At 69.1% G+C, this 56,123-nt stretch carries 52 protein-coding genes, 2 tRNA genes and 1 other RNA gene (2 of these 55 running past the window's edge); 36 read left to right on the top strand and 19 right to left on the bottom strand.

What is annotated here, in order from left to right:
• On the bottom strand, positions 1–503 hold the 5' portion of the coding sequence (locus tag AB6V31_RS07900) for an aminotransferase class I/II-fold pyridoxal phosphate-dependent enzyme (protein WP_369364941.1). 703 nt of this gene lie to the left of the window's left edge; only the first 503 of its 1,206 coding nucleotides appear in the window; it begins with the start codon at positions 501–503; its stop codon lies off the left edge, out of view.
• A gap of 148 nt (positions 504–651) precedes the next feature.
• Between AB6V31_RS07900 and AB6V31_RS07895 the strand changes: the two genes are divergently transcribed.
• Complete coding sequence (locus tag AB6V31_RS07895) at positions 652–2,181, top strand: S1C family serine protease (protein ID WP_369364939.1); 1,530 nt, start codon at positions 652–654, stop codon at positions 2,179–2,181.
• 71 nt (positions 2,182–2,252) lie between these two features.
• On the opposite strand, the gene AB6V31_RS07890 is transcribed toward AB6V31_RS07895, so the two are convergent.
• Complete coding sequence (locus AB6V31_RS07890) at positions 2,253–3,596, bottom strand: phosphotransferase (protein ID WP_056230562.1); 1,344 nt, start codon at positions 3,594–3,596, stop codon at positions 2,253–2,255.
• Positions 3,597–3,673: 77 nt separating this feature from the next.
• A complete protein-coding gene (locus AB6V31_RS07885) occupies positions 3,674–4,612 on the bottom strand; it encodes a hypothetical protein (RefSeq protein WP_369364937.1) in 939 nt (312 codons plus the stop codon).
• A 1,072-nt stretch (positions 4,613–5,684) separates the two neighbouring features.
• On the opposite strand from AB6V31_RS07885, the gene AB6V31_RS07880 reads away from it, so the two are divergent.
• Genes AB6V31_RS07880 through AB6V31_RS07870 form a run of 3 tightly spaced genes read left to right on the top strand, consistent with a single transcriptional unit; the run spans position 5,685 to position 8,863 of the window.
• Positions 5,685–7,007, top strand: coding sequence for an ABC transporter ATP-binding protein (locus tag AB6V31_RS07880; RefSeq protein WP_369364935.1), 1,323 nt, complete (start codon positions 5,685–5,687; stop codon positions 7,005–7,007).
• A gap of 8 nt (positions 7,008–7,015) precedes the next feature.
• Positions 7,016–8,545: a hypothetical protein gene (locus AB6V31_RS07875; protein ID WP_369364934.1), complete on the top strand. Its 1,530-nt coding sequence runs from the start codon at positions 7,016–7,018 to the stop codon at positions 8,543–8,545.
• 51 nt (positions 8,546–8,596) lie between these two features.
• Positions 8,597–8,863, top strand: a complete 267-nt coding sequence (locus AB6V31_RS07870) for a DUF3039 domain-containing protein (protein WP_056230575.1) — start codon at positions 8,597–8,599, stop codon at positions 8,861–8,863.
• A gap of 579 nt (positions 8,864–9,442) precedes the next feature.
• On the opposite strand, the gene AB6V31_RS07865 is transcribed toward AB6V31_RS07870, so the two are convergent.
• Positions 9,443–10,768 carry a nicotinate phosphoribosyltransferase gene (locus AB6V31_RS07865; RefSeq protein ID WP_369364932.1) on the bottom strand — a complete coding sequence of 442 codons (1,326 nt, stop codon included), beginning with the start codon at positions 10,766–10,768 and terminating at the stop codon, positions 9,443–9,445.
• A gap of 242 nt (positions 10,769–11,010) precedes the next feature.
• On the opposite strand from AB6V31_RS07865, the gene murI reads away from it, so the two are divergent.
• The 7 genes from murI (at position 11,011) to AB6V31_RS07830 (ending at position 17,270) form a co-directional block, all read left to right on the top strand.
• Positions 11,011–11,829, top strand: coding sequence for a glutamate racemase (gene murI / locus AB6V31_RS07860; RefSeq protein WP_369364930.1), 819 nt, complete (start codon positions 11,011–11,013; stop codon positions 11,827–11,829).
• A gap of 36 nt (positions 11,830–11,865) precedes the next feature.
• Complete coding sequence (gene rph, locus AB6V31_RS07855; RefSeq protein WP_056230582.1) at positions 11,866–12,591, top strand: ribonuclease PH; 726 nt, start codon at positions 11,866–11,868, stop codon at positions 12,589–12,591.
• Position 12,592: 1 nt separating this feature from the next.
• The gene (gene rdgB / locus AB6V31_RS07850; RefSeq protein WP_056230584.1) at positions 12,593–13,189 is read left to right on the top strand and encodes an RdgB/HAM1 family non-canonical purine NTP pyrophosphatase; all 597 of its coding nucleotides are present in this window, start codon (positions 12,593–12,595) and stop codon (positions 13,187–13,189) included.
• 78 nt (positions 13,190–13,267) lie between these two features.
• Complete coding sequence (locus AB6V31_RS07845) at positions 13,268–14,185, top strand: cation diffusion facilitator family transporter (protein ID WP_369364927.1); 918 nt, start codon at positions 13,268–13,270, stop codon at positions 14,183–14,185.
• 171 nt (positions 14,186–14,356) lie between these two features.
• Entirely contained in the window at positions 14,357–15,043 is a 687-nt protein-coding gene (locus AB6V31_RS07840) for a hypothetical protein (RefSeq protein ID WP_369364925.1), read from the top strand.
• Between the two features lie 747 nt (positions 15,044–15,790).
• Positions 15,791–16,330 carry a hypothetical protein gene (locus tag AB6V31_RS07835; protein WP_369364923.1) on the top strand — a complete coding sequence of 180 codons (540 nt, stop codon included), beginning with the start codon at positions 15,791–15,793 and terminating at the stop codon, positions 16,328–16,330.
• Positions 16,331–16,928: 598 nt separating this feature from the next.
• Positions 16,929–17,270, top strand: a complete 342-nt coding sequence (locus AB6V31_RS07830) for a hypothetical protein (RefSeq protein ID WP_113576093.1) — start codon at positions 16,929–16,931, stop codon at positions 17,268–17,270.
• A 1,313-nt stretch (positions 17,271–18,583) separates the two neighbouring features.
• On the opposite strand, the gene AB6V31_RS07825 is transcribed toward AB6V31_RS07830, so the two are convergent.
• Positions 18,584–21,022, bottom strand: coding sequence for an ATP-dependent DNA ligase (locus AB6V31_RS07825; protein WP_369364920.1), 2,439 nt, complete (start codon positions 21,020–21,022; stop codon positions 18,584–18,586).
• 302 nt (positions 21,023–21,324) lie between these two features.
• On the opposite strand from AB6V31_RS07825, the gene AB6V31_RS07820 reads away from it, so the two are divergent.
• Positions 21,325–22,182, top strand: a complete 858-nt coding sequence (locus tag AB6V31_RS07820) for a Ku protein (RefSeq protein WP_056230596.1) — start codon at positions 21,325–21,327, stop codon at positions 22,180–22,182.
• Here the strand turns inward: AB6V31_RS07820 and AB6V31_RS07815 are convergent.
• The gene (locus tag AB6V31_RS07815) at positions 22,179–22,928 is read right to left on the bottom strand and encodes a DedA family protein (RefSeq protein WP_074696881.1); all 750 of its coding nucleotides are present in this window, start codon (positions 22,926–22,928) and stop codon (positions 22,179–22,181) included. The two genes, AB6V31_RS07820 and AB6V31_RS07815, sit on opposite strands and share 4 nt — an antisense overlap.
• Before the next feature lie 48 nt (positions 22,929–22,976).
• Positions 22,977–23,058 (bottom strand) — tRNA-Leu (locus tag AB6V31_RS07810).
• Positions 23,059–23,186: 128 nt separating this feature from the next.
• Between AB6V31_RS07810 and AB6V31_RS07805 the strand changes: the two genes are divergently transcribed.
• Positions 23,187–24,206, top strand: a complete 1,020-nt coding sequence (locus tag AB6V31_RS07805) for an NADPH:quinone reductase (protein WP_369365084.1) — start codon at positions 23,187–23,189, stop codon at positions 24,204–24,206.
• Positions 24,207–24,313: 107 nt separating this feature from the next.
• On the opposite strand, the gene AB6V31_RS07800 is transcribed toward AB6V31_RS07805, so the two are convergent.
• The gene (locus AB6V31_RS07800) at positions 24,314–25,552 is read right to left on the bottom strand and encodes an MFS transporter (protein ID WP_369365082.1); all 1,239 of its coding nucleotides are present in this window, start codon (positions 25,550–25,552) and stop codon (positions 24,314–24,316) included.
• Positions 25,553–25,623: 71 nt separating this feature from the next.
• On the opposite strand from AB6V31_RS07800, the gene prfB reads away from it, so the two are divergent.
• The 4 genes from prfB (at position 25,624) to smpB (ending at position 29,390) form a co-directional block, all read left to right on the top strand.
• Positions 25,624–26,736: a peptide chain release factor 2 gene (prfB, locus tag AB6V31_RS07795; protein WP_056230598.1), complete on the top strand. Its 1,113-nt coding sequence runs from the start codon at positions 25,624–25,626 to the stop codon at positions 26,734–26,736.
• 127 nt (positions 26,737–26,863) lie between these two features.
• Entirely contained in the window at positions 26,864–27,916 is a 1,053-nt protein-coding gene (ftsE, locus tag AB6V31_RS07790; RefSeq protein WP_074696879.1) for a cell division ATP-binding protein FtsE, read from the top strand.
• Positions 27,913–28,830 carry a permease-like cell division protein FtsX gene (gene ftsX / locus AB6V31_RS07785; RefSeq protein ID WP_056230602.1) on the top strand — a complete coding sequence of 306 codons (918 nt, stop codon included), beginning with the start codon at positions 27,913–27,915 and terminating at the stop codon, positions 28,828–28,830. The genes ftsE and ftsX overlap by 4 nt, the downstream gene beginning before the upstream one ends.
• Before the next feature lie 83 nt (positions 28,831–28,913).
• The gene (smpB, locus tag AB6V31_RS07780; protein ID WP_074696877.1) at positions 28,914–29,390 is read left to right on the top strand and encodes an SsrA-binding protein SmpB; all 477 of its coding nucleotides are present in this window, start codon (positions 28,914–28,916) and stop codon (positions 29,388–29,390) included.
• Positions 29,391–29,399: 9 nt separating this feature from the next.
• On the opposite strand, the gene AB6V31_RS07775 is transcribed toward smpB, so the two are convergent.
• Positions 29,400–30,059, bottom strand: a complete 660-nt coding sequence (locus AB6V31_RS07775) for an SIMPL domain-containing protein (protein WP_268104159.1) — start codon at positions 30,057–30,059, stop codon at positions 29,400–29,402.
• Between the two features lie 213 nt (positions 30,060–30,272).
• On the opposite strand from AB6V31_RS07775, the gene ssrA reads away from it, so the two are divergent.
• Positions 30,273–30,642: a transfer-messenger RNA gene (ssrA, locus tag AB6V31_RS07770) on the top strand.
• Positions 30,643–30,727: 85 nt separating this feature from the next.
• Here the strand turns inward: ssrA and AB6V31_RS07765 are convergent.
• Both AB6V31_RS07765 and AB6V31_RS07760 read right to left on the bottom strand, forming a co-directional pair.
• The gene (locus AB6V31_RS07765) at positions 30,728–31,267 is read right to left on the bottom strand and encodes a YaeQ family protein (RefSeq protein ID WP_056230606.1); all 540 of its coding nucleotides are present in this window, start codon (positions 31,265–31,267) and stop codon (positions 30,728–30,730) included.
• A gap of 86 nt (positions 31,268–31,353) precedes the next feature.
• Positions 31,354–32,085: a hypothetical protein gene (locus AB6V31_RS07760; protein WP_369364915.1), complete on the bottom strand. Its 732-nt coding sequence runs from the start codon at positions 32,083–32,085 to the stop codon at positions 31,354–31,356.
• Positions 32,086–32,115: 30 nt separating this feature from the next.
• Here AB6V31_RS07760 and AB6V31_RS07755 point away from each other — a divergent pair, with 30 nt between their 5' ends.
• Positions 32,116–32,370: a hypothetical protein gene (locus tag AB6V31_RS07755; protein WP_369364914.1), complete on the top strand. Its 255-nt coding sequence runs from the start codon at positions 32,116–32,118 to the stop codon at positions 32,368–32,370.
• A gap of 25 nt (positions 32,371–32,395) precedes the next feature.
• Here the strand turns inward: AB6V31_RS07755 and AB6V31_RS07750 are convergent, their stop codons facing one another.
• Together AB6V31_RS07750 and AB6V31_RS07745 are read right to left on the bottom strand one after the other, a co-directional pair.
• Positions 32,396–32,965, bottom strand: a complete 570-nt coding sequence (locus tag AB6V31_RS07750) for a hypothetical protein (RefSeq protein WP_268104157.1) — start codon at positions 32,963–32,965, stop codon at positions 32,396–32,398.
• Entirely contained in the window at positions 32,962–33,786 is an 825-nt protein-coding gene (locus AB6V31_RS07745; protein ID WP_056230613.1) for an inositol monophosphatase family protein, read from the bottom strand. The genes AB6V31_RS07750 and AB6V31_RS07745 overlap by 4 nt, the downstream gene beginning before the upstream one ends.
• A 103-nt stretch (positions 33,787–33,889) precedes the next feature.
• Here AB6V31_RS07745 and AB6V31_RS07740 point away from each other — a divergent pair.
• Together AB6V31_RS07740 and AB6V31_RS07735 are read left to right on the top strand one after the other, a co-directional pair.
• Positions 33,890–33,965, top strand: a tRNA-Lys gene (locus AB6V31_RS07740).
• A gap of 152 nt (positions 33,966–34,117) precedes the next feature.
• The gene (locus AB6V31_RS07735) at positions 34,118–34,690 is read left to right on the top strand and encodes an NUDIX domain-containing protein (protein WP_369364911.1); all 573 of its coding nucleotides are present in this window, start codon (positions 34,118–34,120) and stop codon (positions 34,688–34,690) included.
• Here the strand turns inward: AB6V31_RS07735 and AB6V31_RS07730 are convergent.
• The 4 genes from AB6V31_RS07730 to AB6V31_RS07715 form a co-directional block, all read right to left on the bottom strand.
• Positions 34,657–36,189 carry a DUF222 domain-containing protein gene (locus AB6V31_RS07730; RefSeq protein ID WP_369364910.1) on the bottom strand — a complete coding sequence of 511 codons (1,533 nt, stop codon included), beginning with the start codon at positions 36,187–36,189 and terminating at the stop codon, positions 34,657–34,659. The two genes, AB6V31_RS07735 and AB6V31_RS07730, sit on opposite strands and share 34 nt — an antisense overlap.
• 162 nt (positions 36,190–36,351) lie before the next feature.
• Entirely contained in the window at positions 36,352–37,593 is a 1,242-nt protein-coding gene (locus AB6V31_RS07725; protein WP_369364908.1) for an MFS transporter, read from the bottom strand.
• On the bottom strand, positions 37,590–38,132 hold the full coding sequence (locus tag AB6V31_RS07720) for a MarR family winged helix-turn-helix transcriptional regulator (RefSeq protein ID WP_369364906.1): 543 nt from the start codon (positions 38,130–38,132) through the stop codon (positions 37,590–37,592). Before AB6V31_RS07720 ends, AB6V31_RS07725 begins: the two co-directional genes overlap by 4 nt.
• Before the next feature lie 50 nt (positions 38,133–38,182).
• Positions 38,183–38,965 (bottom strand): IclR family transcriptional regulator, encoded by a 783-nt coding sequence (locus tag AB6V31_RS07715; protein ID WP_056230622.1) that lies wholly within the window; start codon positions 38,963–38,965, stop codon positions 38,183–38,185.
• Between the two features lie 100 nt (positions 38,966–39,065).
• Here AB6V31_RS07715 and AB6V31_RS07710 point away from each other — a divergent pair, with 100 nt between their 5' ends.
• Genes AB6V31_RS07710 through AB6V31_RS07700 form a run of 3 tightly spaced genes read left to right on the top strand, consistent with a single transcriptional unit; the run spans position 39,066 to position 41,676 of the window.
• A complete protein-coding gene (locus tag AB6V31_RS07710) occupies positions 39,066–39,839 on the top strand; it encodes a CoA transferase subunit A (RefSeq protein WP_074696867.1) in 774 nt (257 codons plus the stop codon).
• The gene (locus AB6V31_RS07705) at positions 39,839–40,492 is read left to right on the top strand and encodes a CoA transferase subunit B (protein ID WP_369364904.1); all 654 of its coding nucleotides are present in this window, start codon (positions 39,839–39,841) and stop codon (positions 40,490–40,492) included. The genes AB6V31_RS07710 and AB6V31_RS07705 overlap by 1 nt, the downstream gene beginning before the upstream one ends.
• A complete protein-coding gene (locus AB6V31_RS07700) occupies positions 40,489–41,676 on the top strand; it encodes an acetyl-CoA C-acetyltransferase (protein ID WP_369364902.1) in 1,188 nt (395 codons plus the stop codon). The genes AB6V31_RS07705 and AB6V31_RS07700 overlap by 4 nt, the downstream gene beginning before the upstream one ends.
• A gap of 64 nt (positions 41,677–41,740) precedes the next feature.
• Here AB6V31_RS07700 and AB6V31_RS07695 read toward each other — a convergent pair whose 3' ends face one another.
• Positions 41,741–41,995: a hypothetical protein gene (locus AB6V31_RS07695; protein ID WP_056230625.1), complete on the bottom strand. Its 255-nt coding sequence runs from the start codon at positions 41,993–41,995 to the stop codon at positions 41,741–41,743.
• 153 nt (positions 41,996–42,148) lie between these two features.
• On the opposite strand from AB6V31_RS07695, the gene AB6V31_RS07690 reads away from it, so the two are divergent.
• The 10 genes from AB6V31_RS07690 (at position 42,149) to AB6V31_RS07645 (ending at position 52,945) form a co-directional block, all read left to right on the top strand.
• Positions 42,149–43,636 carry a trehalose-6-phosphate synthase gene (locus AB6V31_RS07690; RefSeq protein ID WP_074696863.1) on the top strand — a complete coding sequence of 496 codons (1,488 nt, stop codon included), beginning with the start codon at positions 42,149–42,151 and terminating at the stop codon, positions 43,634–43,636.
• Positions 43,633–44,412, top strand: a complete 780-nt coding sequence (otsB, locus tag AB6V31_RS07685) for a trehalose-phosphatase (RefSeq protein ID WP_369364900.1) — start codon at positions 43,633–43,635, stop codon at positions 44,410–44,412. The genes AB6V31_RS07690 and otsB overlap by 4 nt, the downstream gene beginning before the upstream one ends.
• A 140-nt stretch (positions 44,413–44,552) precedes the next feature.
• The gene (gene ilvD, locus AB6V31_RS07680) at positions 44,553–46,271 is read left to right on the top strand and encodes a dihydroxy-acid dehydratase (protein WP_056230630.1); all 1,719 of its coding nucleotides are present in this window, start codon (positions 44,553–44,555) and stop codon (positions 46,269–46,271) included.
• 46 nt (positions 46,272–46,317) lie between these two features.
• Complete coding sequence (locus tag AB6V31_RS07675; protein WP_074696861.1) at positions 46,318–48,126, top strand: acetolactate synthase large subunit; 1,809 nt, start codon at positions 46,318–46,320, stop codon at positions 48,124–48,126.
• Between the two features lies 1 nt (position 48,127).
• Entirely contained in the window at positions 48,128–48,637 is a 510-nt protein-coding gene (gene ilvN / locus AB6V31_RS07670; protein ID WP_056230635.1) for an acetolactate synthase small subunit, read from the top strand.
• Positions 48,638–48,703: 66 nt separating this feature from the next.
• Positions 48,704–49,729 carry a ketol-acid reductoisomerase gene (gene ilvC, locus AB6V31_RS07665; RefSeq protein ID WP_369364897.1) on the top strand — a complete coding sequence of 342 codons (1,026 nt, stop codon included), beginning with the start codon at positions 48,704–48,706 and terminating at the stop codon, positions 49,727–49,729.
• 98 nt (positions 49,730–49,827) lie between these two features.
• Positions 49,828–50,355 carry a DNA polymerase III subunit gamma/tau gene (locus AB6V31_RS07660; RefSeq protein ID WP_369364895.1) on the top strand — a complete coding sequence of 176 codons (528 nt, stop codon included), beginning with the start codon at positions 49,828–49,830 and terminating at the stop codon, positions 50,353–50,355.
• Positions 50,352–50,690 carry a hypothetical protein gene (locus AB6V31_RS07655; RefSeq protein ID WP_056230642.1) on the top strand — a complete coding sequence of 113 codons (339 nt, stop codon included), beginning with the start codon at positions 50,352–50,354 and terminating at the stop codon, positions 50,688–50,690. The genes AB6V31_RS07660 and AB6V31_RS07655 overlap by 4 nt, the downstream gene beginning before the upstream one ends.
• 338 nt (positions 50,691–51,028) lie before the next feature.
• Positions 51,029–52,633, top strand: coding sequence for a phosphoglycerate dehydrogenase (gene serA / locus AB6V31_RS07650; RefSeq protein WP_056230644.1), 1,605 nt, complete (start codon positions 51,029–51,031; stop codon positions 52,631–52,633).
• 120 nt (positions 52,634–52,753) lie between these two features.
• The gene (locus AB6V31_RS07645; protein ID WP_056230647.1) at positions 52,754–52,945 is read left to right on the top strand and encodes a hypothetical protein; all 192 of its coding nucleotides are present in this window, start codon (positions 52,754–52,756) and stop codon (positions 52,943–52,945) included.
• Between the two features lie 17 nt (positions 52,946–52,962).
• Here AB6V31_RS07645 and AB6V31_RS07640 read toward each other — a convergent pair whose 3' ends face one another.
• A complete protein-coding gene (locus AB6V31_RS07640) occupies positions 52,963–53,505 on the bottom strand; it encodes a TetR/AcrR family transcriptional regulator (protein ID WP_056230649.1) in 543 nt (180 codons plus the stop codon).
• A gap of 79 nt (positions 53,506–53,584) precedes the next feature.
• Between AB6V31_RS07640 and AB6V31_RS07635 the strand changes: the two genes are divergently transcribed.
• Together AB6V31_RS07635 and AB6V31_RS07630 are read left to right on the top strand one after the other, a co-directional pair.
• Positions 53,585–55,123, top strand: coding sequence for an MFS transporter (locus AB6V31_RS07635; protein ID WP_056230651.1), 1,539 nt, complete (start codon positions 53,585–53,587; stop codon positions 55,121–55,123).
• Between the two features lie 24 nt (positions 55,124–55,147).
• On the top strand, positions 55,148–56,123 hold the 5' portion of the coding sequence (locus AB6V31_RS07630; protein ID WP_369364892.1) for a 3-isopropylmalate dehydrogenase. 74 nt of this gene lie beyond the right edge of the window; the window shows 976 of its 1,050 coding nt (coding positions 1–976); the start codon lies at positions 55,148–55,150; its stop codon lies off the right edge, out of view.

Below are 56,123 nucleotides of genomic sequence, written 5' to 3'. Positions count from 1 at the left end.
GATGCCAGGCGCTCGAGGTCGGGCTGGAAGTCGGGCCACCGCAGGGGCACCGGCACGAGCTTCGCGCCCGAGAGGGCTACGCAGGCCGCGTACGAGTCGTAGTAGGGCTCGAAGACCACGACCTCGTCGTCGGGGGAGTCCACCAGGGCGAGCAGGGTCGCGGCGAGCGCCTCCGTCGCCCCGACCGTGATGAGCACCTCGCGCTGCGGGTCGAGCTCGATCCCGTAAAAGCGCTGCTGGTGCTCGGCGACGGCGGCCAACAGGTCGGGAAAGCCGCGCCCCGGCGCGTACTGGTTGACGCCCGACGAGATGGCGGCGCGGGCGGCATCCAGCACCGCTTCGGGCCCGTCCTCGTCGGGAAATCCCTGCCCCAGGTTGAGAGCCCCGGTCGCGGTGGCGAGGGCACTCATCTCGGCGAAGATCGTGGGGACCGACGAGCCGTCGGGAGCGAGCAGGCCCGCGCCGCGGGCGGTGCGCTGCCAAGCGCCGGGGATGTGTCGCATGGATCCAGGATGCCGCACGGCGCGCCGGCGCAAGCGGGAATGCCTCGCGGTCCCTTACTGCTAGACCCATAGAGAGGGCCCACGCCCGTCATAGGTGGTCCACAGGATTGGTGGTCATCGTAGAAGCACCTGGAACAAGGAGCATCCCATGAGCGACAACACGGACAACCGCCCCGCGGGCGACCACAACAGCCACCTCGACAACTCCGCCGCGAACGGCGCCGTTCCCGCGTCGCCGCAGCCCGAGTCCACCACCCCCGCTGCGCCGCGCTACGACGTGCCGCCGGTGCCCACGCGTTCGCCGGCCTCGGCCGCCGCCGCCTGGCCCCCGCCCGCCGCCGGCACCGCACCGCAGCACCCCGGTTATGCCTCGGCCCCCACGGGTGCGACGACGCCGACCGGTCAGGCCTTCGGCCCCGCCGCCACCGACGCGCACCCCACCCTCGCGATGCCGTCGTCGACGTCCACCACCCCCCGCAAGAAGAGCTCGGTGCCGCGCGTCGCGGCCCTTCTCGTCGCGGCCGCCCTCGTCGGCGGTGGCGCGGGCCTCGGCGGCACCTACGCCGGCCTCAACCTCTGGGGCGGCTCCAACACCTCGGCGGCGTCGGGCCCCTCGGCCATCACGGTCAACAACCCCGACAGCGTCAACAACACCTCGGCGGTCGCCGCGAAGGTCGTCCCCAGCGTCGTCACCATCAGCGCGACGGCCGGGCAGTCGGGCGGCACCGGTTCGGGCGTGATCCTCAGCCAGGACGGCTACGTGCTCACCAACACGCACGTGGTCACCCTCGACGGTCAGAGCGGCAGCGCGAAGATCTCGGTCACCACCTCGGACGGCAAGGTCTACTCGGCCAAGGTCGTCGGCACCGACCCCACCTACGACCTCGCCGTCATCAAGCTCGACAACGCCTCGGGTTTGACTCCGATCGAATGGGCCGATTCGTCGAAGCTCAACGTCGGCGACAACGCCATCGCGATCGGCGCCCCGCTCGACCTGCCGAACACCGTCACGACCGGTATCGTCAGCGCGCTGAACCGTTCGATCCAGGTCGCCTCGTCGGCCGCCCCGAGCGACGGCACCGACCAGCAGCAGCAGGAGCCGGGTCAGGAGAGCCCGTTCCGCTTCGACTTCGGTCAGGGCCAGGAGCAGCAGTCCGCCAGCCAGACGATCAAGATCGCCGTCATCCAGACCGACGCCGCCATCAACCCCGGCAACTCCGGCGGAGCGCTCGTCAACAACGAGGGCAAGCTGATCGGCATCAACGTCGCCATCGCGAGCGCCGGCGGATCGTCGTCGGGCGGACAGTCCGGCAACATCGGCGTCGGCTTCTCGATCCCCTCCGACATCGCGAAGCGCATCTCGCAGGAGATCATCGACAACGGCTCCGCCACGCACGGCCTGCTGGGTGCCTCGGTTCAGGATGCCGCCTCCATCCAGGGAGCGACCACGACCGGTGCCTACATCGCCGACGTCTCCAGCGGAGGGGCGGCGCAGGCTGCCGGACTCCAAAAGGGCGACGTGATCACCAAGGTCAACGGCATCCCGGTGACGAACTCCATCGACCTCACCGCCCAGGTGCGCGCGCTCGCCGCGGGCAGCAAGGCCGAGATCACCTACAACCGCTCCGGCCAGGAGAAGACCGCCGAGGTCACCCTGGGCTCGATGCCCACGAGCTGACCTGCTCCGAGCAACGAAAACGCCACCCCGCCAGACAGTGCGGGGTGGCGTTCTCGTGAGGGAGTGAGCCGTCAGCGCAAGGGCGCCAGGCGCCCGATGGCGGCGAGGGGGATGCCCACCCAGTCCGGGCGATTTCGCGTTTCGTAGATCGCTTCGTACACGGCCTTGTCGAGTTCGAACGCCTCGAGCAGGGGATCGTCGTCGGTGCGGGGGCGACGCGTCGTGTCGGCGTATCCGTCGAGGAAGGCCTGCTGCGCGGCGATGACCCACGCGCGCACGGCCTCGCCGTCGTCGTCGGCCACGGCACCCGAGACGTAGTCGAACGAGCGGAGCATGCCGGCCACATCGCGGACCGCGACATCGGGCTGGAGGCGCTCATTGATCGGACGAAGGGGCTCGCCCTCGAAGTCGAGGAGCACCCATCCGTTCGAGGGCGTGTCGAGCACCTGACCGAGGTGCAGATCGCCGTGAATTCGCTGCAGAGCAGGCCATTTCGCGGCCAGAGCGCGGGCGTAGACGTCGCGGATCTGCTCCTCGTAGGGCTGCAGAGCGGGCACTTCCCCGAGCGCGATCGTCAGTCGTCGCTCCCAGGCACCGGTGATCGCGGAGCGATCGGCCTCGCTCGGATCGAGGGTCGAGAACTGCTCGGCGAGCGCCACGTGCATGCCAGCGACGCTCGCTCCGAGGGCGTACGCGCGGTCGGCGAAGTCCTCTCCGGCGGCCGCGGCGTCGAGCGCGACGCGCCACGCATCTTCGACTCCCTCGAAGAATTCCTGAGCGAAAGCGAGCGATCCGCTGACCGGAACACCCTCGGGCGTCATCCAGATTCCGCGGACTTCGCCGATCGCTCCGGGCACGAAAGCGGCCCCTCCGGCGGCGAGAGCGGACTGCAGCTCGACGTCAGGATTAATCCCCGGATTCACCTGCCGGAACAACTTGCAAATGACGGGTACACCCGGCTCTTCACCCTCGGGCCGGTAGATGATCGAGGTGTTCGACTGCTCGCCGCTCAGCACGCGCGCGGTCATCTGCGGAGCCAACGCCCGCCCGCCCGTCGCCCCGAGCGGAATACCCCGGAACCCGTCCTCGTCCGAACCCACCTCGCCGCCGACCGTCACCAGCGCGTACAGCGCATCGGTGAAGGCGGGGTCGGTCGTGGCATCCGTCCACACGAGCCCGTCGTCGGCGGCGCCGATCAGACTCCCGGGAGGAACGGACCCCTCCGGCCGGCGCGCAACCGGCACCTGGTACACGATCGCCGGTTGCACGGCTTCGTCGCGCACCAGCAGCAGTCGCGCATCGGCGGCATCGAGCGGCCAGTCGGCCACGAGAGTCAGCCGCGGATCGCGGCCCTTCGTGCCGTACCAGCGCTGACGCGGCATCCAGACAGCGAGGAGATCGAGGAGGTCGCCCATGTCGTGAGGCTAACGCGCGGGTCTTCGCATCGCGAAGGTCTTGCGCGCGCCCCCGTGTCGATGAGAAAGGGTGAGCTTCAGGATGCCGACGTGCGGTCGTCGTCGCCCGCCTCGAGCCCCGACTTCTCGGGGCGGTTCTTGCGCCCCGGGAGGGCCTTGCGGGCCAGCGAACCCGTACGGCGACCGGCCCCGGCGATGGCCTCACCGACGCGGCGGACACCGCCCACCGCGGCGCGTTCGAGCCGCTCGCTGCCGGGCGTGGGCTCGAGGTCGGCCGGGAGCGCGAGCGGGGGAGTGCCGAACGCGCGACGGGCGTTGACGAGCACGCGACGGCCGAGGATGTGGTTGCCCGCACCTCCGACGACGGCGCCGACGCCGAACGGCAGCGCCTTGCCGATCCACGACGCACCGCCGCGCGTGGCGAACTGCCGCACGAACGTCGTCTTGAGGCGGTCGACGAGCGGCCCGACCATGGCGCGGGGGAGCGTCTTGGTCACCATCTCTCCCCAGTAGCTCGAGCGCGAGACGCCGCGACCGGCGGCCTGCGACGCCAGCTGCGACACGAGGTCGATGCCCTCTTTGCCGAGCATCAGCGCGAGCACCAGAGCGCGGGCGCGGTCGGGGTCTTCGACGACGACCCCGTGCACCTCGGCGACCGATTGCGCGTAGAGAGCCGTCGCCTCGAGGAAGCCCACGGTTTCGACCCCGCTCAACGCGAGCGTCACGCCCGTGCCGATGCCGGGCACCACGGCCGTGGCGCCGACTGCAGCTCCACCCGTGGTGACGGCCGCGAGATAGCGGCGCTCGAGGATTCTCAGGATCTCGTCGACGGTGGCATCCGGATGCCGCAACCGCACGCTGCGCAGGTGCGCGAGCACCACGGGTCGCTGCACCGAGAGCACGCGATCGAGCAGACGGATCGTTCGCGGGTGCTCCTCGGACCCCACCGGCGGGAGGCCCCCTTTCCAGGGGGCGTCGTCGGGCAGGGTGTGGATGCGGTGCACCTTCTCAGCCATGTTTCCATCCTCACCCCGGTGGCGATTTGGCCGGGGGCGGTTGACGGCGGGGCGCTCCCGGGGCGCGACGGGGCGTGAGGGGTCAGGAAGCGACAGGATTTGACCTTTCATGCGGAGCAGGACGGAAAGCCGGCCGGATGCCGAAAACGACGTCATCCGTTCAGATGAAATGTTTCGCACTGGTCGCCGGGCCTTTCGTTATCTGTGAGTGTGTGCGGCGCGCGACCAGGCGTCGGTCGGTGTCGGAGGGGGTTGGTAGTTTGGTGCGATGACAGCGTCGCTGCCGGTGCCCCCCGAAAAGTCCTCTTCAGATACCGAGGGCGCGTCGGCGAGCGCCGAAGCCTCGATGTCGCCCCCGCCCAAGCCCCGCGCTCCGCGGACGACGACCCCGCGTGCGCCCCGGCGCCCCGCCGCGGCGACGGCGTCGGACGACGCCGAGTCCGAGTCGGCCACGGCGCCCAAGCCGCCGGCGAAGCCGCGTGCCCCGCGCACGACGGCCGCGCGCGCCGCGTCGGGCACGTCTGCGACCGCCCGCACGGCCGCCGCGAAGAAGCCCGCGACTCCGCGAAAGCCTGCTGCCCCGCGCACCACGGCCGCGTCGAAGGCCGCGGGTGCGAAGCCCGCCGCTGGAGCGAAGCCCGCCGCTGGAGCGAAGCCCGCCGCCGGAGCAAAGCCGGCGGTTCCCAAGAAGCCGGCCGCCCCGCGTCAGACGGCGGCGGCGAAGGCAGCCGCGGCGAAGGCTGCAGCTCTCAAGGCCGCCCAGGACGAAACGTCGACGACGGCGACCGGTGCGGTCGCGCCGAGTGTCGGCATCCCTCCGCTGCTTCCCGATGACATCGTGGTGCCCCCGCGTCCGCCGCTGCCGGGTGCTGAGCCCTCGGGCGAGGCCGCGCCGGCTGAGGTGGTGGTCGAGGAGCCCGCTGGTGACTCTGCGGCTGCGCCGGAGGCGGCGGTCGGGGAGCCCGCTGGTGACTCTGCGGCTGCGCCGGAGGTGGCGGTCGGGGATCCTGCGCCTGAGCTGGCTTCGGCTGGGGCGGCTGATGCTGACCTGGAACCGGCGGATGCGGAGCCTGTGGCTGATCCCACGCCCGCCGATGTCGCCGTCGAAGAGCCCGTGGTCGAGGCCACGGACGCGTCGGTGTCCGAGTCTGGGCCCGTCGACGCGGCGGAGCTCGAGCCCGCTGAGGCGTCTCCGTCGGAGTCTGCGTCTGCCTCGGCGCTCGCCGCCGAGCCGGTCGCCGAGATCGTCACCGAGAAGCCGCTCGAGGACGACGCCCGAGCCGAGGTCTCGGGCGACGCGTCGAGCGCCGTCGCCGAGTCCGCCGGCACCTCCGACATCGACGACGCGGCCGAGCCCCACGACCCGACCCCCGCCGACGTGCACGTGGACGAGGTCGCGGCGGGGTCGAACGAGTCTGAACTGCTCGTCGAGGGTTTCGCCCCCGACGGAGCGGACGCATCGGTCGAGGCCGAGGAGACGCCCGAGCCCGAGACCGCCGTGTTCGCTGCCGCCTCGGCTGAGTCGAGCGACGACGAGGCGAACGATGACGCCGCCCACCACGGCGACGACCTCGAGCCCGCGGTCGTGGCTGCGCCCGCGGTCGATGGGGTCACGGCATCCGCTGATGAGACCGCCGTCCCCGCTCTCGCGCTCCGGACGATCACGAAGAGCTTCGGCGAGCTGCGGGCGGTCGACGCGATCGACCTGACCGTTCCCGCCGGTGCGTTTTACGGTCTGGTCGGCCCCAACGGTGCCGGCAAGACCACGACCCTGTCGATCATCGCGGGACTGCTGCGACCCGATCGCGGCACCGTCATGATCAACGGCGTCGACGCGGGCAAGCGCTCGCGCGAGGCGAAGAAGCTCATCGGCGTCCTGCCCGACCGGCTGCGCACCTTCGACCGACTCACGGGCCGTCAGCTGCTGTCGTACTACGGCGCCCTGCGCGGGCTCCCCGCCCCGCTGGTCGAGAGCCGCACCGCCGACCTCGCCCGCGCGTTCGACCTCGTCGAGGCGCTGTCGCGTCCCGTGTCGGACTACTCCGCCGGTATGACCAAGAAGGTCATGCTCGCCGGCGCGATGATCCACTCGCCGCGCCTGCTCGTGCTCGACGAGCCGTTCGAAGCCGTCGACCCCGTCTCAAGCGGCGTCATCCTCGACATCCTCGGCACGTACGTCGAACACGGCGGCACGGTCATCCTCTCGAGCCACGGCATGGAGCTCGTCGAACGCGTCTGCTCGCGGGTCGCGGTGATCGTCTCGGGTCAGGTGCTCGCCGAGGGCACCGTCGACGAGGTGCGCGGCGAAGGAACGCTCGAGGAGCGCTTCCGCGAGCTCTCGGGTGGGCTCGGCGACGTGGAGGGCCTCGAGTGGTTGCACACGTTCTCCGCCTGAGGCTCGCCATGATGCTGGGCGCCCTGCGGGGCGACCGGCGCGAAGTCATCCGGCGTGCCATCGGCGTGGTCATCCTGATCGCCGCCACCGTCGTGGCCGCGATGAGCGCGGCCGGTCTCGCGGATGCCAGCAGCCTCACCACGGCCGTCGTCACGGTGCTCGCGGGCTCGGCGGTGACGCTCGGTTTCGCGGTCGGTCCGCCCGTCACCGCGTCGATCGACCCCCTCGACCCCCGGCGCTTCGCCGTCGTCGGCCCCGAACCCCGCCCCCTGGCCGGAGCGCTCCTGCTGGCCGGCTTCCTCAGCGTCCCCGTGCTCGTGGTCCTCGCCCTCGGGGTGAGCCTCGCGGTCGCGTGGGGCGCTCACGGCGCGTCGGCCTGGGCGAGTGTGGCATCCGTGGTCCTGGGCCTCGCGACATGCGTCTTGTTCGCACGGGTGAGCATGGCGCTCGGCGCTCTCGTCCAGCGCCCCCGGCAGTCGCGCGAGCTCATCGGCGTGTACCTGGTCGCCGTGCTCGTCGTCGTCGTGCCCGTGGGCGTCTTCCTCGGTTCGCTCGAGTGGCGCGGCGCCGTGCCCTCGCAACTCGCGTCGGCCGCCGAGGTGCTCGCGTGGACGCCGATCGGCGCCGCGTGGGGCATCGCCCTCGCGCCCTCGGCCGGAGCCGCCGTGGGAAGCTTCGTCGTGGCCTTGGCCACCGTGCTCGTTCTCGCCCTGGCGTGGTTCGCGCTCGTCAACACCTTGCTCACCACGACCCGCCGCCCCATCGCTGTGCGCGAGCGCGGCGGTCTCGGGTGGTTCGCGATCCTGCCCGGAACGCCCGGGGGAGCGGTCGCCGCCCGCAGCCTCTCGTACTGGCTGCGCGACCGTCGCTACATCGTCAACGTCATCATCGTGCCGATCGCCGCCGTCGTCTCGACGGTGCCGCTGCTGGTCGCCGGGGTGCCGTTCGAACTCGCCGTCCTCTTGCCGGTGCCGATCATGGCGCTGTTCTTCGGCTGGCTGCCGCACAACGACCTCGCCTACGACTCCACCGCGCTGTGGATGCACATCGCCAGCGGCATGCGCGGGGCTCCCGACCGCATCGGACGACTCGTTCCGGTGCTGCTCATCGGCATCCCGATCCTCGCCATCACCCTGCCGCTCGCCACCGTCGCCCACGGGCGCTGGGCCATCTTCCCCGCCATGGTCGGCGTCTGCGCGGCGCTGTTCCTGGCCGGGCTCGGACTGTCGAGCATCTCTTCGGTCGTCGCGCCCTATGCGGTGTCGCGGCCCGGTGACAGCCCGTTCCAGCAGCCGCAGCGCACCGGCTCGGGCGGCGTCGTCGCCCAGGGTCTCGTGATGGCCGGGGCGATCGCGGCGGCCTCGCCCGCGGCGTGGCTCACGTGGCAGGCGATCAACGGTCAAGAGATCGACTCGATGCTCGCTCTCTGGGTCGGCGTCGGCGCCGGAGCAGTCGTGCTCGTCATCGGTGTCACCGTCGGTGCGGCGCTGTTCGAACGTCGCGGAACCCGGCTCATGGAGTTCGCCGAAGCGACCTGACCTCGCACCGCACCGACCGCTCGGGGCGTACCGCGGCTACACTGGCTCTCCATGAGCACGCCTCTCGACAGTCCTGACAGCGGGGGTCTCGCGACCCTGGATCGTGAGCTCGAAGAGCTCATCCGCGAAGAGAACATCGAGCCCGGTGATCACGAGCGCTTCTCGCATTACGTGAAGAAGGACAAGATCCTCGAGTCCGCCCTCAGCGGCAAGCCGGTGCGTGCGCTGTGCGGCAAGAAGTGGACGCCGGGGCGCGACCCCGAGAAGTTCCCCGTCTGCCCGCAGTGCAAAGAGATCTACGAGTCCCTCATCAACTGAGGGTTTCTCACCCCGCGTGAGGGGTCAGAAAGTGTCGCCGGCGCTGACGCACAGCGACACTTCCTGACACCTCACGCGCGTTTCGGACCTGGTGCGCGAGGCACCTTGCTTCACTTGCCGCAGTTTGTCGCAGCGCGGCCCGCCCGGTGGCCATTCGCGGCAACTCAACCCGGTGAGGGTGGCGGACTCGCGCGCCATGGCCGCGCCCCGCTTCACTTGCCGCACTTTGTCGGTGCGCGGCCCGCCCGGCCGCCATTTGCGGCGACTCAACCCGGTGAGGGTGGCGGACTCGCGCGCCATGGCCGCGCCCCGCTTCACTTGCCGCGCTTGGTCGGTGCGCGGCCCGCCCGGCCGCCATTTGCGGCGACTCAACCCGGTGAGGGTGGCGGACTCGCGCACGCGCCACGGCCGCGCCCCGCTTCACTTGCCGCGCTTGGTCGCTGCGCGGCCCGCCCGCCCGCCATTCGCGGCAACTCAATCAGCCAAAGTCCCTTGCGCGCGTGGCTCACCTTCCGGGGGCTACGCGCACGCGGCGACAGTTTTTGACCCCTCACGCGCGGCGGGGCGGGCGAGCGCGGCTCACTCGGCGTTGCGGTACTCCGTCGGGAGCGCGGGGTCGGCCTTGCTCAGCGCGAGGGCGCGCACGGGCAGTTCCTCGCGGACGCGCGAGTGATGAGCCCGAGCGGCCTGCACTCCCGCTGCGCCGAGGGAGGCGGCATCCGCTTCTCCGTCCTCCATGAGCGCGGTCTGCAGCGCACGGGCGTCGGGGTGCTCGGCCGCGGTCGAGAGCTCTTCGAAACCGTCGCTGACGATGATCAGCTCCGAGGTCGCGGTGCCCGCGTCGAGGGTGCGGAAGGCCGCCTTGCGACCGCCGTGCGAGGCCTTCTGAGCGGATGCCTTGGCCACACCCACCCACGAACCGTCCGCGGCCTCGCGGGCGACGAGTTTGAAGACCAGGCCCGCCGTCGGAACGCCCGACCCGGTCGCGACCGAGGTCCCGACGCCGTACGAGTCGACGGGGGATGCCGCGAGTGCAGCGAGCGCGTACTCGTCGAGGTCGCTCGTCACGGTGATCCGCGTGTTCGTCGCGCCGAGTTCGTCGAGCAGCGCCCGCACCTCGCCCGCGACGATGGGCAGGTCGCCGGAGTCGATGCGGACCCCGCCCAGCTCGGTGCCCGCGACGCGGACGGCCGTGCGCACACCCTCGGGGATGTCGTACGTGTCGATGAGCAGGGTCGTGCCCGGGCCGAGGGCCTCGACCTGCGAGCGGAAAGCGTCTTCTTCGGTGTCGTGCAGCAGCGTCCACGCGTGGGCCGCGGTGCCCATGGTCGGGACTCCCCAGCGGCGTCCGGCCTCGAGGTTGCTCGTCGCCGAGAACCCGGCGATGTACGCCGCGCGGGCGGCAGCGACGGCGGCCTCTTCGCTCGCGCGCCGCGAGCCCATCTCGGCGAGGGGACGCTCGCCCGCGGCCACGGTCATGCGGGCGGCGGCGGTGGCGACGGCGGAGTCGTAGTTCAAGATGCTCAGGGCGAGCGTCTCGAGCAGCACCGCCTCGGCGAAGGTGCCCTCGATCGTCAGCAGCGGCGACCCGGGGAAGTAGACCTCGCCCTCGCGGTATCCCGTCACCGAGCCGGTGAAACGGTAGTCGGCGAGGAAGTCGATGGTCGTGGCATCCACCACCCGGTTGTCGCGCAGGTAGCGCAGCTCGTCATCGCCGAAGCGGAAGTCGCGGATCGCCTCGAGCAACCGCCCCGTGCCCGCGACGACGCCGAACCGGCGCCCGCCGGACAGGCGGCGACCGAAGACCTCGAACACGCAACGGCGCGAGGCCGTGCCGTCGCGGAGCGCCGCGTCGAGCATCGTGAGTTCGTAACGGTCGGTGTGCAGGGCGGTGCTACGGCTCATTCGGTCAGCCTATTGCGACACTCGCGGCACATTCGGGCGTCGCCGCGACGCTTGACATCCCCGCGGCGACACAACTCCTGCAGATCCCGGTCCTTCCTGGCCGGATGGCGCGCTGCACTCTCGTACTGCAGGAGTTGTGCACGCGTGCATCCCGCAACGGCCCTGCCGGCAACCCGCCTCCGCGTCTCGCACGCGGGCGCACCCGCCGCCCGCCCCACCCCCGCCCGATAGGCTGGGTCCCTATGAACGACGCGCCGATCGGGATCTTCGACTCAGGAGTCGGCGGCCTCACCGTCGCCCGCGCGGTCTCTCAACAGCTGCCGCGCGAGTCCATCCTCTACATCGGCGACACCGCGCGTTCGCCCTACGGCCCGAAACCCATCGCCGACGTGCGCAAGTACTCGCTCGAGGTGCTCGACACCCTCGTCGAGCAGGGCGTGAAGATGCTCGTGATCGCCTGCAACACGGCGTCGTCCGCCATGCTCCGCGATGCCCGCGAGCGATACGACGTGCCCGTCGTCGAGGTCATCGGCCCCGCCGTCCGCACCGCCATGTCGACCACCCGCAACGGCCGCATCGGCGTGATCGGCACGGTCGGCACCATCGGATCCCGCGCCTACCAGGACATGCTCGAGGTCAACGCGAACCTCACGGTGTTCGCCGAGGCCTGCCCGCGGTTCGTCGAGTTCGTCGAGGCCGGAGTCACCGACTCACGCGAGGTGCTCGCCACCGCCGAGCAGTACCTCGCCCCGCTCCGCCACGCCGGCGTCGACACGCTCGTGCTCGGCTGCACGCACTACCCGTTCCTCGAGGGAGCCATCAGCTACGTGATGGGGCCCGACGTGAGCCTCGTCTCGAGCGACAGTGAAACCGCGAAAGACGTCTACCGTCAGCTCGTGTCGCGTGATCTTCTCGCGAGTCCGGATGCCGTGCCCACCGCCCGCTACGAAGCCACGGGCTCATCGGCCGACGACTTCGTGCGCCTCGCCCACCGCTTGATGGGCCGCGAGGTGCGCGAGGTGCAGCTCGTGCAGACCGGCGCCATCGACCTGCCGCGCTGAGGCGTGGCATCCATTTCCCGTTCCTCTGGAGGACTCATGACCCGCAAAGACGGTCGCACCAACGACCAGCTCCGCCCCGTCACCATCGAGCGCGGCTGGTCGGCGCACGCCGAGGGCTCGGCTCTCGTCACCTTCGGTGGCACGAAGGTGCTGTGCACCGCGTCGTTCACGAACGGCGTGCCGCGCTGGCTGACCGGCAAGGGCAAGGGCTGGGTCACCGCCGAGTACGCGATGCTCCCGCGCGCGACGAACAGCCGCAACGATCGCGAGTCGATCAAGGGCAAGGTCGGCGGTCGCACGCACGAGATCTCGCGCCTGATCGGCCGCGCGCTCCGTGCCGTCGTCGACACCAAGGCACTGGGCGAGAACACGATCGTCATCGACTGCGACGTGCTGCAGGCCGACGGTGGCACGCGCACCGCGGCGATCACGGGTGCGTATGTGGCCTTGGCGGATGCCATCGCCTGGGGCCGCGAGAAGAAGTTCATCGGTCAGCGCGCAGAGGTGCTGCGCGACTCGGTCGCGGCGGTGTCGGTGGGCATCATCGACGGAGAGCCGATGCTCGACCTCGCCTACGTCGAGGACGTGCGGGCCGAGACCGACATGAACGTCGTCGTCACCGGCCGTGGCCTGTTCGTCGAGGTGCAGGGCACCGCCGAGGGCGCGCCGTTCGACAAGCGCGAGCTCGATCAGCTGCTCGAGCTGGGTGTGAACGGCTGCGCCGAGCTGCGCGGCATCCAGACCTCGGTGCTCGAGGGCTGACATGGCGCGCATCGTTCTGGCGACGCACAACCCGCACAAGGTCGAGGAGTTCCAGGCGATCGTCGCCGAGGTGCGCCCCGACCTCGAGGTGATCGCGTACGACGGGCCCGAGCCGGTCGAAGACGGCGTGACCTTCGCCGCGAACGCGCTGATCAAGGCCCGCGCGGCCGCGGCGCACACGGGTCTGCCGGCGCTGGCCGACGACTCGGGCGTGGCGGTCGACGTACTGGGCGGATCGCCGGGCGTCTTCTCGGCGTACTGGGCGGGACACAAGAAGGACGCGACCGCCAACCTCGAGCTGCTGCTCGACCAGTTGTCGGATGTCGCCGACCCGCATCGCACGGCGCAGTTCGTGTCGGTGATCGCGCTGGTGCGTCCGGACGGCGGGGAGCAGACGGTCGAGGGCCGTTGGCCCGGGCGTCTGGCGACGGCACCCGCCGGCCCCGGCGGTTTCGGCTACGACCCGATCTTCATCCCCGACGGCCAGCCCGCGGGCGAGGAACGGACCGTGGGGGAGTGGACGGCCGCGGAGAAGAACGCGGCATCGCACCGGTCGCGGGCGTTCCGCGAGTTGGCGCCACTGCTCGAGACGCTCTGAGCGAGACCGACACCCGTTCTCATTCCCGAGTTGCTCGAACCGACGCGGCCGAGGCTGTGCCCGATCTAGCCTGGAGCTATGCACGATCACGCGCCCTCCGGTGGCATCCGGGATGCCAGCAATAGGCGCCTGCTCGCGACCGCCCTGGCCCTGACGGCCACGGTGATGGTCGTGCAGGTCGTGGGCGCGATCCTGACCGGGTCGCTGGCGCTGCTGGCCGACGCGGCGCACATGTTCACCGACGCCGCGGCCCTGGTGGTGGCGCTGATCGCCACCGCGATCGCCGCGCGCCCGGCGGACGATCGCCGCACGTTCGGCTACCAGCGCGCCGAGGTGCTGGGAGCCCTCGCGAACGGCGTGATCCTCCTCGTGCTGTGCGCCTGGATCGGCGTCGAGGCGGTGCAGCGCCTTCTCGCCCCCGCCGAAGCCGAGGTGCAGGGCGCGCTCATGCTCGTCGTCGCGGTCGTCGGCCTCGTGGCCAACGCGGTGTCGATGTTCCTGCTCTCGCGCGCGCAGAAGCGCAGCATCAACGTGCGCGGGGCCTACCTCGAGGTACTCGGCGACCTCATCGGTTCGGCCGCCGTGATCGTCGCCGCCATCGTGATCGTGACGACCGGATTCACGCAGGCGGATGCCATCGCCTCGCTGTTCATCGCCGTGATGATCGTGCCGCGGGCCATCGGCCTCCTGCGCGAGGTCGTGGTCGTGCTGACGGAATCGGCGCCCGTCGGCGTTCACGTCGCCGAGATCCGCGAGCACTTGCGTGAGGCGGACGGCGTGGTGGACGTGCACGACGTGCACGTGTGGCAGCTCACGCGTGGCGCCCCGGTGTTCAGCGCGCACGTCATCGTCGAGGACGCCGCCCTGACCGATGGGCGCGCGGCCGCGATCCTCGCGTCGCTGCAGACGTGCCTCGCCGACCACTTCGACGTGGAGCACTCGACGTTCCAGCTCGAGCCCGCAGGTCACGTGGAGCACGACTCGCGGCACGCGTGAATTCCGCCGCGGCTCGACCTTTCTCGGACAGCCGGCACCCCGACAAGCGGGTGAAGGCGGAGCTTGCTCAACCGCGTCGAGGGTGAATTCGCGGGTGGATTTCGCGTCGAAAACCCTTCATTTTCCGCGCCTCCGCGTTTTCGAGGGTCGAAGTGGACGCCATCCTGACGTGTGCCCTCTCCTCGCTTCGCCGCGTCCGTCGCGGTCTTCCTCGCCCTCGTCGGGGCTCTGACGCTGTCGCCGGCCGTCGCCCGTGCTTCGGGTCCGGTCACCTCCGCCAGCCCCGGCGACGTCGACGGTGACACTATCCCCGACACGATCGAACGCGCGGTGTGCGGCAGTTCGACATGCGCCACGGGCACAGAGGACGTGGACGGTGACGGGATCACCGACGCTGTCGAGGTTGCGTCGTGCGGAACGACGCGCTGCGCAGACCCTCGTGCCGACGCGGACGGGGACGGCATCCCGGATTTCGTGGAGCGCCTGGTGTGCGGTTCCGACACGTGCACCTCCGGCCGTGAGGACACGGATGGGGACGGGGTCCCCGACTGGGTGGAATTTGTCATCTGTGGGACCGCGACGTGTGCGACCGGCTCGGAAGACCTCGATGGTGACGGCGTCGCCGACGCGGTGAGCCTCCAGGCGTACGCGCTCTACCGGCAGAAACTCGCGACGACGGGTCAGGACGGGGATGGGGTTCCCTGGGCGGTCGGTGTCGGGGCGGCATTGATCTTGTGCGGTGCGGGCGTGCTGGCGGTGCGCGCGCACCGCCGCCCGAGACGTGACGCCAGCGAAGGTGCGGAGGTATTCGTTTCAACCTCGAAAGAGAACTCCCAAGCTGATAGTGGGGAGTGGTAGCGCTGATGCCTCTGTGCTGGCGAGCGTCTCAAATTCTCATCTAAGGAGTGGGTCTAAGATTGTCTGTTTTGGTGTCCAGAGAGTGGATGAGTCCGGCGAGGGCTGAGCCGCGCGGCTTGAATTTGCTCGCATTTAGCTGCGTAATTATTTTCGTCTTTCTGGCTACGCTCGGGGCCTGGTGGGCGCTGACAAAGCGCCATGACAGCGGTGAACTTATGATGTGGATCATCATGGCAGTGATTGTCCCGACAATCGCGGTCCTCAGTATGGCGCAACGTCATCGAAGCCTGCGGAATTGGGCAGTGGCGGAGTGCGGCTCAATCACGGGGGAGATCATAATTTTCTCCGACTCCTTCCATGGTGGCCCCATCTCTTCATGGAAAGATTGGAGGCGTGATCATCGAACAGGTGACGGCGCTCTCGTGCTGAGCAAGAACTTGTTAGAAGTAACTTTTCGCGGTTCGAACGAGCATTGGGTAACCCCTCTGGCATGCGTTTCGGAGGTGAGGGTCCTTAGGCTCTGGTTCGCGTCTATAGCCTCCCCGCAGCTTCGCCTTACGTTTACGGACGGACAAGTCTTTGTTGCAGCGGTGACCCGCGAGGGCGTGAAAGGAGCATTTGGTGTATCAGTCAGGCGGTTGATGCGAATTGCTGAGCAGATTGACGCGCAACGTTAGCGCGCGGCAGGTCTGGGTGTCTCTGATATTTCGCACCCTGCCGCGAAGGCAGTAGCGCGGAGGGTGTTGAATGATGAACGTCGAATATGCCTTCGCCGGGAGGGAAAGCGGAACGCAGATCAGGCCTACCTGCGTCGTGATGAGCGTTACGGAAGACGACGCCTCGATATGGCTTTCATGCTTTCGTGAAGCTATTCAATCCCTGGGTGTCGGTCCCCCTCTTGAGGACAAGGTGGGCGCCTCAAGAGCTGAGCTCGACCGTGGGACGCAGTTTCTGTTGAATTACCCCAGGATTCGAGGACAGCAAGCGATTCGCCATATTCTTATGAACGCTTTTGCGCTCAGTTCGGCTGAAGAGAAGTTTGTCCAACAGAACCTCCGCGCCACGGCTCGATTTGTCGAAATTTTCTCGGTTGATACCAGTGCTCCGCTGCTATTAACGACCTTGAACACGCTCCAGGCGACTCTGTCATGCGCGCATGAGATGGTGGCATACTTGTGGCCTCAAGAGGTGCGCACAATCACGGGCTACGACCCGCCGGAAATCAGTCAATTCGTTTCCTCTTTAACTCGAGGTCGTGACATCGGGCTGCTCATGAGTGGGGGCTGACGTTGCTCCTTACGGGCGACGGCTCCACTTTTCTATCGGTGAAGCCCGAGCGGGCCGCAAGATCGGCGTCACGGACGGTGGATGCCACTCGCCCGATGAAGCGTTTGATCGCGTCTCTATTGAAGGCATGGCGTCGAACGACCCCGACCGAGTGCACGAGCGGCTCATTCACCGACCCGAAACAGACTCACAAAACGACCATACTGAGGAACCATCGTGGCCAATCCACACGGCCTCCGAGATGACAACAGCGCAGCAATCGCACGCGGCGCCAACACCAATGTCCTCGACGCTCATCACCGGGTACACCGACAGCGTGGCGACGGGTGGGCTAACGGGGCGCCTCGACCCTCGTTCGAACAGATAAGACTTGCTTTGCAAAAAGGGCAGCCCTTTAGGCGGCCTGGAAATGATGGCATTGTCTTCGACTACAAAGGTGTTCGTGTAATTATCAAGAGAGCAATCCGTTCAAGTCGACTGGGTTCTTCAGTCCCGGAAGGTGAGTGATTTGTCAAAGTTTGATCAATTGGTGAGGTGGCATGATGAAACCATCACGTTCGGATCCGTGATCGGCCTATGGTCCGCGCAAGTTCTGAGAATGTCTGCAGACATGCGGGAATTCCCAGCTGAGGTAGTGGGAGAGTTTGGCTACGACGACTTCATGGACGCATTGTTCACGCGCACGTACCTCGAGCAGGCGGCGCTAGAACTAGAAATCACGCAGGGTGACCATGAGTACTACGCGATAAGGGCTTCCGATGAGCTCTTCCGTATTCTTACGCGTGACGATCCGAATCTCGTCATTATCGAATCCGAGCCAATGTTGGAGAAGCATCGGGCGGACGCAAATTTTTGGTGGACGCGTCGAATCCCCGACGGCGGTGCTCTCGGATATGAGGTCTGTCGGATGGTTCGGGCGGTGCGCGGCTTGAAGTACTAGGGGTGCGGCACACGAGTATCGAGTGGTCGGACTGGGGCGTCCCCAGCTTCTCCATCTCCGGGTGAAACGCCGCGGCCAGAAACTCGGGCGAGCGCGTCGACCCCGTCGCCGGTCTGGGGATGTTCTAAACCCTCGGGTACGACCGCCGATCGTGGTCATGGCATTCGAGAGACTCCTGGGAAGGCGTCCTCGGATCACCCTCCTCGATGAACGGGTACGCGTACGTCGAACGTAACCCGATCACGTCACGGGACCTCCTCGGCTTCCGGCTACTTGAGGGGGTGACTGGACTGACGGGAACTCCGTGCGGCCGCGATTCACCGCACCGGGGGTGTGGCCGCAGCTGAACGCAAGGGCACCGCGGTCGTCCTACAGCCCGTCCAAGACGTTCACGGGCTACGCGCTGACGCCTGCCTCGAAGACGGTGAAGCCCGTGGCTACGACACCACGATCGACGTCCGTGCTAACGGCGAGGCATGCCGCGGCTTGGCGCGAGACGACCGCAACGGTTGCGAATGTTTTGAAGTACGCCTCTTATGGATTGTCTGTGCTCTCGCTCGCGCTGACGGCCTTGGCCGCGAGGCCGAATTATCCGTTCGCGTCCCTCGCGACACTCGGGGCGCCAGACCTGATAGGAAGGATCGCACTTGGGGTTCACGGGCGAAGAATTGACGCTCGGGCTAGATCGCTAGGGGAGGTCGTCTTTTAATGTGTTTCCCAGATCAGCAAGACGGTATTTAGTCCGGGCGGATCTTGCACCGCGGCATAGATAGTACTCGTAAGCTTGAGCTTTTTACCGTTGGTTTCTTGATAAAATGAGGTATCAGTAATGAAATTCGGAGAAATCCTATCCTGGAGAGAGCGGCCAACGACACTGGCCGACGTGATGGGGTCGTGGACCTCTTACGTTCTTCAAATGGCGGCGGACATGAGAAAGTCCCCCGCGAGGGGGCTCTCGGGTACGAGATCGCGAGAGTAGCTCGCGCTAGAGCTGGTCTCGCGTACTGAGCAAAGATCGGGTCGATTGCGACGTACCAGTGGAACGAGCGCACGGTTGGCCGATCTCGGCCTCACCACGCTGCCCGAATTCCGCGGACGGGGGCTCGCCCTACCGTCCTGGCGATCGCTGCCGACGCGCTCGAAGGCGGCCACGAACCGCAGAACCGATGCCAGCTCGAGAATGCGCCGTCGGTGGCGCTGGCATCCGGGTTCCGCTCTCTTGGTGAATGGGCTGTCATCGTCGACCGAGGCAGATCGCGCGGGCGCGTGCGTCGCCCGCGGACGACTGTGTCCGGTGACGTGAACTGCGGCGATCAGTTCTCCCGCACGACCTCGCTGGGATCTTTGTCCGGCCGCAGCCCACGCCACCGCGCCTGCCGCAGGATCCCGCCCGCGGTGAACTCGGCGAACTCGACTTCGGCGACGAGCTCGGGCCGCACCCACAGCGCATCGCGCGCATCGGCCGCGGGTACGCCCACGAACGGATCGGCGTCGACGCGCAGCGGTTCGAGCAGCTCGGTCAACCGCGCGAGGGTCTGCTCGCCGAAGCCCGACCCCACCCGGCCCGCGTATTGCAGGCCGTCGGCGGTGGGCACCCCCACGAGCAGCGAGCCGATGGTCCCCGACCGATTGCCCTTCCCCGGACGGATGCCGCCGATCACGACCTCCTGCGTCCGCGAGTGCTTCACCTTGAGCCACTGCTCCGAACGCACCCCGCGGCGATACGTCGAGGTCGGGTCTTTCACGACGACCCCCTCGAGCCCGAACCGGCCGCTCGTCGACACCGCGGCATCCACGTCATCGAAGACGGGCGGCACGACGACCGGACTCCCGGCGTCGGCGGTGAGTTCTTCGAGCATCTCCCGCCGTTTCGAGAGAGGGAGGGATGCCACATCCCGGCCCGCCACCGAGAGCACGTCGAACAGGTACAGGTGCACGGGCGTGCGTTTCGCCTCACGCTCGACCTCGCGGGGCTGGGCGAGGTTCATGCGTTTCTGCAGGAGGGGGAAGCTCGGTCGGCCCCTGTCGTCGAGCGCGACGATCTCGCCGTCGAACACGGCCGGGTCGGGCCCGAGGCCCAGGTCGACGCTCGTCAGCTCGGGATAGGCGGCGGTCAGATCGTTGCCGTTTCGCGAGCGCAGGCGCAGTCGCTCACCGTCCCACACGCCCAGACCCCGGATGCCGTCCCACTTCATCTCCACCCAGGGAGAGCCCCAGCGGTCGGCGGCGGCGCGGGCGATCCCCGGCGTCGCGGAGGTGGCGAGCATCGGCCGGAGTTCGGCGACGGTGGGAGCGTCGATGGGCGACGGGGTCTTGGCACGGACGGGTTCGGGGGCGGGGGATCCGTGATCGAGAGCCACGACGGGGGTTCCCTCGCTCTGCGGTGTGCCCTCGGCATCCGTCTTCATCCGGTGCAGCAGCCACTGCGACTTCTCGCCCTGGCCCTCCGTGCGGATCAGCGCCAGGCGCACACGTCCCAGTGGGCCGTCGTCACGACCCTCGAGGGTCGCGATCACCTCGTCGTCGCGCCACTTCTCGAGCTCGTACGTTCCGGTGTCCCAGACGGTCATGATGCCCGCGCCGTACTCGCCGCGCGGAATCTCGCCGGCGAAGTCGAGGTACTGCAGCGGGTGGTCCTCGGTCATGACGGCGAGGCTGTTCTTCGCGGTCGTCGGGGGAACGCCCTTGGGGACGGCCCAGCTGACCAGCACGCCGTCGCGCTCGAGGCGAAGGTCCCAGTGCAGGCGGCTGGCGTGGTGCTCCTGGATGACGAAGCGGGGGAGCCCCTCGGGATCGGGCTCGCCGTGAGGAGCGTCGGGCACCGGCTCGGGGGTCTTACCGGCTGTGCGCTTGGAGATGTACGCGCGCAGGGGTCCGTGCGCTTCGTCGACCGGAGCCAGCGGATCGTCGGGACGCTCGAGCACCTCGCTGAACAACAGGTGTCGCAGGTCGGGGTCGTCGAGCTCTTCCCACGTACGCGGGGCGGCGACAAACGGACGCGGACGCCCGCGCAGGGAGTACGGCGCGATCGTGGTCTTCGAGCCGTTGTTCTGACTCCAGTCGATGAAGACCTTGCCCGGACGCGCGGCCTTCGACATCTGGCTCACGACGAGGTCGGGGTGGTCGGCCTCGATCGCGCGGGCGAGCTCCTTCGCGACCGCGCTCGCCGCATCGCTCGACTGGCGGCCGTCGAGGCGCGCGTACAGATGGATGCCCTTGCTGCCGCTGGTCACCGGGAACGGCTCGAGGCCGATGTCCTGCAGGATCGCGCGCGCCCACCGGGCAACTTCAGCGCACTCGGCGAGACCGACGCCCGGGCCCGGATCCAGATCGAGCACCAGCCGGTCGGGGTTCTGCCGCTCGCCGTCGGAGGCGAAGCGCCACTGCGGCACGTGCAACTCGAGGCTCGCGACCTGCGCGAGGTAGACGAGCGTCGGCAGGTCGTCGACGAGCGGGTAGTCCTTCGCGCCGCTCGAATGATCGATCGGAAAGCGCCGCACCCACGCCGGAGCGCCGGGCTCGAGGGCCTTGGCGAAGAACGGTTCGCCGGGGTCGGCATCCGTCCCCACTCCATCGGGCCAGCGCTTGCGCGTGAGCGGACGATCGGCGACGTGGGGGAGCAAAAGCGGCGCGATGCGCGTGTAGTAGTCGATCACCTCCCCCTTCGTGGTGCCGGTCTCGGGGTACAGCACCTTGTCGAGGTTCGACAGGCGCAGGCGGCGACCGCCGATGCGCACCGTCTGCTCCGTCATCGCCCCAGCGTAGAGCGGAGGGGGCGGCGGATGCCGAGGGGGTTGCGGGGGACGCGGCGGCGTCGTGGGATCACGGACACACCGAAGGAGGCAGGCGGCGGACGGCCGTCGGCGTGGCGCGGAGGGGCGGTGGGACGGCCGGATCTCCTGCACAGTGCACCCGGAGCGGGCGGCACAACTCCTGCAGATCGCGACGGATGGCGCGCGGGAGAGGGGCGCGGGGGTGGATCTGCAGGAGTTGTGCGCGGAGAGCGGGCACAACCCCCTCGGCATCCACCGCCTTTTCGGTGTTCACTGATCCCATGCGATCGATCTGGAAAGGCGCCCTGACCTTCGGCCTCGTCAACGTGCCCGTGAAGGTGTACTCCGCGACCGAAGACCATGACGTGTCTCTGCACCAGGTGCACAACGCCGACGGCGGGCGCATCCGATACCAGCGCATCTGCGAGATCGACGGCGAGGTCGTGCCATACCAGGACATCGACAAGGCCTACGACGATGGTGAACAGACGGTCGTGCTGACCAAGGATGATCTCGCGTCACTGCCGAGCGAACGCAGCCGCGAGATCGAGGTCGTCGAATTCGTGCCCAGCGACCAGGTCGATCTGCTGACCCTCGACAAGGCGTACTACCTCGAGCCCGACTCGTCGTCGCCCAAGGCGTACGTCCTGTTGCGCAAGACGCTCGAGCAGACCGACCGCACCGCGATCGTCCGCTTCTCGCTGCGTCAGAAGACGCGGCTCGCGGCCCTCCGCGTCCGCGGGGACGTGCTCGTGCTGCAGACCCTGCTGTGGGCCGACGAGGTGCGCGAGGCGGCGTTCCCCGCGTTGGACGAGAGCGTGCGCATCTCGGCGAAGGAGCTCGAGATGTCGGCCTCGCTCGTCGACAGCTTCTCGAAGGACTTCGACCCCGAGGAGTTCACTGACGAGTACCAGGCCGAGCTGCGCACCCTCATCGACGCGAAGCTCGAGCAGGGCGACGCGCTCGACACCGACGCCACCTTCGGCAAGAAGGAAGAAGAGGACGGCGGTGAGGTCATCGACCTCATGGAGGCGCTGCGCGCGAGCGTCGAGCGCAGCCGGGCCGCCCGCGCCGATAAGACCGAGGACGCGCCGAAGAAGAAGGCTCCCGCGAAGAAGAAGACGTCGAAGGCGTCTTAGCGCGTCGGCTGGTCTCCGTCTTCGAGGGTCTTCGGGTCGAGCGTGAGGGCCTCGGCCTCGGCGGGGGTGACGGCACCCTCGCGCTTGGCGGCGGCACGCTCGCGGAAGTAGTGGATCGCGATGAAGATCGCGGTACCGGCGACGGCGGCGAGCAGGATCACGTCGATGTACTCGGTGACGATGTCGCGGATGAAGGGGATGTAGCCGACCGCGTAGCCGAGCATCGTGAGACCGATGCCCCAGATGACCGCACCGATGAGGTTGTACAGCGAGTACTTCTTCCACGGCATGTGGCCCACGCCCGCCGCGATCGGGGCGAACGTGCGCACGACCGGCACGAAGCGCGCGAGAATCACGGTCAGTCCGCCGAAGCGCTCGAAGAACGCGTTCGTGCGCTCGACGTTCTTCTTGCTGAAGATGCCGGAGTCCTTGCGCTCGAAGATCGAGGGCCCGGCCTTATGACCGATGAAGTACCCGACCTCACCGCCGATGAAGGCGGCGACGCCGATCGCCAGGGCCACCCACCACGCGTTGATGCCGAACACGCCGTTAGGAGCCGCGGGAGTCGAGTGCGACAGCAGCCCCGCCATGATCAGCAGGGTGTCACCCGGCAGCAAGAAGCCGATCAGCAGACCGGTCTCGGCGAAGATGATGAAGCACACCACGAGCAGCGCCCACGGCTGCGAGTTGGTGATGATCGCCGCAGGGTCGAGCCACGGGAGCAGCGCGGTGGTGGTGTGGATCACATCGGTCCCGTCGGGTCGGAGAGTCGGTGCTGAGAACAGCGGATGCCGTGCGGAAGGGGGGACTTGAACCCCCACGCCCGAAGGCACAGGAACCTAAATCCTGCGTGTCTACCGATTTCACCACTCCCGCGAGTGTGCTCATTCTAAGCGTGCGGAGCGCGCCCACGATGTGAAGCAGCCGTCAAGCCCACGCCTGTTCCACCCGGCGCGACACGCCGCGGGGGAATGCTGGACGACATGGCATCCGTTCTCCCCTCCATGAAGGCGATCACGTACTCCCAGCCCGGTGACTCCTCCGTCCTCTCGCTCGAGGACCGTCCGCTGCCCGAACCCGGCCCCGGAGAGGTGCGCGTGCGCGTGACCGTCTCGGGCGTCAACCCGACGGATTGGAAGGCGCGGGCCACGACCGGGCGGCCCCTTCCCTTCGACGAGGTCACCCCGAACCAGGACGGAGCGGGAGTGGTGGATGCCGTCGGCGACGGCGTCGACACCCTGACTGTCGGTCAGCGGGTGTGGGTGTACCTCGCGGCGCACCAGCGTCCTCTCGGCACGGCGGCCGAGTACACGGTGCTCCCCGCGTCGCGTGCGGTCGCCCTGCCCGACGACGCCTCGTTCGAACTCGGCGCGAGCCTCGGGGTGCCCGCGATGACCGCCCACCGCGCGCTCACCGTGCACGAGGACGGCCCCTCGCGTCTGGCCCCCGGCGCGCTCGCCGGACGCACCGTCCTCGTGCAGGGTGGCGCCGGAGCCGTGGGGCACGCGGCGATCCAGCTCGCGGCCTGGGCCGGAGCCACCGTCATCGCGACCGTGAGCAGTGACGAGAAAGAAGCTCTCGCGCGGGCCGCCGGCGCCCACCACGTGCTGCAGTACCCGAGCGACGCGCTGGCCGACGGCATCCGGGAACTCGCCCCGAACGGCGTCGAACACATCGTCGAGGTCGCGATCGCCGACAACGCCGCCCTCGACGTCGAGGTGATCGCCAACCACGGAACGATCGGGTACTACGCCGACAACGGCGGAGACGACTTCACCGCCCCCGTGCGCGTGAGCTTCGCGAAGAACATCCGCTGGCAGGGACTGCTGCTGTACACGGTGGGGGAGCGGGCGCTGCTCGCCGCCGCCGAGGACGTCGCCGCGGCTGTAGCCGACGGCGCTCTGCCGGTGGGGGAGGACGCGGGGCTTCCGCTGACTTTCTTCGACCTGGCCGACACCGCCGCCGCGCACGACGCCGTCGAGCAGGGTGCGCTCGGCAAGGTGCTCATCCGCGTCGCGGAGTGATCTCCGCCTCGCGTTGCGCGTGAGGGGCCGGAAACTGTCGCTGGGGCGGACCCGAGGCGACAGTGAGTGACCCCTCACGCGAGAGACGACAGGGGAGTGAGGCCCCGTCAGCGGGTGCGCGGGACGTAGCGCGGCACCCACCGGATGAAGCCCGCCGCACCCAGGACGGCAATCAGTCCCATTGCGCCGACACCGACCGACAGGGATGCCACGGCCGTCAGGGCCGACACGATCAACGGAGCGACCGCGCCCCCGGCATCCGTCAACGTCCTCCACGAGCCGAGGAACGCCGCGGGATCGGTCGGCGGGGCGACGTCCGCACCGAGGGTGAGCAGGATGCCGCTCGACAAACCGTTCCCGACACCCAGGACCGCCGCGAACATGGCGTACCACATCGCCGCCGACGCCAGATCGTGCGTGAACGAGAGGGCGAAGAACCCCGCGCCCATCAGGATCATGGCCGGAAGGGCGGCCCAGAGGCGACCGAAGCGGTCCATCACCTGGCCACTCGCGTAGAAGAGCGCGAAGTCGATCGCGCCCGAGACGCCGACGACCACCGCGATCGTTCCGGCATCCAATCCGAGAGAGACGCCCCAGAGCGGGAGCACCACCTGCCGCGCCGAGCGCACGGCCGACAGCGACGACGCCGCCAGGCCCAGACGGGCGAGCACTCCGCGGAAGCGCCACATCGTGCGGAACACCCCGACCCGCTCGACGGTGGGGATCGCCCCGGTGACCGGCTCGCCCGTGTCTTCGGCATCGCGCGAGTCCCCGCCGCCCCGCCGCGTCGGCGACCCCGCGCCCACCGGCACGGCCTTCTCGGGATCGGGGCCGAAGAACACGAGCAGGATCGTGGCGACCTGGCACACGGCGAAGAACATGATGGATGCCGTCTCGGTACCGAAGACCGCCAACAGCGCCGCCGAGATGAACGGGCCGACGAACATCCCGAGACGGAACGTGCCGCCCAGCAGCGACAACGCGCGAGCACGGAAGGTCAGGGGAACCCTCGTGGTCATGAAGGAGTGACGGGCGAGCGCGAACGACGCCGCACAGAAGCCGATGAGGAACACCGCCGCGGTGAAGAACGCCAAGGACTGCGCGAACACGATTCCCAGCAGACCCGCCAGCACGACGATGCCGGCCACCCCCATCGTGACGCGCTCGCCGAAGCGGGCGACGGCCCAGCCTGCCGGGATGTTGCCGCAGAGCTGGCCGACGACGAGGGCCGCGGCCACGAGGGCGGAGAGAGCGACGTCGGCGCCGAGGCGGTTCGCGATGACCGGAATGAGGGGGATCACGGCGCCCTCGCCGACCGCGAACAGCAGCGTGGGGCCGTAGATCATCGGTGCGAAGCGCACCAGCACGTTCCGGGGAGAGTCGGCTGTCACCGTCTCCACGATAGGCTTGATGTCAAATGCTCGAACTCGATTTGACCGCCGACATCCAGGCGCTGCGCTCGACCTTCGCCGATATTCAGGCCGTGGTCGACGTCGACGCACTCAAAGCCGACATCGAACGCCTCAGCGAAGAGGCCGGTGCCCCCGACCTCTGGGACGACGTCGACAACGCCCAGAAGGTCACCAGCCGCCTGAGCCACAAGCAGGCCGAGCTCAAGCGGGTCACCGAGATCGAGCAGCGCCTCGACGACCTCGAGGTGCTCGTCGAACTCGCCATCGAGATGGACGACGACGAGTCCGCCGACGAAGCGCGCCGCGAGCTCGCCTCGCTGAAGGACGTCATCGGCCAGCTCGAGGTGCAGACGCTGCTCGACGGCGAGTACGACCCGCGCTCCGCGGTCGTCACGATCCGCTCCGGCGCCGGCGGCGACGACGCCACCGACTTCGCCGAGATGCTGCTGCGCATGTACCTGCGCTGGGCCGAGCGCCACAAGTACCCCGTCAAGGTCATGGACACGTCCTACGCCGAAGGCGCCGGCATCAAGTCGGCCACCTTCGAGGTCGACGTGCCCTACGCCTACGGCACGCTGTCGGTCGAGGCCGGAACGCACCGCCTCGCGCGCATCAGCCCCTTCGGTGGCGCCGACAAGCGACAGACGAGCTTCGCGGCCGTCGAGGTCATCCCCGTCATGGAAGAAGCCGTCGAGGTCGAGGTGCCCGAGGGTGACATCCGCGTCGACGTGTTCCGTTCGTCGGGCCCCGGTGGACAGTCGGTCAACACGACCGACTCCGCCGTGCGCATCACGCACCTTCCGACGGGCCTCGTCGTCTCGATGCAGAACGAGAAGTCGCAGATCCAGAACCGCGCGGCCGCCATGCGCGTGCTGCAGACCCGCCTTCTGCTGCTCAAGCGCGAAGAAGAAGCGGCCAAGAAGAAGGAGCTCGCCGGCACGATCACCGCGAGCTGGGGCGACCAGATGCGCTCGTACTTCCTCTACGGCCAGCAGCTGGTGAAAGACCTCCGCACCGGATACGAAGTCGGAAACCCGGCGGTCGTATTCGACGGCGACCTCGACGGCCTGATCGCGGCCGGCATCCGCTGGCGCAAGCGCAAGGACGACGACGACTGAGTCGTCCCCTCTCACGACAGAGAGCCCTCTGGATGCCGGCACCTCGGCATCCATAGGGCTCTCTCGGTTTCGCCACCCGGCGCGTCCTGTCGGCCTGCCTGAAGCCCGCGCTTAGGCTCGTCAAGCCATGATCCGGTTCGAGAACGTCACAAAGCGGTATCGCGGCACCGCGAAGCCCGCCCTGAACGCCGTCGACTTCGAAGTGCAACGCGGGGAATTCGTCTTCCTCGTCGGCGCTTCGGGCTCCGGCAAATCGTCGTGCCTGCAGCTCATCCTGCGCGCCGAGACCCCCAGCGACGGCCGTGTCGTCGTGCTCGGTCGCGACCTGCGCACGCTGTCGAACCGCAAGGTTCCCTACTTCCGCCGTCACATCGGTTCGGTCTTCCAGGACTTCCGTCTGCTGCCGAACAAGACGGTGCACCAGAACGTCGCCTTCACACTGCAGGTGACCGGCGCCTCGCGCGGGTTCATCCAGCAGGCCGTGCCCGAGGTGCTCGCGCTCGTCGGTCTCGACGGCAAAGAGAAGCGTTTGCCGCACGAGCTCTCGGGCGGTGAGCAGCAGCGCGTCGCGATCGCCCGCGCGCTCGTGAACCGTCCGCAGGTGCTGCTCGCCGACGAGCCGACCGGAAACCTCGACCCCGGCACCTCGATCGACATCATGCGTCTGCTCGCGCGGATCAACGCCGGCGGCACGACCGTCGTCATGGCCACGCACGAGGCCGGCTTCGTCGACCAGATGCAGCGCCGCGTGATCGAGCTGCGCGGTGGCGAGATGGTGCGCGACGAGCGCCACGGCGGCTACGGCGACACGTCGAGCCTTCCGCGCCTCGCGCCCGAGGTCGAGCGCGGAGCGGCCGCGGTCGCCGCCCTCACCGCGGTGCTCGAGGTGCAGCGCGAGGTCACCGGTCTGACCGGGCCCGTCGAACCGCTGACGAAGCCGGGCGCGGACGCGACGCCGGCGGCACGACGCGACGAGGCTGCTCCGGCGGCGCGACGCGAAGAGACCGCTGCGGCCGCGTCGGACGACGCTCCGGCCCCCGCCGACGAGCCCCGCGAGCCCGGCACCAACACGCGCTCCATCCCGGTCACCCGCCCCGACGTCGACGCTCTCGGTCTCGCCGACCGACTCGGCCTGGGCCAGAAGAAAGACCGCAACGACGAAGTGGGACCCACGTCATGAGGTTCGGGCTCATCCTCTCGGAGGCCTTCACCGGTCTTCGCCGCAACGCGTCGATGGTCATCTCGGTCATCCTCGTCACCTTCGTCTCGCTGACCTTCGTCGGCGCGGCGATGCTCATGCAGATGCAGATCGGCAAGATGCAGTCGTACTGGGCCGATCGCGCCCAGGTGGCGGTGTTCATGTGCGCGGCCTCGTCGAACGCGCCGACCTGCGTGGCCGGTCAGCCCGCGACGCAGGATCAGATCGACGCGGTCACCGCGAAGCTCGACGGCTCCGCCCTGGCCCCGCTCATCCGCGACTACACCTTCCAGACCAGTGACCAGGTGTTCGAGAACGCCAAGGGCCTGCTGTCCGAGGACATCCTCGGTGTCGTCACGGCCGACCAGTTCAACGCGACCTTCAGCATCAACCTCGTCGACCAGAGCCAGTCCGACGTCATCGCCGAAGCCTTCAGCGGACAGGACGGCGTCGAGAGCGTCACGAACCAGCTCCAATACCTCGAGCCCCTCTTCCAGGCGTTGACGGTCGCGACCTACGTGGCGGTGGGCATCGCCGGACTCATGCTGATCGCGGCGGTACTGCTGATCGCGACGACCATCCGCCTTTCGGCGTTCGCTCGACGCAAGGAGCTCGGGATCATGCGCCTGGTGGGCGCTTCCAACCGCTTCATCCAGACGCCGTTCATCGTCGAGGGTGTCCTCGCTGCGCTGATCGGGTCCGCTCTGGCGAGCGTCGCCGTCTGGGCGATCGTCGGCGTCGGCGTGAACCAGTACCTGAGGGATCGGATCGGCTTCATCACCTCGTGGGTCGATTTCGGCGACGTCGCGATCGTCATCCCCGCGCTCGTGGTGATCGGTATCGTCCTCGCCGCCCTGAGCGCCAGTTTCGCCATCCGTCGCTGGCTGCGCGCCTGACCTCCGGTCGCGCGCGGAGTCGGCATCCGCCGTGGGGTAAACTGTAGGGCTCTGTGTGCCCATGATCATGAGGAGGTGGCACCATGCCTCGTGAGCAGGGTGAAAAGCTCATCGCGTCCAACAAGAAGGCGCGTCACGACTACGCCATCGAGAAGACGTACGAAGCGGGACTGGTGCTCACGGGCACCGAGGTGAAGTCGCTGCGCCAGGGGCGAGCGAACCTCACCGACGGCTACGCCTACATCGACGGTGGCCAGGCGTTCCTCGATGCCGTGCACATCCCGGAGTACTCCCAGGGCCACTGGACCAACCACTCGGCCAAGCGAACGCGCAAGCTGCTGCTGCACAAAGAAGAGATCATCAAGCTGTCGCACGCCGTGTCGGCGGGCGGGTACACGCTCGTGCCGCTGCGGCTGTACTTCCTGGACGGCCGCGCGAAGGTCGAGATCGCCGTCGCGAAGGGCAAGCGCGAGTTCGAGAAGCGTCAGACGATCCGCGAGCGCGAAGACAAGCGCGAAGCCGAACGTGCCATGCGCACGAAGAACCGTCTGGGCGAGTGACGCACTGAGTCACTCCGCGCGGAAGCGGCCCTCGACGACCGAGGTGACCACGATCTCGGGCGGCTGCAGGCTGAACGACGGCCCCCCGGCTGGACCGGAGGCCGCCATCATGCGCGCGGCGAACGGCGCCGGCTGTTCGGGGTGCGCGCCGAGCAGACCGGCATCCGCGATCTCGACGGCGGACACGGATGCCAGCCCCAGAGCGTCCGCATAAGCCGTCGCCCGTTCCACGGCGACGTGGACGGCATCGGCGGCCACCTCGCGCTCGACGCGCGCGCGGGTGGCGGGGGACAGGCGCCACTCCACCGCGGTGACCTGCACGTCATCGGACTCGGCCACATCCCCCAGCCACCACGACAGGGCACCGGCGTCGGTGAACGTGGCGGAGAGTTCCACGGCGGCGTGATGGACGAGGGGGAGCTGCGCTCCCTCGTTGTTCCACGGCCGGTCGGACCACACCGACACGCGCGCGCTCGACCACTCCGACACCTCGCCGGAGCGCAGGTGAGCGACCAGGCCATCCTGCACGCTCGCCGCGCGCTCCTGCGCCCGTTCGACCACCGGCCCGCGAGTCGGACCGTCGGTCGACACGGTGACGCGGACGGCGGCCTCTTCAGCGCGGGCACGGGCGTTGCTCTCGCCCCGGACGGTGATGACGACGTCGCTCATGCGGTGAGCCTACGGGAGGGGCGCGCTCGGGTGGGGGTCGGGGTGGGCGCGACGACGTCGCTCAGGCGGTGAGCCTACGGGGCGCGGGCGAGACGGCTTCGGGTGGGAATCATCGCGCGCCGCGAACCGTTGTAGACTGTGATGCTCGGGTGCTTCCGCCCCCGAGGTGGCAACTCAACAGCGTGACGATGGTCGCTCCTTCACGGAGTTCCCGGGGCTGATCGGTTTCGACAGCGCCTGCGAACCCGCGAGAAGCGGGCCGAGGATGTGGGGTTATCTCGTAAACGCTCCCTGCAAAACAATAAGTGCCAATGCTAAGCGCACTGACTTCGCCCTCGCTGCGTAAGCGAGCCCGATAGTCCGTCAGGCCGTGTGCGACCCCGCCACGGAATCTGGCGTCATTTAGGGGTCTTGCTGTGTGACGGCGTCTGGACGTCACGCGGGACTTTTCCCAGGCTGGGCTTGTCGACTTAGGTGTCTGTGACAAAGGTCGGAGCCGAGCAGAACGTCTGCACAGACTGCGCCCGGAGAAAACGCGGAGACCCAGCGTTGGACGGGGGTTCGATTCCCCCCAGCTCCACGAACCATCGTCACGAAGAGGTTGTCACGTGAGAAAGCCCCCATCTTCGCCCGTTTCGGCGAAGGTGGGGGCTTTCTTCATCTCGGGATCAGCCCGCGGAGCGCGTGTGGATGTCGCTCTCGCCGGCAACGCCGTTCAGCTCGAGATAGATGCGCCCCTCGGTGCGCGTCAGCGTGGCGGTGTTGCGTCGTTCGATGGCATCCGACAACTTCTCGACGAAGCCGGGCTCGAAGCTGTGCAGGAGCACCTCCTCAGCGCGATGGATGCGCTTTCCCGCCCACGGGGCGGCGACCTTGTCGGGATCGCGGTGCGTATAGATCGCGACGCGCTCGGCCTTCATGCTGCCGGTGTGCAGGCGCGCGGCATCCGGAGCTCCGACCTCGACCCACGCCACCAGGGCGCCCGTGAGGTCGCGGATCATCACGGCGGGCTCGTCGGTCGCGGCGACGCCCTCGCTGAAGCCGATGCCCTCCTCGTACTCGAGGCAGTAGGCCAGCACGCGCGTCAGCATGTACGGAGCGGTCTCCGAGGGGTGCCGAGCGACGCGCAACGCCAGCTCGTCGTAGACGCCGCGATCGACGTCGGAGAGCTGCACGGTGAACTGATGAATGGTCGAGCCGATAGCCACGAGGGTCGAGCCTACGTTGTCGGAACGGCATGCCCGTGCGCGTTGTTCTGTGCGCGCTGGGCCGTGTGCGTTGTGCCGTGCCGCGCCTACGCGGTCGCGGGGGCGGTGCCGGGAAGGCGGTTACGCCACTGGGGGAGGGGGATCACGATGCGGTGCGCGGGGTCGCCGTCCCACTCCACCGGCAGGCCGGCTTCGGCGAGAGCATCGGCGACGATCCGGCCGACGCGGGCATCGGTCTGTCGCCAGACCTCGCTGCGCGCGGCCTCGTCGCCGACGTCGGCCGCCGCGAGAAGCCCGGGGTCGAGATCGCGCAGGGGTGCAAAGGCGCTGAACGTGAGGAACAGATGTGCGGGCTCCTCGGCGAGTCGCTCGGCGTCCTGCTGGTGGAAGAAGGTGTAGGCCCACTCGCGGAACTGCGGTGTACCCGTCTCGTCGCTCGGCGCGGGCGTGCGCTCGTCGTCGATCTCAGCGGTTCCGCACGTGTTGCAGCAGGTGAAGTCGGCGCGGGCGACGAAGCCGCGTGCCTCGAGGATCGCGAATGCCGTGCGCAGGCGGTCGCCTTCCGTGACGGACGGCCACCCCTGCTCGACGCGGCGGCGCTCGGCCCAGACCTCGCGCACCACGGCCTCGGCGGTTGCGGCATCGTCGAGCTCGTGGACGTCCTGCACCTGCTGCACGACCTCATCGAAGTCGCGGAAGCCGGGGATGACGGCATCCTGAGCTGTCCGTCTGAGCTCTGCGAGACCAGGATCGGACGCGAGGGGAGCGGCCTGCGGGGCCGGCACGTTCTTGCCGAACAGGCGATCCAGGAATCCCATGCGTCCCAGTGAACCAGCTAGCGTCGGGGAATGCCCGATCCGCGTCACATCCGCATCGATGTCGGTCCCTTCCACCTCGACCCCGTTCCCGATTCGGCGCGGTGGCGGGCCGAGGGGAGAGGCGGCGACGCCCCGGTCGAGGGCGGGTGGAGCGACTGGGTCGCGTTCGCACAACGGATCCTGCAGGTCGACGAACGATGGCGTGGTCTCGAGGCGCGCGGAGACGCGTGGGACGAGGGCTTCGCCGCCGGCCGGGATGCCGCGGCGGTGAATCCGTACCGGTGAGCGAAGCGCCCGCGTCTGCAGCGCGCTACTGAGGCGTCTCGACGAGGAGCAGACTCTGGCGGGTATCCGCGAACTTCACCCACCCGTCGCCGAACAGGTACGTCAGCCCGTAGCCGTCGGCACCGCGCCCGCCGAGCCAATCGGGGTTCTCGGTGACGTAATCGCCCGTGCCGTCGCGCTCGAGCTTCCACCCCGAAGCGACGAGGTCCTTCTCGGCCTGCTGCGCCGTCGCGTCGTCGATGGGAGCCCACCCGAAAATCTGCACGCGATCGGATGCCACCTTGGCATCGCCCCACTTGCACTGGATGCCATCGTCAAGCGCCGTCGCGCCGATCCGGAACGGCTCCTCCTGGTAGGTCCACCCGAGGCTCTTGAAGTCGTCGACGGTGGCGGTCGGAATGATGTTCTCGCAGGTCGGGGTGATCGGGTCCGTCGTGGGAGTCGCGCTGGCACCGGGGTCGGGAGCGGGTGCATCGGTCGTCGTGGCGCTGGCCGCGACGCTCGGGGCGGCGTCAGGGGTCGACGTGCACCCGGCGAGAGCCGTTGCGACGATGGCGCCGCCGGCGGCGAGGAGAGCGAGGTGGGCGCGTGTCATCGGGCACCGTCCTCGTGCAGCAGAGCGAAGAAGTCGTCGTGCAGCAGGCCGTTCGTCGCGAGGGAAGAACCGGCATCGAGACGGTCGGTCCCGTCGAACGCCGTGAAACGTCCGCCGGCCTCGCGCACGATGGGGGCGATCGCCGCGATGTCGTACTCCTTCACCCCGAACTCGGCCACGAGCTCGAGACGGCCCTCGGCCAACCACATGTAAGGGAGCGCATCCCCGTAGGCGCGATCGCGCCAGACAGCGCGCGTGAGCTTCTCGAGAGTGGGGACGAGATCGACGTCATCCCACTGCTCGATGCTCTGGAAGCTGATGCTGGATGCCGAAACCTCGTCGACCCCGGACACGTGAATGCGTCGGATGTCACCGTCGGCGGTCGTCGTCCACGCGCCCTGGCCCGTTGCGGCCCACCAGCGGCGACCGATCGCGGGCTGGCTCACGACGCCCACCCGGGGGACGCCGTCGACGGTCAGGGCGATGAGCGTCGCCCAGACCGGAATGCCGCGCATGTAGTTGTGGGTCCCGTCGATCGGATCGATGACCCAGCGGCGGGACGTGTCACCCGACGTGCCGTATTCCTCGCCGAGCACGGAGTCGCCCGGGCGCTCCGCGTCGAGGATCCCGCGAATCGCGCGCTCCGTCGCCAGGTCGGCCTCGGTCACGTGCGTGCGGTCGGGCTTCGTGTCGATCCGGAGGTCGGCGGAGTCGAAGCGTTCCATCGCCACGGCGTCGGCAGCGTCAGCCAGGCGGAGGGCGAGTGCGAGATCGTCGGTCAGGTCCGCGGCGGGCGCGGCGGGCTCTTCGATGCGGGACACGGCTCCAGGATAACGGTCGATCCTGGCTCGATTTGGCGTGCCCGAGTCACGCCTGGTAGTGTCATTCCTCGGCGCGGAGAGCGAAACTCCGGCCGAACGGAACGCACCTCTAGCTCAATCGGCAGAGCAACTGACTCTTAATCAGTGGGTTCTGGGTTCAAGTCCCAGGGGGTGCACCAGCACAGAAAGTCCCCTCCCGCCCGTGTGGTGTGGAGGGGATTTTTGTTTCTCAGATCAGGGCTTCTGCGCAATCCCTCCGCCTCCTCGATGGCACTCGGCATGATGGGACCAGCCCCGTCTCCAACGGCGGCGCGTGACCCGGGAGGTTTCCATGGCCGACGACGAGATGTGGGATGTCACCGACATCCAAGGCACACCGACCGGAACCCTCCATCGGCGCGGGGACGGCCCTGTGCCGGCCGGGTTGTTCCACGTCGTGGCATCCGTCTGTCTGGTGTCGTCCACCGGCCGCGTGCTGATGAGCCTGCGCGCCGCGGGCAAGGACTACCCCTTGGCGTGGGAGTTCCCCGCCGGCAGCGCATTGCGCGGAGAGACCAGCCGCACCGGCGCCGTCCGGGAACTCGCGGAAGAGACGGGGATGGTGCTCGCCCCCGACGACCTGGTCTTGGTGGGTCGCGTCGTCGAAGAAAGAGCCCTGTTCGACCTCTGGGTCGGCCGTGTCGACGGGGAGCCCGCGCCCGTGCCGTATCCGGAGGAGGTCCAGGATGCCGAGTGGGTCACCCTCGACGTCGTGCACCAGCGCTGGAAGGACGGGGTGTTCGCGACACCGTGGAACGCCCGGTTCGATCAGCTGTGGGACACGCTGGGGGAACGGGTGCGAGAGGAGCGCCAGGTCGGCGCCGCCAAAGATCAGAACGGCGGCGGATCCACCTCGATGTCGTGACCCAGGGGTGAGCGCCACCTCAGGTCGACATCGCCGGGGTTTTTGAGCGGTTCCCATTTCGTCTCGTGGCGGAGGCGGTGGTGGTGGCGGCACTCGGGTTCGAGGTTGTCGTGGTCGGTGGCCCCGCCGTCGGCCCACGCGGTGAGGTGATCGATGTCGCAGTCGCGGGCGGGGCGGGCGCACCCCGGGAAGACGCACGTCGGCGAGGTGACGCCGAGCCAGCGCCGGAGTGCGGTCGTCACTCGGTATCTGGTGCGATCGAGGGCGAGCGGAACCCCCGTGACCGGGTGGGTGAGAACGCGGATCCACGACGACGCCTCTCCGGCGAGTCTTCGTGCCGTGTCGAGATCGATCGGGCCGTACCCGTCGAGGGTGGCTGGGGTGTCGTCGCGGCCGAGGAGGGTGAGGGCGGGAACGGTCACGACGACGGTGGGGCGGCCGGAGCCGGATGCCCTCGAGTCCCCTGCTGTGGGAGCCGGCGCCGCCGCGGGACGCTCCGCGACCGATCCACCCGCGAGCAGATCCGCTAGCGCATCGGCTCTCAGCTGCGCCAGCGTGCGCTCTTCGCCGGCTGTCGTCGCCAGATGCCGTGCGGCGCGATCCAGGCGGGTCATGGCGGCGTGAGCCTTGTCGGCCGGAAGCAAGGCCGTCAGCGTCGCCATGCCGTCGAGCTCGGCGGTCAGCCACACCCCGCGGTCGCGGGCCGCGCGGCGATGCCGCTCCTCGATCGACTCGGCGTGGGCCTTCTCGCGCAGCGCGCGAGCGGCGGTGTCGAAGCTCGAGGGTGTGAGGCGTTGAGCGCGCTCGGTGGCACCGGTGTCGAACGCGGTCCAGGCCTCGCGGTTATCGGGGAGGGAGTCGGCGAGCCGGGCGATCCTGATCGCGTGGCTCTCGGAGATCCGTCCGTCGAGGAATGTCCGCCAGGCCAGGCCGCACCGCGCCTGCAAGGTCCGGGCGTGGCCCACTCGCGTGCGGACCGTCTGCTCGGCCAGTCGCAGGTGAACGGCGATCTCTGCGGCGGCGGCGCGCTCCGCGAGGTCGGCACGGTCGCGCCGCACGGCGGCCACTGACCGCCCGCGAGAGTCCTCCCACGCGTGATCCAGGGTGGGATCGGGACCGACCCACGGGTCGGGATCGGCAACGGCGCGGTCGAGGATCAGCGTCATGAGCCGGTATTCCTCGGCGGTGTGCTGGCGACGGCGGACGGCGACCGCGACGAGGGTGTGCACGAGGTCGATGGGACGAGCGTCGGCTTCGGACTCGGAAACCGCGGCGGCGTCCTCGCTGGGGGAGCCGAGGTCGTGGCTCACCGGCCACGGAGTGCTGTCGTCGGAGAACAGCTCGTTCCAGTCCGGCTCGAACCGTCCCTCTTCGATCGTGCGGATCTCATCGGCCCAGGCCTCGAGCTCGTCGTCGCTCGGGGGAGGCGCCAGAAACACGGCGGGCACGAGCGCAGCATCCGGTGTCGACCGGTGCGGTGCGGGGGTCGGGCTCGTCATACGAGCACGGTATCGAGGACCTCCGACATCAGGAGGAACCGCCGGTGGAGGGCGAAATCGAGCAAGTAGCGCCCACCCACGCGAAAGCGCCGGGCGCCGACACGACGATCCGAACGGTTCGTCCTGCCGGCACCCGACGTGAGGAGAGGTGACGCCGACGCCTTACGCCGCATCCCCCACGAGAACAGCTGCGCCCTCGTCAGCGGCATCCGGGTGTGCTCCGTCGACGTGTGCGAGCAGACGCCGGCCGAACAGGATGCAGGCGGCGGCGATCACGACCGACACCGCGGCCATCACGTAGGGCACTCCGGCGCCGTACGCGTGCCAGAGCAGCGCGGCGAGCGGGGGAGCGACCGCCCCGCCCAGGAAGCGCACGGCCGAGTAGGCCGACGACGCGACCGAGCGCGGGAGGTCGGTGGCTTCCATGACCGCTTCGGTCAGCGCGGTGTTCACGACGCCCAGCACGAGACCGCCCACGATGATGCACACGACCAGAGCGACGGCCGACGACACGATGAACGCGGCGACGAGCAGGTCGAGGGCCAGCAGAGGCAGGGCGATCAGCAGGACCGTCGTCAGCCGCAGCCGGCGCAACAGCAGAGGGGCGACCCAGACGCTCGTGATCGCCAGGCCCACGCCCCATCCGAAGAAGGTCAGGCCGATGCCCATCGCCCCGAACCCGAGGGGGAACGGCGAGAACGCGAGCAGCGTGAAGAAGCCGATGTTGTAGAACAGCGCGGTCGCCGCGAGGATCGCGAGCGCCGGACGGCCGAGGGCACGGAACGGGGCACTGAAGGGGAGCGGGGTGCGCGCGGGCTTGGGGCCGCGCAGAAGGACCGCCACCGCGAGGAACGCGATCGCCATCAGGACGACGACGCCGAAGAACGGCCCGCGCCAGCTGACTTCACCCAGGATGCCGCCGAGCAGCGGCCCCACGGCGATGCCGAGGCCCAGCGCGGCTTCGTAGAGGATGATCGCGGCCGAGCTCCCGCCGGATGCCGCGCCCACGATGGTCGCCAGCGCGGTGGAGATGAACAGAGCGTTGCCCAGACCCCATCCGGCGCGGAAGCCGATCACGGCGTCGACGCTGCCGCTGATGGCGCAGAAGAAGGCGAACACGACGATCAAACCGAGACCGACGAGCAGGGTCGCCTTGGCGCCGATGCGGCTCGAGATCCAGCTGGTGATGAGCATCGCCAGGCCGGTCACGACGAGGTAGCTGGTGAACAGCAGCTCCGTCTCGACCGGGGTGGCCTTCAGGGAGTCCGCGATGGCGGGGAGGATCGGGTCGACGAGACCGATGCCCATGAAGGCGACGACGCACGCGAAGGCGACGGCCCAGACCTGCGCGGGCTGTTTCCAGACGCTGGGCGCCTTGCTGAATGCTGCGGTTCCGGCACTCACCGGACCACCTCCTGTTCTTCTGCGGATTTCGTGAGGGCTCCGCGGTCTTCGGTGGGGTCGGCGGCGCCATCGTCGTCGGGGGTTCGATCGTTAGTGGTTTCGTATCGACCCGCGGGAGTCGGCGCCATTCCCACGCGCAGTGAGAGCGCGGAGGCGGCGACGCTCACGGCATCCCACTCCTTCTCGGAGAGGTCGGCCACGTGCGGCGCAAGGGCCGCGCGGAACTGCTCGTACCACCCGGTCAGCGCGTCGAGGCCCTTCGCCGTGGCGGCGATCACGCTGACGCGCGAGTCGTCGGGCAGGCGGCGGCGCTCGACGAGTCCCGCGGCGTCCATCTGGTGGACGAGTCGGGTCATGCCGGGCTGTGTCACGCGGCTGAGGGTCGCGAGGTCGCCGAGGCGCTGGGGGCCGTGGTCGCGCAGGAGAGTCAGCGTGCGCCACTGTGCGGCGGGGGCGTCGGTCTGGGTGTCGAGAGCCGCGACGCGGGTGAGGGCGTGCACCGCGAGCAGAAGCGTCTGCAGGTCGTCGTGGCGGGTCATATGTGGAAGTATACCCCCGGTATATACCGTGGGTATCTATTTCGAGGGATTCAGCGAGACGCGATGCGCGTCGACAACTGGTGCGCGTGCGCGAGAAGGATCCGTCCGAGCTCCGCGAGGCGCTCGCCGCCGAAGCGGAACTCCACCCCGGTCAGGCTGAGAGCCCACTGCGGGTCGCCCGCGCGCGTGAACACGGCCGCGCCGAGCCCGTAGCTCCCCTCCACGATGAGCCCCGGATTCACCGCGTATCCACGTGCCTGCGTGTCGCGGATCCGCCCGCGCAGACGGGTGGGGGAGTGCGACGCCCCCCATTTCTCGGGAAGTTCCGGATGCCGCTCGAGATACGCATCCACCTCGCTCGACGGCAGGAACGCCAGGATCGCCAACCCCGCCGAGGCCACCCCGAGGGGAAAGCGCACCCCCTCCGACAGCACGAACGAGCGGATCGGGAAGCTCCCGTCCTCGCGCACCAGGCACACCGTCTCGTCGCCCCGCCGTACCGACAGGAACGCGCTCTCCTCGGTTCGGACCGCCAGGGAGCGCACGATGTCGCGCGCGGTCGAGGTGATGTCGAATCGGGATGCCGCCACACTCCCCATCAGATAGAGCTCCGGCCCCGGTAGCCAGTGACCGGTCGGCTCGTCGCGGTCGACGAGCCCCTCGGCGCGAAGCGCGCTGAGGAGGCGGTGCGCGGTCGGTCGCGTGAGATCGGCGTCGCGCGCGAGGTCGCCGACCGACGCGCCGGTCTCGCCCGCGGCCGTCACGAGGCGCAAGAGCCGGGCCGCCCGCGAGATGGCCTGGGCGCCGGGAACGGATCGCGATGCAGTGTCCACGATGTGGACGCTAAGCCCCACGTCATCCACATGACAAGAGCGCGGTCGACTCGGCGGGCCCGAACAGCGCACCGTAGGAGGACGAAACGAAGGAGTTCGCGTGATCGACAAGACCGTCGCCTCGGCCGCCGAGGCCGTCGCCGACATCACCGACGGAGCGTCTCTCGCCGTCGGCGGGTTCGGCCTGTCCGGCAACCCCATCGCCCTCATCGAGGCCCTTCTCGCCCAGGGGACCCGCGACCTGTCGGTCGTGTCGAACAACTGCGGCGTCGACGACTGGGGGCTCGGCATCCTGCTCGGCGCCGGTCGCATCCGCAAGATGACCTCGTCGTACGTCGGAGAGAACAAGGAGTTCGAGCGGCAGTTCCTCTCGGGCGAACTCGAGCTCGAGCTCACCCCGCAGGGCACCCTCGCCGAGAAGCTGCGGGCCGGCGGCTCGGGCATCGCGGCCTTCTACACCCAGACCGGTGTCGGCACCCAGGTCGCCGAGGGCGGACTGCCGCGTCGCTACGACGGGGCCGGCGGCATCGCCGTCGCCTCTCCGGTCAAGGACGTCCGCACCTTCGAGGTGAACGGCGAGCAGCGCGAGTTCGTGCTCGAAGAGGCCATCACCACCGACTTCTCGCTCGTGCACGCCCACACGGGCGACCGGCACGGCAACCTCGTGTTCCGAAAGGCCGCGCGCGCCTTCAACCCCCTCGCCGCGATGGCCGGCCGCACCTGCATCGTGCAGGTCGAGCACCTCGTCGAGCCCGGTGACCTCGACCCGGACGCCGTTCACCTCCCCGGCGTGTACGTCCACCGCATCGTCGAGGTCGGCCCCGACGTCCCCAAGCGCATCGAGAAGCGCACCGTGAGTGAGGAGACCCGCTGATGGTTCTGTCCCGCACCGAGATGGCCGCCCGCGCCGCCCGCGAGCTCGCCGACGGCTCGTACGTCAACCTCGGCATCGGCCTGCCAACCCTCGTGCCCAACTACGTGCCCGACGCAGTCACGGTCGTGCTGCAGTCCGAGAACGGCATCCTCGGCGTCGGTCCCTACCCGACCGAGGACGCGGTGGACGCCGACCTCATCAACGCCGGCAAAGAGACCGTGACCACCCTCCCGGGGTCGGCGTTCTTCGACTCGGCCCTGAGCTTCGGGATGATCCGCGGGGGCAAGATCGACGCCGCCATCCTCGGGGCGATGCAGGTGTCGGCATCCGGAGATCTGGCGAACTGGATGATCCCCGGAAAGATGGTCAAGGGCCCCGGGGGAGCGATGGACCTCATCCACGGCGCCGCCCGCGTGATCGTGCTCATGGAGCACGTCGCCCGCGACGGCTCACCGAAGATCGTCGACGAGTGCTCGTTGCCGCTCACCGGCCGCGGCGTCGTCGACCGGATTATCACCGACCTCGCCGTGATCGATGTGACGCAGGATGGACTCGTGCTCGTCGAGCTCGCCCCCGGGGTGAGCGTCGACGAGGTGCGGGCCGCCACCGAGCCCGAGCTGACCGTCCGACTCGCTGAGGAGCAGCACGCATGAACGCACAGAAAGACGTCGTCATCGTCGCCGCCGCCCGCACCCCGCAGGGCCGACTGAAGGGGCAGCTCGCCCCGTTAACCGCCGTGCAGCTCGGGGCGGCCGCCATCCGCGGGGCGCTCGAGCGCGGCGGCATCCCCGCCGACGCCGTCGATGCGGTGCTCGTGGGCCAAGTGCTGCAGGCCGGAGCGGGGCAGAACGCCGCGCGCCAGGCCGCGATCGAAGCGGGCATCGGTGGGGACGTGCACTCCGCCACCATCAACAAGGTCTGCCTGTCGGGTCTCACCGCGATCATCGACGCGGCACGCATGCTGCGCCTGGGAGACGCGACGGTGGTCGTCGCCGCGGGCATGGAGTCGATGACCCGTGCCCCGCACCTGCTGATGAACTCGCGCGACGGCTACGCCTACGGCTCCGTCGAGGTGCTCGACCACATGGCGTACGACGGCCTCACCGACGCGTACGACCGCGAGAGCATGGGCGCCTCGACCGAGCGCGCGAACGCCCGGTACGAGGTCACGCGCGAAGCTCAGGATGCCGTGGCCGCCCGCTCCCACCAGCGCGCCGCCGCCGCGCAGGCGGAGGGGATCTTCGACGCCGAGATCGTGCCGGTGTCGATCCCGCAGCGGAAGGGCGACCCCGTGGTCGTCTCGGCCGACGAGGGCATCCGCGCCGACACGACGGTCGAGACGCTCGCGAAGCTGCGTTCCGCCTTCGCCGAGGGCGGCTCGATCACCGCGGGAAACGCCTCGCAGATCTCCGACGGCGCCTCCGCGGTGGTCGTCACCACCCGCGCGATCGCCCACGAGCGCGGGTGGGACGTACTCGCCGTAGTCGGGGCCGCAGGTCAGGTCGCCGGCCCCGATAACTCCCTGCACGCCCAGCCCGCCCGCGCGATCGCGAAAGCGCTCGAGAAGCAGGGCATCGCGGCATCCGACCTCGACCTCATCGAGATCAACGAGGCCTTCGGCGCCGTGGTCGCGCGGTCGCAGGCCGAGCTGGGCGTCTTCGACGAGGTCGTCAACCCGCACGGCGGCGGCATCGCGATCGGGCACCCCATCGGCGCCTCGGGCAACCGTCTCGTCGTCCACGCGGTGCACGAACTCGTCCGTCGCGGCCGCGGGACGGCCGCGGTGGCGCTCTGCGGTGGCGGCGGTCAGGGTGACGCGTTGATCCTCACCCGGTAGGGCCGGCCCGAAACGAACGGATGCCGCGACCTCGAGGCCGCGGCATCCGTGAGGTCTCCGTGGGTCAGCGCGCGAGCCGCTTCTTGAACAGCTTCTCCTGCTTCTTCGAGACGGGGGAGTCCCCCGAGATCACGCGACCCCGACGCGCGCGGCGCGTGTCGACGACCGCGCCGATCGCGAGCGCGAGAGTGATGCCCCAGCTCAGCCACGCCAGCGCCGTGCGCCAGGTGAACGGCTCGTCGTTCTTGAGACCGCGCAAGAGCGTGACGCCGCCGGTGATGGCGCTGAGAAGACCGGTTCCGAAGATGTACTGCCGCATGAGCCCAACCTATCGAGCGGCGTGATCCGGCGCCGCACCTTGACAGCGGAGCGCGACCGGCCCGCGCGCGAGAACGCACGTATCGCATCCCGTCCACCCCCGTGCGCGGATCGGGCCCGCTGTTAGCCTGAGGACGATCCCCGAGGAGGACCTGTGACCCAGGCCGATTTCGTCGTCGTCGCCAACCGACTGCCCGTCGATCGCACCCCCGACGGCGAGGGGTGGCGACGCTCACCCGGCGGTCTCGTCACCGCTCTCGAACCCGTCATGCGTCGCGCCGAAGGCGCCTGGGTCGGATGGGCCGGTCAAGCCGATGCCACCGTCGACCCCTTCGACTTCGAGGGCACGCACCTCGTTCCCGTGACCCTGTCGGCGTCCGACGTGCAGCTCTACTACGAGGGCTTCTCGAACGACACCATCTGGCCGCTGTACCACGACGTCATCGCCGCGCCGACGTACAAGCGCGCGTGGTGGGACGCCTACGTGAAGGTGAACGAACGCTTCGCCCGCGCCGCCGCCGACGTGACCGCCGAGGGCGGCATCGTGTGGGTGCAGGACTACCAGCTCCAGCTCGTCCCCAAACTGCTGCGCGAGCTGCGCCCCGACCTCACGATCGGGTACTTCCACCACATCCCGTTCCCCGCCTACGGCCTGTACTCGCAGCTGCCCTGGCGCAAGCAGGTGCTCGAGGGACTTCTCGGCGCCGACGTCATCGGATTCCAGCGCGTGGCCGACGCCGGCAACTTCGCCCGGGCCGTGCGGCGACAGCTGCGATACGAGACCAAGGCCAGCGGCATCCTGGTGCCCGACTCCCAGGGCGGCACGCGCGTCGCCCTTGCGAAGGCGTTCCCCATCTCGATCGACGCCGAGTCGTACATCGAGCTCGCGCAGAAGCCCGAGATCCAGCAGCGCGCGAAGGAGATCCGCGAGGGGCTCGGCAATCCGCGCAAGATCCTGCTGGGCGTCGACCGCCTCGACTACACCAAGGGCATCCGCCACCGCCTGAAAGCGTGGGGCGAACTGCTCGAAGACGGCCGTGCCACCGTCGAGGACGCCACCCTCGTGCAGGTGGCGAGCCCGAGCCGTGAGCGCGTCGACGCCTACGTGCAGCTGCGCGACGAGATCGAGATGACCGTCGGGCGCATCAACGGCGATTACGACACCACCACGCACACGGCCATCCGCTACCTGCACCAGTCGTACCCGCGCGAAGAGATGGTCGCCCTCTTCCTCGCGGCCGACGTCATGCTCGTCACCGCGCTCCGCGACGGCATGAACCTCGTCGCCAAGGAGTACGTCGCCAGCCGCATCGACAACCGCGGCGTGCTCGTGCTGAGCGAGTTCGCGGGAGCCGCCGACGAGATGGGCAGCGCGCTGCTCATCAACCCGCACGACATCGACGGGCTGAAGGACCAGATCCTGCGCGCGATCGACATGCCCGCCGCCGAGCAGGGCCGCCGCATGCGGGCCCTGCGCAAACGCGTGCGCGATCACGACGTCGAGGACTGGTCGCGGGAGTTCCTCGAGGCGCTCTCGGTCTTCCACGAGAAATCGTCGAGCGCCGCCGCCGCCGAGGTGGTCGAACACGACGACGGTTCGGTCCCCGAACGCGAGCCCATCGACGAAACGGATGCCGAATGACCGCCGCAGACGCGACGGTCGAGGCCGTCGCCACCACCGACACGCTCCTCGTCGCCCTCGATTTCGACGGCACGCTCTCGCCGCTCGTCGACGAGCCGATGTCGGCGCGGATGACCCCGGGTGCGCGGGCCGCGGTCGACGCCCTCGCGGTGCTTCCGCGCACGGTCGTCGCCCTGGTGTCGGGGCGCTCGCTCGGGCACCTGCGCGAGATCGCCGAGCACGACGACTCCTCGCCCATCTGGCTCGCGGGCTCGCACGGCGCCCAGTTCTGGGTGCCCGGTGCGGGGATCGAAGAGACGGGCGACGACGCCGCCGAGCTCGAGCTGCGGGACGAACTGCAGAAAGAGGTCCTCGAGCGCACGGCTGACATGGCGGGTGTCTGGATCGAGCCCAAGGAGTACGGTCTCGGCGTCCACACGCGTACCGCGGACGCCGCGACCGCTCGGCCCGCCCGTGCTCTCGTCGATGAGATGCTCGCCGATCGAGCGCCCTCGTGGCGGCGTCGCACCGGCCACGACATCCTCGAGTTCTCGTTCCGACACGAGGGCAAGGACTCCGCCGTGGCGCGCTTGCGCGAGCGCGTCGGGGCGACGGCCGTGCTGTTCGCGGGCGACGACGTCACCGATGAAGATGCCCTGAGCTCCCTGGATGCCGGTGACCTCGGCGTGCGCGTGGGCGGGGGAGACACCGCGGCGACGCTCCGCGTGGACGACATCGACGCGTTCGTCGCGGTGTTGGAGGATGTGGCGCGCCTGCGTCGTGCGCACGTCGACTGACGCGACGCCACCTCGACGATCCGCGTTCGCGCGGAAGTCGATGCGGCCGGCACCGGACGCGGGGTTCACGCGCGCCGATTAATCGAGCGTTCACGGCCTGCGGAGCATCGGGTGTCGTACCCGCGCAATAGACTTCGAGAATGCCCGCACCGCAGAATCCGAACACCGGCGAATTCGACATCAAGCCCCGCAGTCGCGTCGTCACCGATGGCATCGAAGCCACCACGTCGCGCGGAATGCTCCGCGCCGTCGGCATGGGTGACGAGGATTGGGACAAGCCCCAGATCGGCATCGCGTCGAGCTGGAACGAGATCACGCCCTGCAACCTCAGCCTCGACCGCCTCGCGCAGGGCGCGAAAGAGGGCGTTCACGCCGGCGGCGGGTACCCGCTGCAGTTCGGCACGATCTCCGTCTCCGACGGCATCTCGATGGGCCACGAGGGCATGCACTTCTCGCTCGTGTCGCGCGAGGTCATCGCCGACAGCGTCGAGACCGTGATGATGGCCGAGCGCCTCGACGGCTCCGTGCTGCTCGCCGGCTGCGACAAGTCGATCCCCGGCATGCTCATGGCATCCGCTCGCCTCGACCTCTCGAGCGTCTTCCTCTACGCCGGTTCCATCGCCCCGGGCTGGGTCAAGCTCAGCGACGGCACCGAGAAGGACGTCACGATCATCGACTCGTTCGAGGCCGTGGGCGCGTGCCTCGCGGGCAAGATGAGCGAGGCCGACCTCAAGCGCATCGAGTGCGCGATCGCCCCGGGTGAGGGCGCGTGCGGTGGCATGTACACCGCCAACACCATGGCGTCCGTCGCCGAGGCCCTCGGTCTCAGCCTCCCCGGCTCCGCAGCCCCGCCCTCGGCCGACCGCCGCCGCGACTACTTCGCCCACCGCTCGGGCGAGGCCGTGGTCAACCTGCTGCGCCAGGGCATCACCACGCGCGACATCCTCACCAAAGAGGCGTTCGAGAACGCCATCGCCCTCGCCATGGCGCTCGGCGGCTCGACCAACGTCGTGCTGCACCTGCTCGCCATCGCGAACGAGGCCGAGGTCGAGCTCAACCTGCACGACTTCAACCGCATCGGCGACCGCACGCCCCACGTGGCCGACATGAAGCCCTTCGGCCAGTACGTCATGAACGACGTCGACCGTCACGGCGGCATCCCGGTCATCATGAAGGCCATGCTCGACGAGGGGCTGCTGCACGGCGACGCGCTCACCGTCACGGGCAAGACCCTCGCCGAGAACCTCGCGGACCTGAACCCCGACCCGGTCGACGGCAAAGTCATCCACTCGTTCAACGACCCGATCCACGCGACCGGCGGCATCACGATCCTGCACGGCTCGATGGCGCCGGAGGGCGCGGTCGTGAAGTCGGCCGGCTTCGACGGAAACGTCTTCGAAGGCCCCGCCCGCGTGTTCGAGCGCGAGCGCGGCGCGATGGACGCCCTCGAGGCGGGCGAGATCGCCGCCGGCGACGTCGTGGTCATCCGCTACGAGGGTCCCAAGGGCGGTCCGGGCATGCGCGAGATGCTCGCGATCACCGCGGCCATCAAGGGCGCGGGCCTCGGAAAAGATGTACTACTGTTGACGGACGGACGATTCTCAGGCGGCACAACCGGCCTGTGCATCGGCCACATAGCTCCCGAAGCGGTGGACGCAGGTCCCATCGCCTTCGTGCGCGATGGTGATCTGATACGGGTCGATATCGCCGCTCGCACTCTCGACTTGATCGTCGATGACGCCGAGCTGAGTTCCCGCCGCGAAGGCTGGGAACCGCTTCCCCCGCGCTATACCCGTGGCGTTCTGGCCAAGTACTCCAAGCTCGTGCACTCCGCCGCGGAGGGCGCGGTCACGGGCTGACGGCCGTCCCCCTTCTCACCTTTCTCCCGGTTCTCGAGGTACTCCCATGTCCATCGATTCCTCCACGGCAGCCATTCCCCGGCCGCCCGCCCGCACCGCTCCGGCGCCCGTGATGACGGGTGCGCAGGCGGTCGTCCGCTCGCTCGACCTGCTCGGCGTCACCGACGTGTTCGGTCTGCCGGGCGGGGCGATCATGCCCGTCTACGACCCGCTCATGGACGACGAGCACGTGCGCCACATCCTCGTGCGCCACGAGCAGGGCGCCGGTCACGCGGCCGAGGGCTACGCCGCCGCCTCGGGCAAGGTCGGCGTCGCCATCGCGACGTCGGGCCCCGGGGCGACCAATCTCGTCACCGCGATCGCCGACGCCTACATGGACTCGGTGCCGCTGGTCTGCATCACCGGCCAGGTGTTCTCGACCCTCATGGGAACGGATGCCTTCCAGGAAGCCGACATCGTCGGCATCACGATGCCGATCACCAAGCACTCGTTCCTGGTGAAGACCGCCGAAGAGATCCCCGGCGCGATCGCCGCGGCCTTCGAGATCGCCTCGACCGGTCGCCCCGGTCCCGTGCTCGTCGACATCACCAAGGACGCCCAGCAGGCCGAAGCGCCGTTCGTCTGGCCGCCCAAGGTCGAGCTCCCCGGCTACCGCCCGGTGACCAAAGCGCACGGCAAGCAGATCCAGGCCGCGGCCCAGCTGCTCGCCACCGCCAAGAAGCCCGTGCTGTACGTGGGCGGCGGCACGATCCGCGCGAACGCCTCGGCCGAGCTGAAGGTGCTCGCCGAAGCGACCGGTGCGCCCGTGGTCACCACGCTCATGGCGCGCGGCGCGTTCCCCGACTCGCACGAGCAGCACCTCGGCATGCCGGGCATGCACGGCACCGTTCCCGCGGTGCTCGCCCTGCAAGAGAGCGACCTGATCGTCTCGCTCGGCGCGCGCTTCGACGACCGCGTGACCGGCAAGGCGGCGCTGTTCGCCCCGCACGCGCAGGTGGTGCACGTCGACATCGACCCCGCCGAGATCTCGAAGATCCGCACGGCCGATGTGCCGATCGTGGGCGACCTGAAGGACGTGCTCGTCGACCTCGACGCCGCCTTCCGTGCCGTCGACGCCGAGCAGCCCCACGACTACACCGAGTGGTGGACCTACCTGAACGGGCTCCGCGAGGAGTTCCCGCTCGGCTACACGCCCACCACCGATGGTCTGCTTTCGCCGCAGTACGTGATTCAGCGCATCGGCGAGATGACCGGCCCCGAGGGCGTTTACGCCTCGGGCGTGGGCCAACACCAGATGTGGGCCGCGCAGTTCATCAAGTACGAGCGCCCGAACGCGTGGCTCAACTCCGGCGGTGCCGGCACCATGGGCTACGCGGTGCCCGCGGCCATGGGCGCCAAGGTGGCCCAGCCCGAGCGCGCCGTGTGGGCGATCGACGGCGACGGCTGCTTCCAGATGACCAACCAGGAGCTCGCGACCTGCGTCATCAACGACATCCCGATCAAGGTCGCGATCATCAACAACTCCTCGCTCGGCATGGTGCGCCAGTGGCAGACGCTGTTCTTCGACGGCCGCCACTCGAACACCGACCTGAACACGGGACACGGCACCCGCCGCATCCCCGACTTCGTCAAGCTGGCCGAGGCGTACGGATGCCTGGCGATCCGCGTCGAGAAAGAAGACGAGATCGACGCGGCCATCCAGCTCGCGCTCGACACGAACGACCGCCCGGTCGTGATCGATTTCGTCGTGAGCGCCGACGCCATGGTCTGGCCGATGGTCCCGCAGGGCGTCAGCAACAGCTACGTCCAGTACGCGCGCGACCACTCGCCCACCTTTAACGAGCAGGAGGACTGAGATGTCCCGCCACGTTCTGAGCCTCCTCGTCGAGGACAAGCCCGGTCTGCTCACGCGCGTCGCGGGCCTGTTCGCCCGCCGCGGCTTCAACATCGAATCGCTCGCCGTGGGTGTCACCGAGGTGCCGGGCCTCTCGCGCATCACGGTCGTCGTCGACGTCGAGGGTCTGCCGCTCGAGCAGGTGACCAAGCAGCTGAACAAGCTGATCAACGTCATCAAGATCGTCGAGCTCGACCCCGCCAGCTCCGTCCAGCGCGAGCACGTCCTGGTCAAGGTGCGCGCCGACAACGCGAGCCGCTCCAACGTGCTCGAGGTCGTGAACCTCTTCCGCGCGTCGGTCGTCGACTACGCCCCCGACGCCATCGTGATCGAGATCACCGGCGACTCAGGCAAGGTTGCGGCCTTCCTCAAGGCGATCGAGCCCTTCGGTGTCAAGGAGCTCGCGCAGTCGGGCCTGCTCGCCGTCGGTCGCGGCGGCAAGAGCATCACCGAGCGCGTTCTGCGCGGCTGAATCTTCCCTTCTTCCATTCACCAGCGGCCCCTGAGCGGGGGCCACGATTCAAGGAGAAACATCCTCATGGCAGAGATCTTCTACGACGACGACGCCGACCTCTCGATCATCCAGGGCAAGAAGGTCGCGATCGTCGGCTACGGCTCGCAGGGTCACGCCCACGCGCAGAACCTGCGCGACTCGGGTGTCGAGGTCGTCATCGCGCTCAAGGACGGCTCCAAGTCGGCCGCCAAGGCGCAGGAAGACGGCTTCGAGGTCAAGAACGTGGCGGATGCCGCCGAGTGGGCCGACCTGATCATGATCCTGGCGCCCGACCAGCACCAGCGTTCGATCTTCGCCGACTCGATCAAGGACAAGCTCACCGAGGGCAAGACGCTCGTCTTCGCGCACGGCTTCAACATCCGCTTCGGCTACATCGACGCCCCCGAGGGTGTCGACGTGATCCTCGTCGCCCCCAAGGCTCCCGGTCACACCGTGCGTCGCGAGTACGTCGCGGGCCGCGGCATCCCCGACATCATCGCCGTCGAGCGCGACGCCTCGGGCTCGGCCTGGGACACCGCCCTGTCGTACGCCAAGGCCATCGGCGGCACCCGCGCCGGCGTCATCAAGACGACCTTCACCGAAGAGACCGAGACCGACCTGTTCGGCGAGCAGGCCGTGCTCTGCGGCGGAATGAGCCACCTCGTGCAGGCCGGCTTCGAGACCCTCGTCGAGGCGGGCTACCAGCCGCAGATCGCGTACTTCGAGGTGCTGCACGAGCTCAAGCTCATCGTCGACCTCATGTGGGAGGGCGGCATCGCCAAGCAGCGCTGGTCGATCTCCGACACCGCCGAGTACGGCGACTACGTCTCGGGTCCCCGCGTCATCTCGTCCGACGTCAAGGCCAGCATGAAGGCCGTCCTCAGCGACATCCAGTCGGGTGCCTTCGCTGAGCGCTTCATCGCCGACCAGGACAAGGGCGCCCCCGAGTTCCTCGAGCTCCGCGAGAAGGAGCAGGGTCACCCCATCGAGGCGACCGGCAAGGAGCTGCGCGGCCTCTTCGCGTGGAAGCAGCAGGACACCGACTACGTCGAGGGTTCCGCCGCGCGCTGATCCTCTCGTCGAACGCCCCGGGACCTCGCGGTTCCGGGGCGTTCGCCGTTTCGGCGGGGCGCGGCCCGGCGGCGGGGGAGCGCCGCTACCGTGGAGCCGTGAGCACTCCGCGCGATGACGACGCCCTGTCCTGGGGCGGTGACGACGACCCCACCCTCGACGTCGGCGAGAAGCACGCGCCGACCCCCGTCCCCGGCGGCGAGGTCGAGGCCGGGCCGATCGAGCCCCTGCAGCCTGCCGCGGCGCCGGTCACCCGGCATCCCGAGCCCGTCCGCTCCGAGCCGGTCGCGGTCGACGACGTCGACGATGAGGATCCGGATGCCGCCCACGCGGCGCCCCTCGGAAACGTGGGTCTCGTGGGGATCGGCATGGTGGCGGCGACGTTCCTGCTCTTCGCGATCGGCTGGCTTCTCGCGGGACTGCGGCTGAACGGCCTCGGTCTTCCCATTCCGTCGGTGACGGTGATCGCCCTGACGATCGGCGCGGCGCTCGCCCCGGTCGTGTGGTTCGTCGCCGTGCTCGCTCTCACGCGCAGCTGGCGCACGTGGCAGCGCTTCCTGCTGCTGATCGTGGGGATCGTGCTTCTCGTTCCCTGGCCGTTCCTGTCGTTGGGAGCCTTCGCATGAGCACTCCCGTTCGCACCCGCCACCTGCCGACGTGGCTTCTCGTCACGATCGCGGGACTCTTCGGCCTGTTCTACGCGTACGTCGTGTGGAGCTCGGTCGCGCTGCTGATCCAGCAGGTCAACGGCCCCCTGGGGCTCAACGGTCTGGGCTGGTTCGTGTACATCCTTCCCATCGTGTTCCCGCTCGTCGCGTTCGGTGTGGCCTTCGCGATCGGCCAGCGGCGAAGGGCGGGCGAGCTCGCGATCGCCCTCCTCGCGGGGCTGACGCTCTCCGCCGCGTTCTGGCTCGCGATCGTGGGTTACGGCACCACCTCGTACGGCCTGTACGGCGGCTGAGGACGAGGGTCCCGGCATCCGGGGTCCCGTTCTGCTCGCGCGCGGCGTTGTCCTCCGCGAGAAAGCATCTCGCTGACATCTCGGCGTCACGCTGACGTGGGCTCGTCAGCGAGATGCGGTCTCATGCGGCGGAGGTGTCGGCGCGATGTCTACCCGGCTCCGCCCTGCTCGGCTTGCACACGGCCAGCGCAGCCCGGACGTGCGGCGTCACACGGTCAGGGCGCCTCGTGGCTCCGCGCTAGGCTGACAGACGGCCCGCACGGGTCGCGCGCCCGGTTCGCGCCGGCGGTGTGCGACGGTGCGCGGCAGTCCCCAGCACCGTTTCGAAGGACGTATCCGTGACGAAGCCCGTCGTGCTCATCGCCGAAGAACTCTCTCCCGCCACGATCGACGCGCTCGGCCCCGACTTCGACGTGCGCAACGTCGACGGGACCGACCGCCCCGCGCTGCTGTCGGCCCTCGCCGACGCCCACGCGGTGCTCGTGCGCTCGGCCACCCAGATCGACGCCGAGGCCCTCGCCGCCGCGCCGTCGCTCAAGGTCGTCGCCCGCGCCGGTGTCGGGCTCGACAACGTCGACATCAAGTCGGCCACCTCGGCCGGCGTCATGGTCGTCAACGCCCCGACCTCCAACATCATCTCGGCCGCCGAGCTCACCGTCGGTCACGTGCTGAGCCTCGCGCGCCGCATCCCGGCCGCGCACGCCTCGCTCGCGCAGGGCCTGTGGAAGCGCAGCTCGTTCACCGGAACCGAGCTGTTCGAGAAGACGATCGGCATCATCGGCCTCGGTCGCATCGGCGCCCTCATCGCCGCGCGCGTGCAGGGCTTCGACATGCGCGTGATCGCGTACGACCCCTACGTCACCGCGGCCCGCGCGCAGCAGCTCGGCGTGCAGCTGGTGTCGCTCGACGAGCTCCTCGAGCAGAGCGACTTCGTCACGATCCACATGCCGAAGACGCCCGAGACGACCGGCATGATCGGCGCCGAGCAGCTGCGCCGCATGAAGAAGAGCGCCTACGTCATCAACGTCGCCCGCGGTGGCCTCATCGACGAGGAGGCGCTCTTCGACGCCCTCACCACGGGTGAGATCGCCGGCGCCGGTCTCGACGTCTTCTCGACCGAGCCCCCCGCCGAGGGCGGACCCGCCCGCAAGCTCCTCGACCTGCCGAACGTCGTCGTCACCCCGCACCTCGGCGCCAGCACCGAGGAGGCGCAGGAGAAGGCGGGCGTCTCGGTCGCGCGCAGCGTCAAGCTCGCCCTCGAAGGCGATCTCGTTCCGGATGCCGTGAACGTCGCCGGCGGCGCGATCGACCCCTTCGTGCGCCCCGGTATCGCGCTCGTCGAGATGCTCGGCCAGTTCTTCAGCGGCCTCGCCGACAGCGCCCTCACCAGCCTCGAGATCGAGGTGCGCGGAGAGCTCGCCCAGTACGACGTCAGCGTCTACCGTCTGGCCGCCCTCAAGGGGTACTTCAGCCGCATCGTCAGCGAGAGCGTCTCGTACGTCAACGCCCCGCTCTTCGCCGAGCAGCGCGGCGTCGAGGCGCGCCTGGTCGTCGAGGCCGAGAGCCCGCTGTACCGCAACATCACGATCCTGCGCGGCACGCTGGCCGACGGCTCGGCCCTCGAGGTCGCGGGCACGCTCGCCGGCACGCGCATGGTGCCCAAGGTCGTCTCGATCAACGGCTACGAGATCGAGGTGCCGATCGAGCAGCACCACGTGGTCATGCGTTACGCCGACCGCCCCGGAATCGTGGCGATCTACGGCCAGAAGCTGGGCGAAGCGGGCATCAACATCGCGGGCCTGCAGGTGGCGGCTCCGGATGCCACGGGCCGGGCGCTCTCGGTGCTCACGGTCGACTCGCCGGTGCCCGACGAGATCCTCGTCGCGATGCGCGAGGCCGTCGGCGCCGACCTGTTCCGACAGATCGACATCGTCGAGGGCTGACGCCCCGGATTCTCGTTCCGGGGGAGGGGGTCGCTGCGGCGGCCCCCTCTTCCGTTCGTTTTCGGCGCGCACGTTCCCCGCTCTGGGGCGACGCATAATCGGGCGGATGACACTTCGCTCGTGGCCCTCGTCCTTCGCGTCGTCTCCGCCGGTCTCGGCATCCTGTTCGTCGTCGCCGGAGTGGCCGATGTCGTGCGCCGCACGCCGTGGGGCTTCGTCGGTGTGATCGGCGGGGCGCTGATCCTGCTCGGGGTGGTGATCGAGCTCCGGCGCGAGCGTCGTGAGCGGCGGGTCCAGCGGCTGCGCGACTGACCGGCGACTCTCGCGGTCTAGGTCGCCGCGGCGACGACGCGGGCGATGAGCGCGTCGAGGTCGGCGCCCTCGAGGGCCGGGCCGGGGAGGGCGTTGAGGTCGAGGACGGCGTTGAAGTACAGCCCGTCGCTGACGAGCAGCACCATCTGCAGCGCCGTCTCGTCTCGCGTGTGCGCACGGAGGCTGTCTTCCCAGAGCTCGCGGACACGACGGAGGGAAGCCGAGGCGGCGTCGCTGCCGTTCTGTGCGAGGCGGGACACGGCGAGGATGGTCACGTCGAGGGGGGAGCCGGTGTTCTGCGAGGAGCGCAGGTGAGCTGCGACCACGCCCTCGTCGGATCGCTCGATCTCGGCGACGTCCTCTTCGGCGAGCCTCTCCAGCCGCTCGACGAGGGCCGCTTCGAGAGCGCTCTTCGAGCCGAAGTGATAGAGCAGGCCGCCCTTCGACACGCCCGCACCGCGCGCGGTGGCATCCATCGTCGCGGCGCGTTCGCCCTCGTCGACGAGGATGCGGCTGAAGGCGTCGAGGACGGCTTCGCGGGCGAGAGGGGGACGGCTCATGACTCCTCGATCGTACTGGCGGCGGTCGGCATTGCTCTGATACTATACCGGCTGGACGGTTAAGAAACGGATTCGCACAATGCTCACCTCGTCGTTGCCCACCTCGGAGATCACCGTGACGCGTGCCGGTTGGCGCGGGTGGTTCGCGCTGGCCGTCCTCATGCTGCCGGTGCTTCTCGTGTCGGTCGACAACACGGTGCTGAGCTTCGCGCTCCCCGAGATTGCCCTGTCGCTGCAGCCCTCGAGCATCGAGCAGCTGTGGATCATCGACGTCTACCCCCTCGTCCTCGCCGGGCTCCTCGTCACCATGGGCACCCTGGGCGACCGGTTCGGGCGTCGCCGCATGCTCCTGATCGGGGCGACCGGTTTCGCGGCGGTGTCCGCGCTGTCGGCGTTCGCGCCCACCGCGGCCCTGCTCATCGCCGGCCGCGCGCTCATGGGCGTGTTCGGCGCCATGCTCATGCCCTCGACCCTGTCGCTGCTGCGCAGCATCTTCCGCGACCGCGACCAGCGTCGCATCGCCATCGCCGTGTGGGCGTCCGGCTTCTCGGCGGGAGCGGCACTCGGTCCGATCGTCGGTGGCTTCCTCCTCGAGCACTTCACGTGGGGCTCCGTCTTCCTCATGGCGGTGCCGGTGCTGGTTCCGCTGCTGATCCTCGCGCCGTTCTTCGTGCCCGAGAGTCGCGACCCCCACCCGGGCCGATTCGACCCCGTGAGCGTGCTGCTGTCGCTGGCGACCATGGTGCCGATCGTCTACGGCATCAAGAAGCTCGCCGTCGACGGCCCCCTCTCGCTCGCTCCCGTGCTCTTCGTCGTCGGGGTGGTCTTCGGCTGGCTGTTCGTCCGGCGCCAGCGACGCCTGGCCACGCCCATGCTCGACATGACACTGTTCCGTCAGGGCACGTTCTCGGGCGCGATCCTGGTCAACCTGCTCAGCGTGGTGGGGCTCGTGGGCTTCCTCTACTTCGTGGCTCAGCATCTGCAGCTGGTCGTCGGGCTGTCGCCGATGGTCGCGGGCTTCGCCCTGCTGCCCGGGCTCGTGCTCATGATCATCTCGGGCCTCGCGGTGGTCGCGGTCGCCAAGCGCTTCCCGGCGCGGGTCGTCGTGCCCGTCGCCCTGTCGTTCTCGGTGGTCGCCTACGTCATGGTCGCGCTCTCGACGGCCGATCTGACGCTGCTGATCATCGCGTTCGCGCTGCTGGGCATCGGTATCGGGGCGGCCGAGACCGTTTCGAACGAGCTGATCCTCTCCAGCGCTCCCTCGGCGAAGGCCGGCGCGGCCAGCGCGGTCTCCGAGACCGCGTACGAGGTGGGAGCCGTCCTCGGCACGGCGGTGCTCGGCGGCATCCTCGCCGCCTTCTACCGGGCTCAGCTCGTGTTGCCCGCGGGACTCCCGGATGCCGCGGCCCAGGCCGCCCGAGAGACGCTCGCCGGGGCCGTCGCGGTGTCGAACACGCTGGACGACGTCGCCCTGGCCGACGCCCTGCGTCTCGCCGCCGCGCACGCCTTCGACTCCGGGGTCGTGATCACGGCGCTCATCGGAGCGGGTCTGATCGTCGTGGCCGCGGTCATCGCTGCCACTACCCTGGGAGGATCCCGCAGCACGTCGAAGAAGTGACGTGCCCGAGCTCTGAGGAGAGCGATGTCGCGTGTCGTGAAGCTGGCCGTCATCCCCGGTGACGGCATCGGTCCCGAGGTCGTCACCGAAGCCGTGAAGGTGCTCGACGCCGTCACCGACGCGTCGGACGTCACGTTCGAGAAGACGCCGTTCTCGCTCGGTGCCGGGCGCTACCTCGAGACGGGTGACACCCTGACCGACGACGATCTCGCCGCGATCGCCGCACACGACGCGATCCTGCTCGGCGCCGTCGGGGGAGTCCCCGGCGACCCCCGCCTGAAAGACGCCAACATCGAGCGCGGTCTGTTGCTGAAGCTCCGTTTCGAACTCGACCACTACGTCAACCTGCGGCCCTCGAAGCTCTACCCCGGCGCCGCGGGCCCGCTCGCCGACCCGGGCGACATCGACTTCGTGGTCGTCCGCGAAGGCACCGAGGGGCCGTACGTGGGCAACGGCGGTTCGATCCGTCGCGGCACCGCGCACGAGGTCGCCAACGAGACCTCGGTGAACACCGCCTTCGGGGTCGAGCGCGTCGTCCGCTACGCCTTCGCCCTCGCCGAACGCCGTCGCCACAAGCTGACGCTCGTGCACAAGACCAACGTGCTCGTCTACGCCGGCGGCATGTGGAAGCGCATCGTCGACGCCGTGGCGCAGGAGTTCCCCGGGGTCGACATAGACTACCTGCACGTCGACGCGGCAACCATCTTCCTGGTCACGAACCCGAGCCGTTTCGACGTGATCGTCACCGACAACCTCTTCGGCGACATCCTCACCGACCTGGCCGGCGCCGTCACCGGAGGCATCGGCCTCGCCGCTTCGGGCAACATCAACCCCGACGGCGCTTTCCCCTCGATGTTCGAGCCCGTGCACGGATCGGCGCCCGACATCGCGGGATCCCAGAAGGCCGACCCCACGGCCGCGATCCTCTCCGTCGCCCTCCTGCTCGATCACCTCGGGCTCACCGACGAATCCGCCCGCGTTACCCGCGCGGTCGAGGACG

It is taken from the genome of Microbacterium sp. 16-032, from assembly GCF_041079455.1.
Lineage (GTDB): Bacteria > Actinomycetota > Actinomycetes > Actinomycetales > Microbacteriaceae > Microbacterium > Microbacterium testaceum_A.
The sequence above is the reverse complement of the archived record's forward strand: the minus strand, read 5'-3'. Positions and strand labels throughout refer to the sequence as shown.

Bases quoted from the DNA above. Each gene is read 5' to 3' on its own strand.
- AB6V31_RS07895 (WP_369364939.1), top strand. From the start codon at position 652: ATGAGCGACAACACGGACAACCGCCCCGCGGGCGACCACAACAGCCAC.
- AB6V31_RS07890 (WP_056230562.1), bottom strand. From the start codon at position 3,596: ATGGGCGACCTCCTCGATCTCCTCGCTGTCTGGATGCCGCGTCAGCGC.
- AB6V31_RS07885 (WP_369364937.1), bottom strand. From the start codon at position 4,612: ATGGCTGAGAAGGTGCACCGCATCCACACCCTGCCCGACGACGCCCCC.
- AB6V31_RS07875 (WP_369364934.1), top strand. From the start codon at position 7,016: ATGATGCTGGGCGCCCTGCGGGGCGACCGGCGCGAAGTCATCCGGCGT.
- AB6V31_RS07870 (WP_056230575.1), top strand. From the start codon at position 8,597: ATGAGCACGCCTCTCGACAGTCCTGACAGCGGGGGTCTCGCGACCCTG.
- AB6V31_RS07865 (WP_369364932.1), bottom strand. From the start codon at position 10,768: ATGAGCCGTAGCACCGCCCTGCACACCGACCGTTACGAACTCACGATG.
- murI (WP_369364930.1), top strand. From the start codon at position 11,011: ATGAACGACGCGCCGATCGGGATCTTCGACTCAGGAGTCGGCGGCCTC.
- rph (WP_056230582.1), top strand. From the start codon at position 11,866: ATGACCCGCAAAGACGGTCGCACCAACGACCAGCTCCGCCCCGTCACC.
- rdgB (WP_056230584.1), top strand. From the start codon at position 12,593: ATGGCGCGCATCGTTCTGGCGACGCACAACCCGCACAAGGTCGAGGAG.
- AB6V31_RS07845 (WP_369364927.1), top strand. From the start codon at position 13,268: ATGCACGATCACGCGCCCTCCGGTGGCATCCGGGATGCCAGCAATAGG.
- AB6V31_RS07835 (WP_369364923.1), top strand. From the start codon at position 15,791: ATGATGAACGTCGAATATGCCTTCGCCGGGAGGGAAAGCGGAACGCAG.
- AB6V31_RS07830 (WP_113576093.1), top strand. From the start codon at position 16,929: ATGTCTGCAGACATGCGGGAATTCCCAGCTGAGGTAGTGGGAGAGTTT.
- AB6V31_RS07825 (WP_369364920.1), bottom strand. From the start codon at position 21,022: ATGACGGAGCAGACGGTGCGCATCGGCGGTCGCCGCCTGCGCCTGTCG.
- AB6V31_RS07820 (WP_056230596.1), top strand. From the start codon at position 21,325: ATGCGATCGATCTGGAAAGGCGCCCTGACCTTCGGCCTCGTCAACGTG.
- AB6V31_RS07805 (WP_369365084.1), top strand. From the start codon at position 23,187: ATGAAGGCGATCACGTACTCCCAGCCCGGTGACTCCTCCGTCCTCTCG.
- AB6V31_RS07800 (WP_369365082.1), bottom strand. From the start codon at position 25,552: ATGATCTACGGCCCCACGCTGCTGTTCGCGGTCGGCGAGGGCGCCGTG.
- prfB (WP_056230598.1), top strand. From the start codon at position 25,624: ATGCTCGAACTCGATTTGACCGCCGACATCCAGGCGCTGCGCTCGACC.
- ftsE (WP_074696879.1), top strand. From the start codon at position 26,864: ATGATCCGGTTCGAGAACGTCACAAAGCGGTATCGCGGCACCGCGAAG.
- ftsX (WP_056230602.1), top strand. From the start codon at position 27,913: ATGAGGTTCGGGCTCATCCTCTCGGAGGCCTTCACCGGTCTTCGCCGC.
- smpB (WP_074696877.1), top strand. From the start codon at position 28,914: ATGCCTCGTGAGCAGGGTGAAAAGCTCATCGCGTCCAACAAGAAGGCG.
- AB6V31_RS07775 (WP_268104159.1), bottom strand. From the start codon at position 30,059: ATGAGCGACGTCGTCATCACCGTCCGGGGCGAGAGCAACGCCCGTGCC.
- AB6V31_RS07760 (WP_369364915.1), bottom strand. From the start codon at position 32,085: ATGGGATTCCTGGATCGCCTGTTCGGCAAGAACGTGCCGGCCCCGCAG.
- AB6V31_RS07755 (WP_369364914.1), top strand. From the start codon at position 32,116: ATGCCCGATCCGCGTCACATCCGCATCGATGTCGGTCCCTTCCACCTC.
- AB6V31_RS07750 (WP_268104157.1), bottom strand. From the start codon at position 32,965: ATGACACGCGCCCACCTCGCTCTCCTCGCCGCCGGCGGCGCCATCGTC.
- AB6V31_RS07735 (WP_369364911.1), top strand. From the start codon at position 34,118: ATGGCCGACGACGAGATGTGGGATGTCACCGACATCCAAGGCACACCG.
- AB6V31_RS07730 (WP_369364910.1), bottom strand. From the start codon at position 36,189: ATGACGAGCCCGACCCCCGCACCGCACCGGTCGACACCGGATGCTGCG.
- AB6V31_RS07720 (WP_369364906.1), bottom strand. From the start codon at position 38,132: ATGACCCGCCACGACGACCTGCAGACGCTTCTGCTCGCGGTGCACGCC.
- AB6V31_RS07705 (WP_369364904.1), top strand. From the start codon at position 39,839: ATGGTTCTGTCCCGCACCGAGATGGCCGCCCGCGCCGCCCGCGAGCTC.
- AB6V31_RS07700 (WP_369364902.1), top strand. From the start codon at position 40,489: ATGAACGCACAGAAAGACGTCGTCATCGTCGCCGCCGCCCGCACCCCG.
- AB6V31_RS07695 (WP_056230625.1), bottom strand. From the start codon at position 41,995: ATGCGGCAGTACATCTTCGGAACCGGTCTTCTCAGCGCCATCACCGGC.
- otsB (WP_369364900.1), top strand. From the start codon at position 43,633: ATGACCGCCGCAGACGCGACGGTCGAGGCCGTCGCCACCACCGACACG.
- ilvD (WP_056230630.1), top strand. From the start codon at position 44,553: ATGCCCGCACCGCAGAATCCGAACACCGGCGAATTCGACATCAAGCCC.
- AB6V31_RS07675 (WP_074696861.1), top strand. From the start codon at position 46,318: ATGTCCATCGATTCCTCCACGGCAGCCATTCCCCGGCCGCCCGCCCGC.
- ilvN (WP_056230635.1), top strand. From the start codon at position 48,128: ATGTCCCGCCACGTTCTGAGCCTCCTCGTCGAGGACAAGCCCGGTCTG.
- ilvC (WP_369364897.1), top strand. From the start codon at position 48,704: ATGGCAGAGATCTTCTACGACGACGACGCCGACCTCTCGATCATCCAG.
- AB6V31_RS07655 (WP_056230642.1), top strand. From the start codon at position 50,352: ATGAGCACTCCCGTTCGCACCCGCCACCTGCCGACGTGGCTTCTCGTC.
- AB6V31_RS07640 (WP_056230649.1), bottom strand. From the start codon at position 53,505: ATGAGCCGTCCCCCTCTCGCCCGCGAAGCCGTCCTCGACGCCTTCAGC.
- AB6V31_RS07635 (WP_056230651.1), top strand. From the start codon at position 53,585: ATGCTCACCTCGTCGTTGCCCACCTCGGAGATCACCGTGACGCGTGCC.